The sequence below is a fragment of the Corynebacterium sp. HMSC056E09 genome (assembly GCF_001813425.1).
Classification (GTDB): Bacteria; Actinomycetota; Actinomycetes; order Mycobacteriales; family Mycobacteriaceae; genus Corynebacterium; species Corynebacterium hesseae.
Genome location: NZ_KV812492.1, coordinates 1 through 57,467, shown reverse-complemented (window position 1 = coordinate 57,467; position 57,467 = coordinate 1). Strand labels below are relative to the sequence as shown.

The 57,467-nt window shown below is 60.2% G+C and carries 53 protein-coding genes, 2 tRNA genes and 1 pseudogene (1 of these 56 running past the window's edge); 33 read left to right on the top strand and 23 right to left on the bottom strand.

Going from position 1 to position 57,467, the window contains the following annotated elements; genetic code table 11:
• The 4 genes in view from hpaD to HMPREF2912_RS05650 are tightly spaced (at most 47 nt apart) and all read right to left on the bottom strand, a layout consistent with a single transcriptional unit that may run on beyond the window.
• A protein-coding gene (hpaD, locus tag HMPREF2912_RS05665; protein ID WP_070563615.1) for a 3,4-dihydroxyphenylacetate 2,3-dioxygenase crosses the window boundary here: on the bottom strand, window positions 1–509 show its 5' portion. The gene continues 568 nt to the left of window position 1, outside the view; only the first 509 of its 1,077 coding nucleotides appear in the window; it begins with the start codon at window positions 507–509; its stop codon lies beyond the left edge, outside the window.
• Between the two features lie 47 nt (window positions 510–556).
• Window positions 557–2,071 (bottom strand): 5-carboxymethyl-2-hydroxymuconate semialdehyde dehydrogenase, encoded by a 1,515-nt coding sequence (gene hpaE, locus HMPREF2912_RS05660; protein ID WP_070683540.1) that lies wholly within the window; start codon window positions 2,069–2,071, stop codon window positions 557–559.
• Window positions 2,072–2,087: 16 nt separating this feature from the next.
• Window positions 2,088–2,750 carry a GntR family transcriptional regulator gene (locus HMPREF2912_RS05655; protein WP_070683538.1) on the bottom strand — a complete coding sequence of 221 codons (663 nt, stop codon included), beginning with the start codon at window positions 2,748–2,750 and terminating at the stop codon, window positions 2,088–2,090.
• The gene (locus tag HMPREF2912_RS05650; RefSeq protein ID WP_070683536.1) at window positions 2,747–4,222 is read right to left on the bottom strand and encodes a fumarylacetoacetate hydrolase family protein; all 1,476 of its coding nucleotides are present in this window, start codon (window positions 4,220–4,222) and stop codon (window positions 2,747–2,749) included. Before HMPREF2912_RS05650 ends, HMPREF2912_RS05655 begins: the two co-directional genes overlap by 4 nt.
• A gap of 124 nt (window positions 4,223–4,346) precedes the next feature.
• Between HMPREF2912_RS05650 and HMPREF2912_RS05645 the strand changes: the two genes are divergently transcribed.
• The 8 genes from HMPREF2912_RS05645 to trpA all read left to right on the top strand — a co-directional run bounded on the left by HMPREF2912_RS05645 (window position 4,347) and on the right by trpA (window position 14,795).
• The gene (locus HMPREF2912_RS05645) at window positions 4,347–5,711 is read left to right on the top strand and encodes an MFS transporter (RefSeq protein WP_070683534.1); all 1,365 of its coding nucleotides are present in this window, start codon (window positions 4,347–4,349) and stop codon (window positions 5,709–5,711) included.
• A gap of 222 nt (window positions 5,712–5,933) precedes the next feature.
• The gene (locus HMPREF2912_RS05640) at window positions 5,934–7,784 is read left to right on the top strand and encodes an FAD-binding monooxygenase (protein ID WP_070683532.1); all 1,851 of its coding nucleotides are present in this window, start codon (window positions 5,934–5,936) and stop codon (window positions 7,782–7,784) included.
• A gap of 396 nt (window positions 7,785–8,180) precedes the next feature.
• Window positions 8,181–9,680, top strand: a complete 1,500-nt coding sequence (locus tag HMPREF2912_RS05635; RefSeq protein ID WP_070683530.1) for an anthranilate synthase component 1 — start codon at window positions 8,181–8,183, stop codon at window positions 9,678–9,680.
• A complete protein-coding gene (locus HMPREF2912_RS05630; RefSeq protein ID WP_070683528.1) occupies window positions 9,677–10,321 on the top strand; it encodes an anthranilate synthase component II in 645 nt (214 codons plus the stop codon). The genes HMPREF2912_RS05635 and HMPREF2912_RS05630 overlap by 4 nt, the downstream gene beginning before the upstream one ends.
• Window positions 10,321–11,358, top strand: a complete 1,038-nt coding sequence (trpD, locus tag HMPREF2912_RS05625; protein ID WP_070683526.1) for an anthranilate phosphoribosyltransferase — start codon at window positions 10,321–10,323, stop codon at window positions 11,356–11,358. The genes HMPREF2912_RS05630 and trpD overlap by 1 nt, the downstream gene beginning before the upstream one ends.
• A complete protein-coding gene (gene trpCF / locus HMPREF2912_RS05620; protein WP_070683524.1) occupies window positions 11,336–12,718 on the top strand; it encodes a bifunctional indole-3-glycerol-phosphate synthase TrpC/phosphoribosylanthranilate isomerase TrpF in 1,383 nt (460 codons plus the stop codon). The genes trpD and trpCF overlap by 23 nt, the downstream gene beginning before the upstream one ends.
• Window positions 12,719–12,750: 32 nt before the next feature.
• Window positions 12,751–13,965 carry a tryptophan synthase subunit beta gene (gene trpB, locus HMPREF2912_RS05615; protein ID WP_070683522.1) on the top strand — a complete coding sequence of 405 codons (1,215 nt, stop codon included), beginning with the start codon at window positions 12,751–12,753 and terminating at the stop codon, window positions 13,963–13,965.
• On the top strand, window positions 13,965–14,795 hold the full coding sequence (gene trpA / locus HMPREF2912_RS05610; RefSeq protein ID WP_070563645.1) for a tryptophan synthase subunit alpha: 831 nt from the start codon (window positions 13,965–13,967) through the stop codon (window positions 14,793–14,795). The genes trpB and trpA overlap by 1 nt, the downstream gene beginning before the upstream one ends.
• A 225-nt stretch (window positions 14,796–15,020) precedes the next feature.
• Here trpA and HMPREF2912_RS05605 read toward each other — a convergent pair whose 3' ends face one another.
• Window positions 15,021–16,139 (bottom strand): HNH endonuclease signature motif containing protein, encoded by a 1,119-nt coding sequence (locus HMPREF2912_RS05605; protein WP_230307929.1) that lies wholly within the window; start codon window positions 16,137–16,139, stop codon window positions 15,021–15,023.
• Between the two features lie 450 nt (window positions 16,140–16,589).
• A complete protein-coding gene (locus HMPREF2912_RS05600; protein ID WP_070683520.1) occupies window positions 16,590–17,825 on the bottom strand; it encodes a dicarboxylate/amino acid:cation symporter in 1,236 nt (411 codons plus the stop codon).
• A gap of 157 nt (window positions 17,826–17,982) precedes the next feature.
• On the opposite strand from HMPREF2912_RS05600, the gene HMPREF2912_RS05595 reads away from it, so the two are divergent.
• From HMPREF2912_RS05595 to HMPREF2912_RS05575, 5 genes are all read left to right on the top strand, one after another.
• On the top strand, window positions 17,983–18,447 hold the full coding sequence (locus HMPREF2912_RS05595) for an SdpI family protein (RefSeq protein ID WP_070563651.1): 465 nt from the start codon (window positions 17,983–17,985) through the stop codon (window positions 18,445–18,447).
• Between the two features lie 223 nt (window positions 18,448–18,670).
• Window positions 18,671–18,895, top strand: coding sequence for a hypothetical protein (locus HMPREF2912_RS05590; RefSeq protein ID WP_070563654.1), 225 nt, complete (start codon window positions 18,671–18,673; stop codon window positions 18,893–18,895).
• A gap of 52 nt (window positions 18,896–18,947) precedes the next feature.
• The gene (locus HMPREF2912_RS05585; RefSeq protein ID WP_070521874.1) at window positions 18,948–19,319 is read left to right on the top strand and encodes a Rieske (2Fe-2S) protein; all 372 of its coding nucleotides are present in this window, start codon (window positions 18,948–18,950) and stop codon (window positions 19,317–19,319) included.
• 77 nt (window positions 19,320–19,396) lie between these two features.
• Window positions 19,397–20,356, top strand: a complete 960-nt coding sequence (locus HMPREF2912_RS05580; protein ID WP_070683516.1) for a bile acid:sodium symporter family protein — start codon at window positions 19,397–19,399, stop codon at window positions 20,354–20,356.
• Window positions 20,357–20,362: 6 nt separating this feature from the next.
• Window positions 20,363–20,671 carry a hypothetical protein gene (locus tag HMPREF2912_RS05575; RefSeq protein ID WP_070521880.1) on the top strand — a complete coding sequence of 103 codons (309 nt, stop codon included), beginning with the start codon at window positions 20,363–20,365 and terminating at the stop codon, window positions 20,669–20,671.
• On the opposite strand, the gene HMPREF2912_RS05570 is transcribed toward HMPREF2912_RS05575, so the two are convergent.
• Genes HMPREF2912_RS05570 through HMPREF2912_RS05555 form a run of 4 tightly spaced genes read right to left on the bottom strand, consistent with a single transcriptional unit; the run spans window position 20,668 to window position 23,772 of the window.
• A complete protein-coding gene (locus tag HMPREF2912_RS05570) occupies window positions 20,668–21,000 on the bottom strand; it encodes a branched-chain amino acid transporter permease (RefSeq protein WP_070683514.1) in 333 nt (110 codons plus the stop codon). The genes HMPREF2912_RS05575 and HMPREF2912_RS05570 overlap by 4 nt on opposite strands.
• A complete protein-coding gene (locus HMPREF2912_RS05565) occupies window positions 21,000–21,701 on the bottom strand; it encodes an AzlC family ABC transporter permease (protein WP_070683513.1) in 702 nt (233 codons plus the stop codon). The genes HMPREF2912_RS05570 and HMPREF2912_RS05565 overlap by 1 nt, the downstream gene beginning before the upstream one ends.
• Window positions 21,702–21,736: 35 nt before the next feature.
• Complete coding sequence (locus tag HMPREF2912_RS05560; protein WP_070521889.1) at window positions 21,737–22,336, bottom strand: YqgE/AlgH family protein; 600 nt, start codon at window positions 22,334–22,336, stop codon at window positions 21,737–21,739.
• A 2-nt stretch (window positions 22,337–22,338) separates the two neighbouring features.
• On the bottom strand, window positions 22,339–23,772 hold the full coding sequence (locus tag HMPREF2912_RS05555) for a CCA tRNA nucleotidyltransferase (protein WP_070565634.1): 1,434 nt from the start codon (window positions 23,770–23,772) through the stop codon (window positions 22,339–22,341).
• Between the two features lie 28 nt (window positions 23,773–23,800).
• Between HMPREF2912_RS05555 and HMPREF2912_RS05550 the strand changes: the two genes are divergently transcribed.
• From HMPREF2912_RS05550 to HMPREF2912_RS05510, 9 genes are all read left to right on the top strand, one after another.
• Window positions 23,801–24,403, top strand: coding sequence for an NUDIX hydrolase (locus tag HMPREF2912_RS05550; RefSeq protein ID WP_010188049.1), 603 nt, complete (start codon window positions 23,801–23,803; stop codon window positions 24,401–24,403).
• Window positions 24,400–26,553, top strand: a complete 2,154-nt coding sequence (locus HMPREF2912_RS05545) for a hypothetical protein (RefSeq protein ID WP_070683511.1) — start codon at window positions 24,400–24,402, stop codon at window positions 26,551–26,553. Before HMPREF2912_RS05550 ends, HMPREF2912_RS05545 begins: the two co-directional genes overlap by 4 nt.
• 8 nt (window positions 26,554–26,561) lie before the next feature.
• The gene (gene murJ / locus HMPREF2912_RS05540) at window positions 26,562–29,804 is read left to right on the top strand and encodes a murein biosynthesis integral membrane protein MurJ (protein ID WP_070533611.1); all 3,243 of its coding nucleotides are present in this window, start codon (window positions 26,562–26,564) and stop codon (window positions 29,802–29,804) included.
• 220 nt (window positions 29,805–30,024) lie between these two features.
• Window positions 30,025–30,558 carry a YceI family protein gene (locus HMPREF2912_RS05535; protein WP_070521904.1) on the top strand — a complete coding sequence of 178 codons (534 nt, stop codon included), beginning with the start codon at window positions 30,025–30,027 and terminating at the stop codon, window positions 30,556–30,558.
• Window positions 30,559–30,732: 174 nt separating this feature from the next.
• Window positions 30,733–33,243, top strand: coding sequence for an aminopeptidase N (pepN, locus tag HMPREF2912_RS05530; protein ID WP_070683509.1), 2,511 nt, complete (start codon window positions 30,733–30,735; stop codon window positions 33,241–33,243).
• A gap of 138 nt (window positions 33,244–33,381) precedes the next feature.
• Window positions 33,382–33,924 carry an RNA polymerase sigma factor gene (locus HMPREF2912_RS05525; protein WP_070521975.1) on the top strand — a complete coding sequence of 181 codons (543 nt, stop codon included), beginning with the start codon at window positions 33,382–33,384 and terminating at the stop codon, window positions 33,922–33,924.
• 53 nt (window positions 33,925–33,977) lie between these two features.
• Window positions 33,978–34,904 (top strand): thioredoxin-disulfide reductase, encoded by a 927-nt coding sequence (gene trxB / locus HMPREF2912_RS05520; protein ID WP_070683507.1) that lies wholly within the window; start codon window positions 33,978–33,980, stop codon window positions 34,902–34,904.
• Window positions 34,905–34,911: 7 nt separating this feature from the next.
• Complete coding sequence (gene trxA / locus HMPREF2912_RS05515; protein WP_070521914.1) at window positions 34,912–35,235, top strand: thioredoxin; 324 nt, start codon at window positions 34,912–34,914, stop codon at window positions 35,233–35,235.
• A 65-nt stretch (window positions 35,236–35,300) separates the two neighbouring features.
• On the top strand, window positions 35,301–36,485 hold the full coding sequence (locus HMPREF2912_RS05510) for an N-acetylmuramoyl-L-alanine amidase (RefSeq protein WP_070521917.1): 1,185 nt from the start codon (window positions 35,301–35,303) through the stop codon (window positions 36,483–36,485).
• 5 nt (window positions 36,486–36,490) lie between these two features.
• Here HMPREF2912_RS05510 and HMPREF2912_RS05505 read toward each other — a convergent pair whose 3' ends face one another.
• The 8 genes from HMPREF2912_RS05505 to rpmH are packed head-to-tail and all read right to left on the bottom strand — an operon-like array spanning window position 36,491 to window position 41,424.
• Entirely contained in the window at window positions 36,491–37,066 is a 576-nt protein-coding gene (locus HMPREF2912_RS05505; RefSeq protein ID WP_070521920.1) for a hypothetical protein, read from the bottom strand.
• Between the two features lie 6 nt (window positions 37,067–37,072).
• Complete coding sequence (locus HMPREF2912_RS05500) at window positions 37,073–38,128, bottom strand: ParB/RepB/Spo0J family partition protein (RefSeq protein WP_070521924.1); 1,056 nt, start codon at window positions 38,126–38,128, stop codon at window positions 37,073–37,075.
• Window positions 38,129–38,134: 6 nt separating this feature from the next.
• Window positions 38,135–38,983, bottom strand: a complete 849-nt coding sequence (locus HMPREF2912_RS05495; protein ID WP_070521927.1) for a ParA family protein — start codon at window positions 38,981–38,983, stop codon at window positions 38,135–38,137.
• Between the two features lie 10 nt (window positions 38,984–38,993).
• Window positions 38,994–39,623 (bottom strand): 16S rRNA (guanine(527)-N(7))-methyltransferase RsmG, encoded by a 630-nt coding sequence (gene rsmG / locus HMPREF2912_RS05490; RefSeq protein WP_070521930.1) that lies wholly within the window; start codon window positions 39,621–39,623, stop codon window positions 38,994–38,996.
• 23 nt (window positions 39,624–39,646) lie between these two features.
• Window positions 39,647–40,633, bottom strand: a complete 987-nt coding sequence (gene yidC / locus HMPREF2912_RS05485) for a membrane protein insertase YidC (RefSeq protein ID WP_070521933.1) — start codon at window positions 40,631–40,633, stop codon at window positions 39,647–39,649.
• A 9-nt stretch (window positions 40,634–40,642) separates the two neighbouring features.
• A complete protein-coding gene (yidD, locus tag HMPREF2912_RS05480) occupies window positions 40,643–40,921 on the bottom strand; it encodes a membrane protein insertion efficiency factor YidD (RefSeq protein WP_070444526.1) in 279 nt (92 codons plus the stop codon).
• Complete coding sequence (gene rnpA / locus HMPREF2912_RS05475; RefSeq protein ID WP_070521939.1) at window positions 40,909–41,277, bottom strand: ribonuclease P protein component; 369 nt, start codon at window positions 41,275–41,277, stop codon at window positions 40,909–40,911. Before rnpA ends, yidD begins: the two co-directional genes overlap by 13 nt.
• 3 nt (window positions 41,278–41,280) lie before the next feature.
• The gene (gene rpmH / locus HMPREF2912_RS05470; RefSeq protein ID WP_003847033.1) at window positions 41,281–41,424 is read right to left on the bottom strand and encodes a 50S ribosomal protein L34; all 144 of its coding nucleotides are present in this window, start codon (window positions 41,422–41,424) and stop codon (window positions 41,281–41,283) included.
• A 799-nt stretch (window positions 41,425–42,223) separates the two neighbouring features.
• Here rpmH and dnaA point away from each other — a divergent pair.
• The 5 genes from dnaA (at window position 42,224) to gyrB (ending at window position 49,514) form a co-directional block, all read left to right on the top strand.
• The gene (gene dnaA / locus HMPREF2912_RS05465; RefSeq protein ID WP_070521942.1) at window positions 42,224–43,855 is read left to right on the top strand and encodes a chromosomal replication initiator protein DnaA; all 1,632 of its coding nucleotides are present in this window, start codon (window positions 42,224–42,226) and stop codon (window positions 43,853–43,855) included.
• 576 nt (window positions 43,856–44,431) lie between these two features.
• On the top strand, window positions 44,432–45,613 hold the full coding sequence (gene dnaN / locus HMPREF2912_RS05460; RefSeq protein WP_070533586.1) for a DNA polymerase III subunit beta: 1,182 nt from the start codon (window positions 44,432–44,434) through the stop codon (window positions 45,611–45,613).
• Between the two features lie 5 nt (window positions 45,614–45,618).
• Window positions 45,619–46,797, top strand: coding sequence for a DNA replication/repair protein RecF (gene recF, locus HMPREF2912_RS05455; protein ID WP_070683505.1), 1,179 nt, complete (start codon window positions 45,619–45,621; stop codon window positions 46,795–46,797).
• Complete coding sequence (locus HMPREF2912_RS05450; protein ID WP_070563706.1) at window positions 46,790–47,332, top strand: DciA family protein; 543 nt, start codon at window positions 46,790–46,792, stop codon at window positions 47,330–47,332. Before recF ends, HMPREF2912_RS05450 begins: the two co-directional genes overlap by 8 nt.
• Before the next feature lie 130 nt (window positions 47,333–47,462).
• Complete coding sequence (gene gyrB / locus HMPREF2912_RS05445; protein ID WP_070521954.1) at window positions 47,463–49,514, top strand: DNA topoisomerase (ATP-hydrolyzing) subunit B; 2,052 nt, start codon at window positions 47,463–47,465, stop codon at window positions 49,512–49,514.
• A 73-nt stretch (window positions 49,515–49,587) separates the two neighbouring features.
• On the opposite strand, the gene HMPREF2912_RS05440 is transcribed toward gyrB, so the two are convergent.
• The 4 genes from HMPREF2912_RS05440 to HMPREF2912_RS05425 are packed head-to-tail and all read right to left on the bottom strand — an operon-like array spanning window position 49,588 to window position 51,020.
• Entirely contained in the window at window positions 49,588–50,034 is a 447-nt protein-coding gene (locus tag HMPREF2912_RS05440) for a DUF6918 family protein (protein ID WP_070533582.1), read from the bottom strand.
• 10 nt (window positions 50,035–50,044) lie between these two features.
• On the bottom strand, window positions 50,045–50,491 hold the full coding sequence (locus HMPREF2912_RS05435) for a hypothetical protein (RefSeq protein WP_070683504.1): 447 nt from the start codon (window positions 50,489–50,491) through the stop codon (window positions 50,045–50,047).
• Window positions 50,492–50,541: 50 nt separating this feature from the next.
• Complete coding sequence (locus HMPREF2912_RS05430) at window positions 50,542–50,802, bottom strand: cell filamentation protein Fic (protein WP_070521964.1); 261 nt, start codon at window positions 50,800–50,802, stop codon at window positions 50,542–50,544.
• Window positions 50,799–51,020 (bottom strand): CopG family transcriptional regulator, encoded by a 222-nt coding sequence (locus HMPREF2912_RS05425; protein ID WP_070533755.1) that lies wholly within the window; start codon window positions 51,018–51,020, stop codon window positions 50,799–50,801. Before HMPREF2912_RS05425 ends, HMPREF2912_RS05430 begins: the two co-directional genes overlap by 4 nt.
• 79 nt (window positions 51,021–51,099) lie before the next feature.
• Between HMPREF2912_RS05425 and gyrA the strand changes: the two genes are divergently transcribed.
• From gyrA to HMPREF2912_RS12610, 6 genes are all read left to right on the top strand, one after another.
• Window positions 51,100–53,688, top strand: a complete 2,589-nt coding sequence (gene gyrA, locus HMPREF2912_RS05420) for a DNA gyrase subunit A (protein ID WP_070683502.1) — start codon at window positions 51,100–51,102, stop codon at window positions 53,686–53,688.
• A gap of 3 nt (window positions 53,689–53,691) precedes the next feature.
• A complete protein-coding gene (locus HMPREF2912_RS05415; RefSeq protein WP_070521969.1) occupies window positions 53,692–54,039 on the top strand; it encodes a DUF3566 domain-containing protein in 348 nt (115 codons plus the stop codon).
• Between the two features lie 87 nt (window positions 54,040–54,126).
• Window positions 54,127–54,203, top strand: a tRNA-Ile gene (locus HMPREF2912_RS05410).
• A gap of 9 nt (window positions 54,204–54,212) precedes the next feature.
• Window positions 54,213–54,285 (top strand) — tRNA-Ala (locus tag HMPREF2912_RS05405).
• A gap of 505 nt (window positions 54,286–54,790) precedes the next feature.
• Complete coding sequence (locus tag HMPREF2912_RS05400) at window positions 54,791–55,804, top strand: DNA cytosine methyltransferase (RefSeq protein WP_118790703.1); 1,014 nt, start codon at window positions 54,791–54,793, stop codon at window positions 55,802–55,804.
• Window positions 55,805–55,806: 2 nt separating this feature from the next.
• On the top strand, window positions 55,807–56,691 hold the full coding sequence (locus HMPREF2912_RS12610; protein ID WP_083312483.1) for an NgoMIV family type II restriction endonuclease: 885 nt from the start codon (window positions 55,807–55,809) through the stop codon (window positions 56,689–56,691).
• A 108-nt stretch (window positions 56,692–56,799) separates the two neighbouring features.
• Here the strand turns inward: HMPREF2912_RS12610 and HMPREF2912_RS12605 are convergent.
• Window positions 56,800–57,467, bottom strand: a pseudogene (locus HMPREF2912_RS12605) (transposase); the annotation flags it as partial.

Genomic DNA, 57,467 nt, shown 5'->3' with positions numbered 1-57,467 from the left:
CGGAAGCCAAGCTCCTCCATGTACTTCACAGCGGAAGGAACGTCCGGGGTGATCTGGTTGAAGTGGTCGAGACGAACCAGCGCGCCAGGGATGTGGGCGTCGTATGCCCAGGCAAGACGCTCGACGTGCTCTACCTCGTAGAAGAACTCGTACGGGAAGCCCAGCGGATCCTGGACGCGGACGGAATCGCCGATGCCCTTGACAAAGCCATCCTTGTTGCGGCGCACCTCGCAACCGCGCGCCTTGTAGAACTCCTCCGCAAGGTCCAGGTCTTCCGGGGAACGGACGCGGAAGGAGAAGGCAGCGACGGCAGCGACGGGGCCCTGACGCAGCACGAGGTTGTGGTGGATGAACTCCTCGAAAGTGCGGAGGTAGATTTCGTTCTCGTTCTCCTCGGTGACGACAAGACCGAGGGTGTCAACGTAGAACTTTCGGGATGCAGCGAGATCGGTAACGATGATCTCCATGTAGGCACAACGCAGAATGTCGGGGGCCTGAATGTCAGCCATGATGGCTCCTTAGTTAGTTAGTGGTGGGGGAGTAGAGAGTGGAAGGCTTAGTCCTGCTTGCCAAAGACCGGGTTGTGTACCTTGTCCAGGTTGATGTGAACGGCCTGCTGGTCGGTGTAGAAGTCGATCGAGCGGTAGCCGCCCTCGTGGCCCAGGCCGGAGGCCTTGACGCCGCCGAACGGGGTGCGCAGGTCACGGACATTGTTGGAGTTGAGCCACACCATGCCGGCCTCAACGTTCTGAGCGAAGTTGTGGGCGCGCTTCAGATCCGAGGTCCACACATAGGCGGCAAGGCCGTACTTCGTGTTATTTGCCAGATCGAGTGCCTCTTCGTCGGTATCGAACGGGGTGATAGCAACGACGGGGCCGAAAATCTCTTCCTGGAAGATGCGTGCATCCGGCTTGACGTCAACGAAGACGGTCGGCTGAACAAAGTTGCCTTCCTCGAAGCCTTCTGGGCGCTCACCGCCGGCGGCCAGGGTGGCCTCCTGCTTGCCAATCTCGATGTAGGAGGTGACCTTCTCGTAGTGCTCCGGGTGCACCAGAGCACCAACCTCGGTGGTCGGATCGGAGGGCAGGCCCACCTTCACGCGCTTAGCCTGGGCGGCGTAGCGCTCCACGAACTCATCGTAGATATCGCGCTGAACCAGGATTCGGGAGCCGGCGGTGCAACGCTCGCCGTTGAGGGAGAAGACGCCGAAGATGCAGGCATCAATCGCGGTCTCCAGGTCGGCATCGCTGAAGACGATGGCGGGGGACTTGCCGCCCAGCTCCATCGACAGACCCTTGAGGTGCGGGGCCGCATTACCAAAGATGATCTGGCCAGTGCGGGACTCGCCGGTGAAGGAAATCAGCGGGACGTCCGGGTGCTTGACCAGCGGGTCACCGGCATAGCCTTCCTCACCGAAACCGTTGACCAGGTTGAAGACGCCCTTCGGCAGGCCAGCCTCCTCAAAGATTCCTGCCCACAGCTGTGCGGAAAGCGGAGTGAACTCGGCCGGCTTGAGGACGACGGAGTTGCCGGTAGCGATGGCCGGTGCGAGCTTCCAGGACTCCAGCATGAACGGGGTGTTCCACGGGGTGATCAGGCCCGCCACGCCAATCGGCTTGCGGTTGACGTAGTTGATCTGGCGGCCCGGGACCTTGTAGGCGTCGTCTGCCTGCGCCACGATCAGGTCAGCGAAGAAGCGGAAGTTTTCCGCTGCGCGCTTGGCCTGGCCGTTGGCCTGGGTGATGGGCAGGCCGGAGTCGAAGGACTCCCACGCGGCAAGCTTGTCTGCGCGGGTTTCGACGATGTCCGCAATCTTGTTCAAGACGCGGGCGCGCTCGCGCGGCAGGGCCTTGGACCACGGGCCGTTCTCGAAAGCATCCTTAGCGGCGGCCACCGCCTTCTCAATGTCTTCCGGCTTGCCGGAAGCTGCCTTGATGTAGGGCTTGTTCGTGACCGGATCCAGGACCTCGAATTCATCACCATCTACCGACGGGACAAACTCGCCGTTGATGTAGTGAAGAATCTTCTCGGGGAGATCGGTGGGCTTAGCTGCATCGTTGTTCGTAGCCATGGGTGGTTTACACTCCTTAATCGTTTTTCTTGCGATAGGTGCTGAGGGTGGTCAGTCTGTGTTGCCTGGCCACCTTTTCTATGTAGGTGGGTTCCGCGCCAGCCTCGATGAGGCTGAGCAATTGCTCGTGTTCTCGTGTGGACTCTTGGGCTCTCTCGGGCACGTACCGAAAGGTGGAGACCCGGTGGTATTCCAATTGCTTCCATTGGTCCACCACCAAGTTCTTCAGCCTCTCGTTCGGGCACTTGGAAAAGAGAACGCTATGAAATTCTTTGTTGAGCTGGGTAAATTCTTCTGGATCGTGGTGGATATCGAGCTCCCGCATGCGCTGGTTGATCTCCCGCGCTCGGGCAATATCCTCCGCATCGAGATACGGGGCGGATTGGGCCGTGGCATTTGCTTCTAGCGTGGCCACGATGTCCATGGATTCGTAATAGGCCTCGCGGTTGTAGGTAGTCACGCTGGCACCGACGTTGCGCTCGTAGGTGACCATTCCTTCCGCTTCGAGTTGCCGGATGGCTTCGCGGACGGGAACTACGCTGATTCCCAAGTCATCCGCGATTGCGGCCAACACGAGGCGGTATCCGGGTTCATACTCGCGAGTACGAATCTTTTCACTTATCCAGTTATAGGCCTGTTGGGACTTGCTTTCCCCAGCTGGTGTAGCGGGTTCTGTCATTGATCACCCGCCTTTCCATCACGGAACGCGATATAGGCTTCCTTATTCGCTCCGGTGGGCGGGAAGAGACCGTCCAAGCTGGCGCCCGTCTCTACCTGGGAAGCAACCCATTCGTCCTCGTGCTCCTTGGCCAGGGCGGCCTCGGCGACTTCGGCTGCGATGTCGCGGGGAATCACTACGACGCCGTCATCGTCGCCGACGATGATGTCCCCGGGAAGGACGGTAGCGTTACCGCAGGAGACGGCGATGTCGCTATCCCACGGAACGTGTTTGCGGCCGAGCACGCAGGGGTGCGCGCCCTGGGTGAAGACGGGAAGGCCAATCTCCTTGACGGCCTCGTAGTCACGCACGCCGCCATCGGTCACAACACCAGCAGCACCGCGCACCTTAGCGCGCAGCGCCAGAATGTCACCGAGCGTTCCGGAGCCGGATTCCTGACGGGCCTCAATGACGATGACCTCGCCCTCCCTGACCGTGTCGAAGACCTTCTTCTGCTCGTTGAGGCCACCGCCATGGGACTTGAACAGATCCTCACGGCCGGCCACGAAGCGCAAGGTGCGGGCGACGCCCACCATCTTGGTTCCCTTGGCTTGCGGGTACACGCCTTCAATCACGGATTGGTTGATTCCGCGCTTGCGCAGCTGAGCAGACAAGCCGGCGGTCGGGGCCTTCTCCAGAGCCGCCTTAAGCTCCGGGTCGAGGCCGCCCTCATCCTTGGGGGGAAGGCCAGCAGATTCGCGGTCACCGTAGGCATCCTCGCGCTGCTTATCGTCAACGTAGGGCAGATTGCCCAGCTGCGGATCGAAGGAGGCGGGGACTTCCTTCACGGTGGTCTTCAGCTTGCCGGAGCTTACGCCTCCTGGAACGTCGACCTCAACCTCCACGACGTCACCAGGCTCGATAACGGAAGATCCAGCAGGGGTGCCGGTGAGGATGATGTCACCGGTCTCCAGCGTCATGTGCTGGGAAAGGTCGGCAACAAACTGGGCGAGAGGGAAGATGAGGTCTTCATCGGACGAGGTTCCCTCCTGAACAACCTCACCATTGACCCACGTGCGCAGGCGAAGGCCCTTGGGGTCGATCCCCTGGGCGTCGATAAGCTCCGGCCCAATGGGGGTGTACCCATCGCGCGACTTGGAACGGGTATTGGAGCCCTTGTCCTGAACCTTGTAGTCATACAGGCCAATGTCGTTCGAGGCGGTCACGTAGGCAACGTGCTTCCACGCATCCTCGAGGGATACGTTGCGGGCCGGAGTGCCGATGATAAGTGCGATTTCGCCTTCGAAGGCCAACAGTTCGGTTCCTTCGGGGCGCTCGACTACCCCGTCCGACTCAGCCAGCGTGCTCGTCGCCTTGAGGAAGTAACTCGGGGTCTTGGGCCAGCGACCGCGCTGTGCCGCGCGGGACTCAAAGGCCACATGGACAGCGATCATTTTGCCCGGTTTAACCGGCAAGAACTCAGGTACAGCCATGAAGAATCCTTAATTGTGAACAAATCCTTGCCCAGATCGTATATTATCCCTAGCACCACCGCAAGTGGTTCAACTCACACGCTTTTCCGTATATGGCACACCCCATGCCGAAAGGAATCTCACTATGTCGCACGCAACTGTCACGCCGACAATTTCGACGGCCGAACGCCGCCGCGTCGTCGCCGCGACGACCATCGGTACCGCCATCGAGTGGTACGACTACTTCCTCTATGCAGCAGTGGCCGGACTCGTGTTCAACCACCTCATGTTCGGTCCGCTCGAAGGCGGCCTGGCCACCATCATCTCCTTCCTGACCGTTGGCTTGTCCTTCCTGTTCCGCCCGGTCGGCGCCTTCCTGGCCGGGCACTTTGCCGACCGCTTCGGACGCCGCGTGGTCCTCATGGTCACGCTCATCGCCATGGGCGGCGCAACCACCCTGATTGGTGTTCTGCCAACCTATGAAACCGCTGGAATCTGGGCGCCGATTCTCCTCATCACCCTGCGCATCATCCAGGGCATCTCTGCTGGTGGCGAATGGGGCTCCGCGGTGCTCATGGCGGTGGAACACGCCCCGACTGACAAGCGCGGCCTCTACGGCGCAGGCCCCCAGATCGGCGTACCCGCCGGCCTTTTGCTTTCCTCCGGCGTGCTGTCCATCATGAACACCATCGCGCCTGGCGACGCCTTCATGGACTGGGGCTGGCGCGTTCCCTTCCTGCTTTCCTTCGTCCTCGTCTTGGTGGGCTACCTCATCCGCATGGGCGTCGACGAATCCCCGGTGTTCGCGGAGATCGCGGAACGCGAAGAGGAAGAAGCCACTAACCCCATCGGCACGCTGTTTAAGAAATTCACCCCGCTCGTCCTGGTCGCCGCGCTCGTCTTCGCAGGCAACGGCACCGTCGGATACATGACTACGGGCGGCTACATCCAGCGCTACGCCACCGACCCCGAGGGCCCCGTCGCACTCGGCCGCGGTGATGTCCTCAACGCCGTGACCGTGTCTGCCTTCTCGTGGGCCTTGACCACCTTGTTCGCAGGCTTCATCTCGGACTACATCGGCCGCCGAAATACCTACCTCCTGGGATTCATCTTGCAGGGCATCGGCGCTGCCGCCCTCTTCCCGCTGGTCAATACCGGAAGCCTCGGGCTTCTCTACGGCGCACTCCTCTTCCTCACCGTGGGTCTGGGCCTGACCTACGGCGCGCAGTCCGCCATGTACGCCGAGCTTTTCCCCGCCTCGATTCGCGCCACGGGTGTGTCCATCACCTATGCCCTCGGCTCGGTCCTGGGCGGCGCCTTCGCCCCCATGATTGCCGCTTCGCTCGTCGAGGCAACTGGTACCACTTTTGCGGTGTCGGGCTACCTCGTATCTGCTTCGATCGTCGGCTTCATCTGCACCTTCATCCTGCGTGAGCGCAAGGGAATCGCGCTCGGCGCGGAACACGAGGCCGAGCAATCCCGAGGACACTTCATCTTCAGCCCGCGCTAGACGACGCCCCTCCACATGAGCCCTCACGATTTCACAAGGGCCATTGTGCGAGGCGGGCATATCATATATGATTCCCTTCTAAGACCCAGCTCACATCTCAGAGACGCCTTGAACTGAGTCACCACCCTCAAGAGCAAAGCTCACATGGCAGTAGGGGAGTGGCAGCTACCCCCACCACCCCTTCGTTCTCGTTCATTACAACCGCTGACTAAGGAGTCCACAGTGCAGTTCCACCACAATGGCTACGTTTCGGAAGACCCCCGCGTACACGAGCCCGCCGGGTACGGCGTCGATCGCGCTTCTGAACTTCCAGATGAAATGGACGTTCTCATTGTGGGCTCCGGGCCCGCAGGCATGATCGCCGCGGCACAGCTCGCGATGTTTCCCAACGTCAATACGCGCATCATTGAGCGTCGCCCGCATCGCCTCGAGCTCGGACAGGCCGACGGCATCCAGTCCCGTTCCGTAGAGACCTTCCAGGCCTTTGGCTTTGCTAAGGAAATCACGGAAGAGGCCTATGAAATCACGGAGATGGCCTTCTGGAACCCGGATCCGAATGATCGCTCCAAGATTGTCCGCGGTGCCTGCCCTGTTGATGACGAACAAGGAATCTCCGAATTCCCGCACCTCATTGTCAACCAGGCCCGTGTGTTGGATTACTTCGCCCGCTATGCACACCGCGCGCCCGGCCGCATCACCCCGGACTATGGCTGGAATCTCGTGTCCCTAGAGGTAGGGGAGGGCGAATACCCGGTGACGGTGCACCTCGAGGATGTCGACGGCAACCCGCGCGACGTTCGCGCTAAGTACGTCGTCGGTTGCGATGGCGCTAAGTCACGCGTCCGCAAGTCCATCGGTCGCTCGCTCAAGGGCGACCAGGCTAACCACGCGTGGGGTGTCATGGACGTTGTCGTTGACACCGATTTCCCGGACTGGCGCACCAAGTGCGCCATCCACTCCCAGGCCGGTTCTATCCTCCACATCCCGCGCGAGGGCGGCTACCTCTGCCGCGTGTACGTCGATCTCGGCGTGGTGCCAGAGGATGACAACCACAAGGTCCGCAACACGCCGATTGAGAAGATCATCGAGAAGGCGAACGAGATTTACGCCCCCTATTTCGTCGACGTCAAGATGGTGGCGTGGCATTCCGTCTACGAGGTGGGCCACCGCCTTGTCGACGCCTTCGACGATAACGACGACGACCCACGCGTCTTCCTCACCGGCGACGCCTGCCACACCCACTCGGCAAAGGCGGGACAGGGCATGAACGTCTCCATGCAGGATGGCTTCAACATTGGATGGAAGCTCGGCCACGTCCTCGACGGCCGCGCGCCGAAGGAGCTTCTCAGCACGTACCACGGAGAGCGCCAGCCGGCCGCCCAGAACCTCATCAACTTCGACCGCGAGTGGTCGACCCTCATGGCCACCCCAACGGAGGAGCTCGATGATCCGGAGGCAGTGGAGAAGTACTACGTTGCCGCGGAGGAGTTCGCCGCCGGCATGATGACGCAGTACGAGGAAAACCTGATCGTCGGCACTACCCAGCACCAAGATCTGGCTTCCGGCTTCCCGGTGGGCAAGCGCTTCAAGTCCTTTGAGGTCCTGCGCCGCTGCGACGCCTACCCTCAGCACCTGGGCCACCAGCACACCGCAGATGGCCGCTACCGCATCTACGCCTTCGCCGACGCCCCCAAGGCCGGCGAGGACTCCACGCTGAGCCAGTGGGCCGAGAAGGTCGGGCCCATCCTGGCCAAGTTCACCCCCGAAGGGGCTGAAGAGAATACCTACTTCGATGTGAAGGCCATCTACCAGCAGACGAACCACCACGACTACGAGATTCTCGACGCCCCTCTTCTCTTCCGCCCCCGCAACGGCAAGTTCAATGTTCCGAATTGGGAGAACGTCTTCAACGCACTCCCCGGGGACAAGGACATCTTTGAAGGCCGCGGCATTTCCCGTGACGGAGCCGTCGTCATCGTTCGCCCGGACCAGTACGTCGGTGCCGTCCTCCCACTCGATGATCCATCAGCGGTCGAGGACTACTTCTCCTCCGCGCTCATCAAGCTCAAGTAGTTCCGCTCTCAAGCTCACGTAGCTTCACACGTGTCAGGGCCCGGCATCGTGCCGGGCCCTTTTTGCCGCCTTGCCGAAACCGCCCTCATGGACACAGGGGGTTGGGACCGCCAAGTACAGCACCTAGGTTTCACGTGAAACACTCACGCATCGGTCCCTTCAGCTCGTCCATCCGCTCACCACGGGGGTACCCGCCGATCCATTATCTGTACGGCGGAAGGTATCGGTGTTAGAGTCAGTGATATGAAGAACACAGTTAACCTTTGGTGGTGGCGCGCGTAACCCGCGGGCCTCGTTGTTCTCCCATATTTAAGGCCCGCAGCTGCGGGCTTTTCGGCGTTTTGCTCTCTTAAAAAGCTCGCGGCAGCACACAAAACCGTTAAAGAAAGACAGAATATGCCGTACACAGCAACACGCGAGGTCAGGTACACATCCGACGCCAGCGCACTCTTTTATGCCCTCGCCACCCCACAGAACTCCCTGCTCTTAGAGTCCGCGGACATCGAGTCCAAGAAAAACCTCACGTGCATCGCCATCACAAAGGCCGCACTCAAGGTGGTGTGCCGGGGCCAAGAGGTCACCGCCACCGCGTTGACAACGTCGGGCGGCCTTCTTATCGACGAACTCCGCGCGGACTTCCAATCACGGATCATCCACAGCTCAGAAGGCAGCGTCACCTTCCGCTTCGAGCTTCCCACCGAGCACGATGAGCGCGCCCGCCTCCGCGCCACCTCCACCGCCGATATTCTGCGCACGCTGCAGTTTAGCCAGCTCTACTCCGGCGAGTCCCTCCCATTCCTTGGAGGCGGATTCGCCTTCGACTACGTCGCGACGTTCGAGGAACTGCCACCGGTGCCGGACGGCCCAAACGCGTATCCGGATTATGAGTTTCTCGTCGCCGAGCATGTCCTCACGGTGGACCACCTCACCAAGAGAGCAAAGATTGAGGGGTGGGGCGTCGACAAGCGCGCGCTCGAAGGGGAGCTCGACCGTGCCGCCGCCACCGAGCCTGTCGCCCCAGAAGCTCCCGCACCGCACGAGACCATCAGCGCACGCGCCAGCATCGATGACGCTGATTTCCGCCGCCACGTCGAGCGCCTCCAAGGCAACGTCCATGCCGGCGATATCTATCAGGTCGTTCCTTCCCGCGCCTTCAGCCTCGACTGCCCCGATGCCTTCGCCGCCTACCGCACGCTGCGGGAGACTAACCCCTCGCCGTACATGTTCTACCTGCGCGGGGAGGAACACGAGCTCTTTGGTGCATCCCCGGAGTCCAACCTGAAGTACACGGCCTCTGACCGAAAGGTTCAGCTCTACCCGGTCGCCGGCACTCGGCCGCGCGGTGCCACTCACGAGCTGGATATCCGCAATGAACTGGAGATGCGCACCGACTCCAAAGAAGTCTCGGAGCACATCATGCTCGTGGACTTAGCCCGCAACGACCTCGCCCGCGTCGCCGTTCCCGGCACCCGAAAGGTCGCCGACCTGCTCCAGGTGGACCGCTACTCGCGCGTCATGCACCTGGTTTCCCGGGTCATCGCCACGCTGCACGAGGATTTCGACGCCCTCGACGCCTACCGCGCCTGCATGAATATGGGCACGCTCACCGGCGCTCCGAAGCTGCGCGCCATGGAGCTCATCCGCGAAACCGAAGGTACTCGCCGCGGCTCCTTCGGCGGCGCAATCGGCTACCTGCGCGGCGATGGCTCGATGGATAACTGCATCGTCATCCGTTCCGCCTACGTCAAGGATGGCACGGCCGTCGTCCAAGCCGGCGCGGGAGTCGTGCGCGATTCCGTCCCACAATCCGAGGCCGATGAAACGGTACATAAAGCCTACGCGGTGCTCAGCGCCATCGCCCAGGCACACAACGCATCTCTGGAGGTCATCCGATGAATCCACACGTCGTCCTCATCGATAACCACGATTCCTTCGTCTACAACCTCGTCGACGCCCTCGCCGGCTATAACACCACCGTCTTTCGCAACACCGTGCCCGTGGAGGAAGTCCTCGCCGCCGAGCCCGATATCATCATCCTCTCGCCCGGCCCAGGTCATCCCCGCGACGCCGGATCGATGATGCAGCTTATCGACGCCTCCCTCGGCCGCATCCCCATCCTCGGTATCTGCTTGGGCTTCCAGGCGCTCCTTGATCACTTCGGCGGCACCGTCGAGCCCTGCGGCCCAGTCCACGGCTCCTCCGTTCCCATGACGCTGACCGACGCCGGTGCCAGCCACCCTCTCTTTCAGGGTCTCACCACCGACTCCGAGCCCGATAACCCGAACTATGTTTGCCGCCTCATCCCCGTTGCGCGTTACCACTCCTTAGGCTGCGCGAACGTTCCCGCCCAGATGCGCAGCCTCGCCGAGACCGAGACCGCCATTGGCCCCGTCACCATGGCGGCGGAAACACTCGACGGCATGGCTCTCGGCCTCCAGTTCCATCCAGAATCACTTCTCACGCCGACGGGACCGATCATGATCGAGCGGTGTATTCATCAACTTTCTGTTCACCCCACCATTGAAGGAGCCAAGTAATGACTGATAATAAGGCATTGACAACATTGCAAACCTTCCTCGACATCCAGGAGCCGACCCTGGAGCAAGCCATCGAGGTCTTCACCCCACTGACGGTAGGGGAGTATGACGATATCCATATCGCCGCCCTCCTAACCCACATCCGCACCCGCGGAGAGACCTTCGCTGATGTCGCCGGCGCGGCACGCGCTTTCATCAAGGCCGGCCGGCCATTCCCTGTCACCGGCAAGGGGCTCATGGACACCGCGGGAACCGGTGGTGATGGCGCCAACACCATCAACGTCACCACCGGTGCATCGCTGGTCGCCTCCGCCGGTGGGGTCAAGATGGTCAAGCACGGCAACCGCTCTGTCTCCTCCAAGTCTGGCTCAGCCGACGTCCTGGAGGCCCTCGGCATCCCGCTTGATCTCGACCCAGACCGCGCAGTCCGCCAACTCGAGGCATCCAATTTCACCTTCCTCTTTGCGCCGGCCTACAACCCGGCCGTCGCCCACGTGCAACCGGTGCGCAAGGGCCTCGGCGTCTCCACTCTCTTCAACACCATGGGCCCGCTCCTGAGCCCCGGCCGCCCGGAGTTCCAAATCATGGGCATAGCCAACCCCGAGCAAGGCCAGCTCATCGCTGAGGTCTTCAAGGACCTCGGCCGCACCCGCGCGCTCGTGGTCCACGGTGCTGGCACCGATGAGATTGCCGTTCACGGCACCACCCAGGTCTGGGAGCTTCGCGACGGCACCATTAGCCACTACGAGCTCACGCCCGAAGATCTCGGCATTTCCCGCCATGAGTTGTCCGACCTTGCCGGCGGCGATGGCGCACAGAATGCCGAAGCCCTGCGCGCGGTCTTCGCCGGTACGGGCAAGCCGGCCCATCACGACGCGATCATCGCCACCGCCGGCGCCATGTTCTATCTCAACGGCACAACCGACACCATCCGAGACGGCGTCGCGCACGCCGCGAAGCTCATCCAGGACGGCACCGTGGCCGCATGGCTGAAGAAGCACGAGGAGGCGAACTATGGCTCTGCCGACCGTGCTTGAGGGGATCGTCGCCAAGCGCCGCACGCACCTACCAGCTATCCGTGAGCGCCTCGCCCACGTGGACCTCACGACTCTCCCGCGTTCTGAGCGTTCCTTCTACGACGCGCTCAACGGGACCAACCGTTTCATCTTGGAATGCAAGTCCGCGTCCCCGTCGCTCGGCCTCATCCGTGAGCATTATGAACCGGGAGCCATCGCCCGCGTGTATTCGCGCTATGCCTCAGCCATCTCTGTTCTCTGCGAACCGGACCGTTTCGGTGGTGACTATGACCATTTGCAGACCGTGGCGCTGTCTACGCACCTGCCGGTCTTGTGCAAAGACTTCATTATCGATCCGATCCAGGTGTATGCCGCGCGTTACTTTGGCGCCGACGCCATCCTGCTCATGATGTCCATCGTCGACGATGAAACCTATGCAGAGCTCAAACATTTGGCAGATTCCCTTGGGCTCGACGTTCTCACTGAGGCGATCACTGAGGACGAGGTCGAGCGCGCCACTGCCTTTGGCGTGGACGTCATTGGCATTAACAACCGCAACCTTCACGACCTCAGCATCGATCTCACCCGCTCCGAGCGTCTCTCGCACTCTGTGCCGTCCGGCAAAGTTGTGGTTTCGGAATCCGGCATCCGCAACAACCAGACTGTGCGCCGCCTTGGGTCTCATGCCAACGCATTTCTTGTCGGCTCCCAGCTCACCGGTACGCCTGATATCGATCGTGCTGCACGCGAGCTTGTCTATGGTCACAATAAAGTCTGCGGACTCACGGCGTGGTCTGCAGCTCAGGCCGCCCGCGCCGCCGGTGCAGTCTACGGCGGGCTCATCTTCGAAGAGGCATCGCCGCGCAGTGTTTCACGTGAGACCGCGCTCGACATCATCGCCCACGGACCCGATCTCAGCTACGTCGCGGTCTCTCGCCGCACCACTGGCTGGGAAGAGCTCGCTTTCGACGGCATTGCCGCCCTCCAGATCCATGCCCCTTACCAGGGGAGCACGGAGGCCGAGCTCCAACTCATTGAGTCCGTACGCGCAATAGCGGGGGAGCGTCAGGTGTGGCGCGCCATCGACATGACGGCACACCACGGCCCGGCGCTCGCCTCTGCGCTTGCCGACGCCTCCGACATGCTCATCCTCGATTCTGGCGCCGGCGGTACGGGTAACTCCTTCGATTGGTCAACAATTCCCGACAACGTCAAAGATAAGGCACTTCTCGCGGGTGGCCTTAAACCCGACAACCTTCGCGATGCGCTTCGCGTCGGCACAGCCGGACTGGACATCAACTCCGGCGTCGAAATTAACGGCAGGAAGGACACCGCGCTCATCGCTACGGCCTTCAACACCATTCGTCACTTTACGTATTAACCCTTAACCCAAACCTACTCAAAAGGAACACCATGACTAACCCACAGGACGCTAGGGAAACCCTCCTTCCCGCGTATTTCGGCGAGTTCGGCGGACAGTTTGTCCCCGAGTCTCTCATTCCCGCACTCGACCAACTCGAGAAGGCCTTCGTCGAAGCGCAAAACGATCCCGCCTTCCGCAAAGAACTGTCAGGCTATCTTCGTGACTATCTTGGCCGTCCCACCCCTCTCACCGAGGCAACCAAGCTCGGTGGAAAGGCACGTATTTTCCTCAAGAGGGAGGACCTCGTCCACGGCGGCGCCCACAAGACCAACCAGGTGATTGGCCAAGCGCTCTTGGCCAAGCGCATGGGAAAGACCCGCATTATCGCTGAGACCGGTGCGGGCCAGCACGGGACCGCGACTTCGCTTGCCTGCGCGCTGCTCGATCTTGAATGCGTCATCTACATGGGCGCTAAAGACGTCGAGAGGCAACAGCCCAATGTCTACCGCATGGAGCTCATGGGCGCGAAGGTCATTCCGGTGGACTCCGGATCTGGCACCCTCAAAGATGCCGTTAATGAGGCGCTGCGCGATTGGACCGCAACGTTCCACGAATCCCACTACCTTCTCGGCACCGCTGCCGGCCCCCATCCTTTCCCCACGATTGTCCGCGAGTTCCACAGGGTGATTTCCGAAGAAGCCAAGGCCCAAATGCTTGAGCGCACGGGCGGGCTTCCCGACGTGGTCGTCGCCTGCGTCGGCGGCGGCTCCAATGCCATCGGCATGTTCGCGGATTTCATCGACGAGGAGTCGGTCGAGCTCGTCGGCGCCGAGCCTGGGGGAGAGGGCCTCGATTCCGGACACCACGGTGCCACGATCAACAATGGCACCATCGGAATTCTCCACGGCGCCCGCTCCTACCTCATGCGCAATGCCGACGGTCAAGTTGAGGAGTCCTATTCCATCTCCGCTGGCCTCGATTACCCCGGCGTCGGTCCACAGCATGCTCACCTGGCGCAGACGGGCCGCGCCACCTATGTCGGCATCACCGACGCGGAGGCACTTGAAGCGTTCCAAATCCTTAGCCGCCGCGAGGGCATCATTCCCGCCCTTGAATCCTCACACGCCCTGGCCTATGCGCTTAAGCGCAAAGATGAGGACATCACCATTATCGTTTCCCTTTCCGGGCGCGGCGACAAAGACATCGACCACGTCCGCCGCACCCTCGACGCGCACCCCGAATTCAAGATCACGGAGGACAAGTAATGAGCCGATACGAGAAACTCTTCTCCAACCTTGCCGCCCGCAATGAAGGGGCCTTCGTTCCCTTCATCATGTTGAGCGACCCCGACCCGGACACTGCCCTCGACATCGTTCGCGCGGCCGTCGCCGGCGGGGCCGACGCACTCGAGCTCGGCGTCCCCTTTTCGGACCCTGTTGCCGATGGTCCCACCATTCAGGCCTCACACATCCGCGCGCTTGAAGGAGGGGCAACGGTTGATTCCGCCATCGCCCAAATCCGCCAGATTCGAGCCGAATTCCCAGACCTTCCGATTGGCATGCTCATCTATGGCAATGTTCCCTTCACTCGTGGGTTGGAGACCTTCTACTCCGAGTTTCAAGAAGCGGGTGCTGATAGCATCTTGCTTCCCGATGTCCCCGTCCGCGAAGGCGCACCTTTCGTCGCCGCCGCCGACAAGGCCGGCATTGACCCGATCTTCATCGCCCCGGCACAAGCCTCGGAGCAGACCCTCCAGGGCGTGGCTCAATACTCGAGGGGCTACATTTACGCAATCTCGCGCGATGGCGTCACCGGCACCGAGAAGGAATCGGAAACCCGCGGGCTCGTTGATGTAGTGAACAACGTGAAACGCTTCGGCGGGGCACCGATTCTCCTTGGCTTCGGAATCTCAACCCCTCAGCATGTCGCCGATGCCATCTCCGCTGGCGCAGCTGGGGCCATCACCGGATCTGCTTTAACGAAGATTGTCGACGCTCACCTCGACGAGAACAACAAGCCCACCGACGGACTCGCCTCTGCAGTCACCGACTTCGTATCCAAGATGAAGGCTGCTACCAAGCGTGCCGTTGGCTAAGCGCTTTCCCGAACAATCCTGACCCACCTCAGCCTCTTCCATCACGTCGTGCGCCACCACGCATCACGATGGAAGGGGTCGTTTCACGTGAAACAGCGCGTGTTCCATATGCACAAGCCCATCGGCTACCGTCGTTGTAGCCAGCAATCACTAATAATGCCGCCTTCTGTGCCTTCCAAAGCCTCCTTAATTCCCTAATCCCCAACAGCGATAGTCTCTTGGCCCTCAGAAGGGGACATCATCGGATGCGTTCGAGTAGCGATCCGCCGGGTCCGTCCTGTCGAAGACTTCGACCAACTCTCCGCCATCAAGCTCAACCTTCAAGGCTTTGGCCTCTTCGTGCATCTTCCGCCGGTGAGCAATGACATCTTCCGCGACGGTTCGTGCCCACACCTTAGACGCCGGGGCCAGAGGACCGGTTGCTTCAGTCACCGCCCAGGTGCCGTCCTCAAACAACCAGACAACATCACCAGTAACTGGGTCCAGGATATAGAAAGCCCGTCCGTCAGTTTTCATGTTGTGGTGGTGCTGGCAAAGGGCAACCAAATTAGACGGGTGCGTAGGGCCACCATCGGCATAGTTAATCCTGTGGTCCAATTGGCATGTCCACGCCGGTCGATTACAGCCAGGCGCCCGACAGGTCCCGTCGCGCCCCTCGACATACTTTCGCGTGACATCTGAGGGCTGGTAGCCTTCGCACGGTTCTGGTGCTTCACTAAAGTCTCTCGTCACAGTCCTCGACGCTGGGACTCCTTCACCGGTCCAGCCGTGTCCCTGAACAAAGACCGGCGCTCCCTCCACGTCAGTGGCTTTGAATTCATGCACAACGACTTTTCCAGCCTCCGGCTGAATCTTGCCCGTAATGAGGAGAACTAAGGCATCCGCCATTGAGACGTCATGCTCCTTTGCGGCCAGCTTGATTGTCTCGTGGATTACGACGCCGACGTTACTATCGACCTCTAACTCGATCGAGGCACGTTCTCCCCGGGTGAGGAGTGAATACCGATTCTTCTTCCGCTTATCCCGAAACGCGATTGAATCATCCAAGACCTTAGCAATGTCGCGTACCTTGCGCCGAATCTTTTCTGCGCTGGGAAAGACCTGGTTGGGTTTAGTCGGTGTTAGCCACGCCGCCAATTGACTATCGATCTCTGAGATAACTGAAGCAATAGGGTTGCCCAGCTTTGCCAGTACTTGATCAATAGCAACCAAGGCTTGCATATCGAGTACGTATTCAGAGTCTTGCATCGCCTTCACCTTCGGCAATTCACTGAGACGAATAAGCCCCATGACATTCCGCGCCACATGTGCCGGAGACTTTCCCGTCTTTTGACCAAGGGTCATAAATGCAGTGTCTGAATCTGCGTCGAGCGGTGGCTGGACACGTGACCAAAACTCATACTCTATTCTTCGCATGAGTTGACCCGCCATACATTCTGGATCATGCGGGTTTGAGTGAGAAAAATACGCAGTAGGTACCGAGGTTGAAGAATTTGTTGTGATTCCCATGGGGAGCTGCATCCCTAAATTAGCCGGATAACTGCTTCCCCCACTCCCACCTTTAGAATACATGTTCTAAGCTCGTCCCACAAGAGTCATCTCGGTTTTCGTCGGAGCTTTTGGGAGCTCCTTGCACGACCGAGCGGCCCGCGACGTCGGCAACCAGGCATACAAAAATCCCCCTCCCGCGGCCAACTTTCCAGTTGATTGGTCTAGACGTATAGACCAGAAATGGAACGCAAGCTAGGGGAGGGGGAAGCTTTCAGGGTTTCACGTGAAACCTAAGCTTGAAACCTAAGCTCTGCTGAGCTCCTCGTCGGCAGCAGAGGCGTCGGCCTCGGCCTCCAACCCATCAATTTTATTGCGAGCGAAACGGTCAACAATCATGGCGATAGCGCCGTCGCCAGTAACGTTCGCGGCCGTACCCACGGAATCGATAGCGATGTAAGCGGCAATCATCAGTGCCACCATCGAATCATCAAAGCCCATATTGGATTGCAACAGACCAACGGCAACCATCACGGCACCGCCCGGAACACCGGGGGCCGCGATCATCATGATTCCAAGAAGCAGGATGAAGCCCAAGGCCTTACCCAAATCTGCTTCCATACCATCAGCCATGTACACAATCGCGAAGGCGTACAACGTCAGCTTGATCATCGAACCAGAAAGGTGGATGGTCGCACAGAGGGGGATAACGAAGCCAGCAACGGGCTTGGAAATGCCGTTCTTCAACGCGGCGTCCAACGTCACCGGAATCGTCGCCGCCGAAGAGGAAGTACCCAACGCGGTGAAGTAGGCCGGTGCCATGTTCTTCAATGCGCGGAATGGATTCTTACCCGCAATTGCGCCGGCGATGATGTATTGAAGCACGAGGTAAACCAGCGTCATAAGGACCGCAAGCAAAAGAACCTTGGCGAAGGCAACCAGCACCGTCCCGATGTTGCCATTCATGCCCAAGGAGAGGAACATGCCAAAGATATAGAACGGCAGGAGGGGAATCACAAAGCCCCAGATCACCTTGATGACGACGTTCTCAAATTCTTTAGTAATCGCGTAAAGATTGTCGGATTTCACAGTGGTCATCGCCACGCCAACGCAGAAGGACAACAGCAGCGCCGTCATAACTTCGAATGGAGCCGGCATCTCAACGGTGAAGTAGGGCTCGAGCGCTCCGGCATCGATGTCAGCAACATCAGTGTTGAGCGTCTGCCCACCAAGCAACGTGGGGTACAGGACCTGGGTCAAACCGTAGGCAACGAGGCCTGCCACGATAGTGGAACCATATGCAATCCCGGCAGTAATACCCAGCCACTTGCCGGCGCCGCGCCCGAGGCCCGCGATTGCCGGTGCCACGAGAGCAAGAATGAGAATGGGGATGAAGAAGCCAAGGAAGTTCGAGAACAGTCCGTTGTATGTTGCGAAGGCCCTGCCGAACCATTCCGGCGCAAATTGGCTAACTATGATGCCCAAGACTATCGCTACGAGGATCTTGAACAGCAGAGAGTTGAGAACACTCTTGAATGTCATGATTGAGTCTTTTCTATGGTTGATACCACTACGAGTTTCTCGCCCGGCGATAAACGCTTATTTATCTACCAAGCGACACGAAATGTATATTACAGCACGAAACGAATAAATTGAACCAGCTTTCTCGCTAGCTAGGAGGCGGGATAGACTTAGACGCATGCTCGTAGTCGGAATCATCTTCCTCGTCCTTGCCGCGGTCCTCATCATCGTCGGCGGCCTTGCCACACTCCGTAAACTCCCCGGCAACAGTGTTGTTGGATTGCGCCTCGCAGAGATCCGCAAAACCCGGGAGGCATGGGACAACGCCCACGCTCTTGCGGGCCCGTTCTGGTTCCTGGGAGGGATCGCTCTCGTTTTCGGTGGCGTTATCGCGCTTCGCGCTGAAGGTTGGATGTGGCTAATCCCCGCACTCACAGCCGTCGTAGCTGTCCTCGCGCTCTCCATCGGCTCCAACATGGGTGCCCGCGCGGCCTACCTGTGGGACCAAGCCCATAAAGACGACGATGGTTGCGGCGATTCCTGCAACTGTGGCGACGGCGGCTGCGGGGGAGAGGCGCCGGCTGTCGACGTCTCCGCGATCCGTGCCGCAGCACAACACGCCGATAAAACGGGCCGAGACTAGAGCGGCTTTTTCAGCACAGTGACGCATTCTGGGCAAACAGAAGTCCCCATATGATTTCATCACAAACTATATTTTAGGTGGCCAGCTCAACACCGGGTAGACCCGATGATTGGTGTGGCCACCTTTCTTTGTCCTGTGCGAGCACTGAGAGCTAAACATCAATTGCGTGGGAACACGGCAGTGTGACGTGACAACAGGAGTCGGGCGGCGCACGATCGTGTTCATGACCAAGAGCACCAAAACTAAAGCGCTACGGCTCGTCGCTGCAACAGCGCTCAGCCTCAGCATCCTCGGCGCGGGGGCCACGTATGCACTCGCCGGAGAACGTCGCGGAGCACACAACGAAGCTGGGACGATCTATAGCGATGTCGGCACATCATACGGTGCCTACGATTTCAGCGGCAGCAGGGAAGAGGAGCTTCCCGTGTGGGACGGCAAACTTAGCTAACAGCACATTGTCCTCTCCCTACACAGCCAACGAATCAGATAGAGTAATCCACATGACTACGTGTTCACGCCGCCTTTTCCTGCTCGGTACTGCGACCACCTTTGCTGGGGCCTACCTCGCCGCCTGCGGTAAGGAACCTTCCGCGGAAGTCGCAGCGACGGAAATCCCCGTTGGCTCCGCCATCATTGTAGACAAGGTGATCTTCGCTCAACCCACCGAGGGAGAGTTCAAAGCATATTCGCAGACCTGCCCGCACCAGGGTTCCCTCATCACGAAGATTGAAGGCTTGACCGCCACGTGCACGAGCCACTACTCAAGCTTTGACCTCAGCAGCGGCGAAGTCACCGGCGGCCCCAGCCCTAAACCGCTCACTGAGTACGGAGTGGAAAATAACGGGGGAACAGTCAAAAACGTCTCCGCCTAATGGATATCCCCGGAGACTCAGGGGGGTTTGAAAAGATGTTTCACGTGAAACCGTGAGGGGCGTCTAGACTCTCTTCTATGATTGAGCGCCTAAAAAGACTCGACCCCCTCATCGTCCTCATCCTGTGCGCCGTCGCAATTGCTATTGCTTTTCCCGCGCGGGGAAGCTTTGCAGACAGCTTCGATGTCCTCACGAATATAGCGATCGCCCTTCTCTTCTTCCTCTACGGCGCCCGACTCTCAACGCGCGAAGCCATCAACGGGATCAAACACTGGAAGCTCCACCTCACTATTCTGGCGTTTACCTTTGTGGTCTACCCAATCATCGGCCTCGCACTGCGCCCGCTCACCGCGTTCATCCCAAACGATCTTTACTTGGGAATTCTCTACCTCACGCTTGTACCGTCCACAGTGCAATCGTCGGTAGCCTTTACTTCAATCGCCCGCGGAAACGTCCCAGGAGCAATCGTCTCCGCGTCTGCGTCAAACCTCGCTGGAGTTTTGCTTACACCATTGCTAGTCATGGCGCTGATGGGCGCAGGAAACGGAATCCATATCGATAGCTCTGTTTTCTTTGAGATTTCTGTTCTTCTGCTCCTACCTTTCGTGCTCGGCCAGCTCACCAGAAAATGGGTGGGCAAACTCGCAGCAAGCAAAGCCACGAAAGTGGTGGACCGAGGCTCCATCGCGATGGTCGTCTATGCGGCCTTTTCTAAGGGAATGGTGGACGGGATTTGGGCGTCGATTAGCGTATGGCAAATCCTATTCCAGATTGCCTTTTCCGCCGCGCTTGTCTTCTTCATGCTCTGGCTCACCAAGGTGGTCAGCCAGAAGCTGGGGTTCGACAGGGAAGACACCATTGCTATTCAGTTCTGCGGGTCAAAGAAATCCCTAGCCACCGGATTGCCCATGGCCTCGGTGATCTTTGCCTCCGGCGGCACCTCATTGGGGCTGCTCATCCTTCCCCTCATGATTTACCATCAGGTCCAATTGATGATCTGCGCGTCTATGGCGGCACGCTACGCCCGGGTAGAGTGAGAGCACATGAAAAAGCTTTATGTTCGCACCACCATGACCATCCCGGAGGTCGGCACCGCCACACACATCGCGGAGCTTGAGGAAATCAACGCTGAGGCCTGCTCCATGCTGCGCATGATCGCCCTCGCTCCGAATGACTCCATCGTCGGCGCTGCAACACCGGAGACCTCAGTGGGCAATGCCGAGGTCCCACAGCGCGTGGTTCCACACCCCGACACCTACGACGCATTCCCCGACATCAACGCCGAGCTTATCGACGCCTTCCAGTTCCACTCCTTGTGGACAGAGGCCATCGCCCTCTACGGGGACTTTTAAAGCACCACGTTCACCGACAGCATGTACACGGCGGTGCCTCCGAAGATGGACAAGCCGGAGTTGCGGCGCCACAGATGCAGCAGGGCAGTAGCCGCGGCGCCTACAAGGGGAGCCACAAAGCTTCCCGTGTCTTGGGTCTGACTAAACAAGGTGTAAACCACCAGGACCGTCATCACGCCCACGGGCATAGTGAAGCCCAGCATGCTAATGAATTGGCTATCCTTTAGGGCCTTCACAAAGGCGAAGGGAAGCCAGCGCAAAACAACCGTCACCACCCCGACGGGGATAAGCACGGCGAGGATGCTGAGCAGGGTTACTCCAGCTGGCATTAGGATTCCCTGCGTCGAATCATCGCGCTGTCGACACGCGGGGAGAGGTAGCGCACCACCAGGAGCAGGAAGTAGGCGCTCAGCGCCACCATGAGTAGCTGCCCTGGAAACAGACAGCCCGCGAGGACACCCAGGACCGCCGCGGACAGGGGAAGCGAGTAATCCTTGTTGTTCTGGAAGGAATCAATCGCTAGGACAATGAACAAGGCGACGAGGGCGAAATCCAGCCCCTTCACCGAGGGCGGAATAGCCTGGCCTGCCAGCGCACCAATGATGCCCGAGACAACCCACAGCACCTGGCAGAAAAGCTGCACGGTGAAGACAAATGCACCACTCGGGCGCGAGCCGCGGGGAAAGGCGGAGAGGACGGCATAGGATTCGTCGGTCAGCGCGTACGTGGAATAGGCGCGGCCGAAACGATTCCGAATCTCATCGCGCGGAAAGGTTAACCCGTAGAAGATGTGGCGGAAGTTCACCATGAAACCCGTCACCGCGGCAACGGCGGGCGTCACGCCGCCGGTCACCATGGAAATGGCGAGGAACTCCATCGAACCAGCGTAAATAACGATAGAAAAGATGGGGGTCCACCACCAGTCGAAACCGGTCTGGACCATGAGCACGCCGAAGGCGAGGCCAAGCGGCACCACCCCCACGGCGATGGGCATGCAGGTCCGTATTGCCTTGATGATCTCCGCACGCATGGCAGAGATGTTAGCGCAGAGGGTGGAGAGGAACTCTAATTATCTTCATCGATATAGCGCGGGAAGGTGGCAAACAACGGCAGGGGCATGGCTTGGCGGCGCATGACATCTGACCACGTATCTGTCGATCCGGAGGAGACCACGTCCTGGGGCAGCGCAGGGGCCACGTACCACTCACCGCGATCGATTTCCTCATCGAGTTCGCCCGGTCCCCACTCGAAATGACCGGCGAAAAAGCGCATACCTTCCACCAGTTCGGTGACGGCATCGGGACCCACGCGCAGATCGACGAGTGCCACCCGTGGGGCGAGGCGGCTCAACGAAGGCTGTTTCTCGATGTCGACGCCCTGTTTGGTCAGCGCCACGCCGATGGCCGCCTGCTGGTCGTGCGGGCCGCCGATGTAAAGGGCCTGCGGCTTAGCCACCACGGGCAGCCACTCCGGCATGACGTTGAAGACCGCGACCTCGGAGCGCTTAGTCAGATCCACGCCATACGTACGCCCGGCATGTTGCTCGGTGATGAGGATGACGGAGCGATTGTACTGGGGCGCGAGGACGTCGGGAGCCGCCACGAGGAGCTGGCCAGGGGCGGGATCATTGCGCTCGAGGGCGTTGAAAAGTCTGTCTGCGTACATCCCTATCTAGAATTCCACCACTCGCGCAGCTTCGCAATAGCAACTTCGCGCTCCAAGGGGCCTTCTTCGAGGCGCAGCTCCTTGAGGTAAGACCAGGCCTTGCCTACCTCCGGGCCGGGTTCAAGGCCGAGGATCTCCATGATCTCGTTGCCGTCGAGATCAGGGCGTACGCGAGCGAGGTCTTCCTTGGCCGCGATATCCGCGATGCGTTCCTCCAGCTGATCGTAGGTGCGCTGGAGGCGGCGGGCCTTGCGCTCATTGCGGGTGGTGCAATCGGCGCGCACAAGTTTGTGCAGGCGCGGGAGAAGATCGCCGGCATCGGTGACATAGCGGCGCACGGCGGAATCGGTCCACTGGCCATCGCCGAAACCGTGGAAACGCATGTGCAGGTAGACCAGCTGGCCGATGTCTTCGGTCGTGGCCTTGGGGAATTTCAGCTTGCGCAGGCGCTTGCGGGTGAGCTTCGCACCAACAACCTCGTGGTGGTGGAAGCTGACCTTGCCGTCGGTGGTGTCGCGGGTATCCGGCTTGCCAATGTCATGGAGCAGGGCAGCCCACCGAAGAATGAGATCGGGACCGTCTTCCTCCTGCTCCATGGCCTGCCGAAGTACAGTCAGCGAGTGCGCGTACACGTCCTTGTGCTGCGCGTGCTCGTCGGGAGCCATGCGCAAAGCCGGGATCTCCGGAAAAACATAATCAGCAATCCCGGAATCAACAAGCAGGTCAATACCCTTCCACGGCGCGACACCGCAGATGAGCTTGTTGAGCTCCACCTGCACGCGCTCCACGGTGATGCGCTGGATTTCAGCGGCCATGTCCTTCATGGCATCGCGCACGCGCTGGGCGACGTCAAACTCCAACTGCGCCGCGAATCGCGCAGCGCGGAGCATGCGAAGAGGATCATCGTGGAAGGAAATCTCCGGCGCATCCGGGGTATCGAGGATGCGATTCGCCAGGTCATCGAGTCCGCCCATCGGATCGTGGAATTCGCGGGTACCGTCCGGGCGCAGCTCGATGGCCATGGCGTTGACCTTGAAATCGCGGCGCACGAGATCGCCCTCGAGCGTGTCGCCGTAGACCACCTCGGGGTTGCGGGAATCGCCGTCGTAGCTATCAGAGCGGAAGGTGGTGATCTCAATCTGCTGGCCCTTATAAGCCGCCGAGACAGTACCGAAGTCGATGCCGGTATCCCACACGGTTTCCGCCCACTCCTCCAGAATCGAATACACCACGTCGGGCCGGGCCGGGGTGGTGAAGTCGAGATCATTGCCCAGGCGGCCGAGCAGGGCATCGCGGACGGAGCCGCCGACGAGGTAGAGGGGGGCGTCGTGAAGCGCGAAGCGTTCCACCAGGCCACTGAGGAGGCCACTGAGCTGGGCGACGGTGGCGTCCGCGCGAGCAAGAACGCCGATTAGCTGAGTGTCCTGAAAGTTCACGGATCGAAGTCTACTACGATTAGCAGGGATGACTAAGAACACGCCAGGGTCCAAGCGCCGCCGCCGGCGGGGCGCGGGCCACCGGAACCACCGCACGGGACGCCCCCAGCGCACGTCCACCAACCGCATGACCACGCGGGATGAGACGTCCGCAGGCGGACTCGTCGTGTCCGGATTGGCGGAGGCCGTCGACGAAGACGGCAACGTCGACCTGTCCCAAATCTATGTGGCACTCATCGGCAGGTTGGACCGCCGCGGGCGCCTGCTGTGGTCCATGCCGAAGGGCCATGTGGAAAACGGCGAGGCCAAGGAACTCACCGCCGAGCGCGAAGTATGGGAGGAAACCGGAATCCACGGCAAGGTCTTCGCGGACCTGGGCATGATTGATTATTGGTTCGTCTCCGATGGCGTGCGCATTCACAAGACCGTGCACCACCACCTGCTGCGTTTCGTGGACGGCATCATGAATGACGAGGACCCGGAGGTCACCGAGGTGTCCTGGATCCCGGTCTCCGAGCTCATCGAGCACCTTGCCTATGCGGACGAGCGCAAGCTGGCCCGCATCGCCCACGACCTCCTCCCTGATCTCGCGCGAAAGGAAGCTGCCGCAGGAAAGGCGACTCCGCGGTGAGTTGGCGCGCAGCGGTTGCCATCACGGCGCTGGCGGTGGGCTGCGCCGTCCCCGTGGCCCAGGCACAAACTCCCGACGCCGAGAGCAACGACTCCCACTATTGGCTCGGCTCCCGCGGCCCCGATGAGCTCGAACTCAGCTTGCTCAGCGCGACGGAGGCGCGAGTAGGTGAGACGCTTAAAGTCCAGCTGCGCATCCACAACCCAACCGAGAGCGCCGTTGATGACTTGCAAATAACCTCCCGACGCAGCAATGCTGTGAACTCCACGACGGAGGCCCGCCAAGAGCTCGCTGCGGGATCCTTTCCTTATTATGGGGCTTCGCTCGGCGCAGGAGCACTGGAGCCGGGGGAGAGCCGCGACGTAACCGTGGAGGTCCCCACCGCGTTGGGAGATGACTCCACGCTGGCCATCACCGATCCCGGCGCCTACCCACTGCTGTTTACGCTCACCGGCACCCGCGACGGCCAGGCCGCGAGCTTTGCGGAAGAGCGGACCATCCTGGATTTCAGAGGCGAAAATCAGGATCCGACGCCCAACGCAGAAGACGACAGCAAACACGAGTTCTCACTGATCTATCCCGTGACCGCCCAGGTCGACGTCGTGCCGGGAGATACCGGCGGCGAGGAGCTCATCTTAGAAAGCGAGCAGCTCGCTGAACAGCTCTCACCGGGCGGGCGCCTCGATCAGCTGCTCGACGCCTACCTGCAGCATGATCTGCACGGTTCAGGCTGCGTGGCCCTGGACCCCGCGCTTGTCGACGCCGCCGACCGCATGTCCGCCGGCTACACCGTCAACGAGACCCGCCCCTCTACTGCCAAACACCCCACGCGCCTGCGCGATTCCTGGTTTAGCAGCGCCGATTCCGATCGCGGCAAGCCGGGAGCGGGTGCCCAAGACGCCGCCGCATGGCTGGAGAAACTGAAGAAGGTGGACTGCCGCATGCTCATGCCGTGGGCTAACGCAGACACCGATGCCGTGTCCCAGGTAGGAAACGAGTGGCTCACCCACGAGGCCGTCGAACAGGGCGCAGACACCATCGAGCGCGTCCTCGGCGCCCCGCTCAGCACGCCACTGACCGCACCGGCCTCAGGGACAAGCGAGCACGCGATGCCCGTCCCGCTGCTGGTGGCGGATAATTCCGAGTGGGCCGGCAAGGCCGCCACCTTTGATGCCTCCCTCGGAGCCCTCTTGGCCCAGACCGGTTCCAAGCCGCAGACCACTGGGTACTCCAACCCGGAGCTGCGCTACGACTTTTCGATGGATTCAGAGCAGGCGAGGGCGCTGACGGCGGGGGCGTCGATAAGCGTGGCGTCCGCGCAAGAGGAGACCGTGGCCAAGCTGCCGAACTTCCAGGACCCTGCCGCCGCGCGCGCGGTGATGGAAGCAGCGCAGCGCCTGCTCAATTCCGGGCGCCTCGAGCCCCGTCCCGTTGCCGCGCTGCCCATCGAGCCCGGCAGCGGCAACCCCGGAAGTCCCTACCCAGATCCCGCAGCCTTCCACGACGCCGAGATCACACAGGTAACACAGCAGGCCCGCTATACCGATGAGCTGATGTCCATCATGGTCAACGATCCCGGTATCGCCATGACGCGCTATAACTTCACGGCACCCCTGCGCCGCGATCTCCTCACGGCGCTCAGCGCTACCGACCGCTCCAGCCTCCACGGTTTTCCATCCTCGGTGGAGCAGAGCCGCTCTCGGCTGGAGAAAAACGCGGATATGCTCCGCGAGCTTCGCGCTTCCGTGGCGCTCATCCCACCGGGCAACGTCTTTACCCGCGTTTCAGAGTCATCACCGCTGCTCATCGTGGCGGAGAACGGCCTGCCGCTGCCTGTCGACGCCCACCTAGCCTACGACGCCCCCGACGGCGCCACGTTGAACACGCAGGACTTGATTCACATCCCAGCCAAGGGATCTATTACCGTGTCCATGACCGCTGACCTGCCCAGCAACGTTGACCAGATGTCGCTGCGCCTATGGCTTGCAACACCATCTGAGCACCTCATTTCGGATCCAATCGATATCACGGTGCAGACGCGTGCCGGTATCGTTAGCGTCTATGGAGTCGGCGCAATCGCCGCGCTCGCCCTCATCCTAGCTGCCCTGTTCCGTCTGGGTAAGCGGAAGAAAAAGAAGTCTCACGGATAGTTTTCTCAATGACACATGAACCTAAGTCTGGTGCCCGCCGACGCATTGTCACGCCTTCGCCGCCGGCGCCGGTACCGGAAAAGCGCGCGCCGAGTGGCGTCGTTGCTGTCGACGACGAACTCGAGGACCGCTCGGGACTGAAGGGCAAGGCAGCCGCTGCCTCGAGTGAGCCCTCCGGCGAAAAGAACTCCGACGGCGCCGTCGTTCGCGCAACCGGCTCCATGGCCATTGCGACGATGATTTCCCGCATCACGGGATTCATCCGCAACGTGCTCATCGGCTCGTCGCTCGGCCCGGCTATTTCCTCCGCCTTCACCACGGCGAACCAGCTGCCCAACCTCATCACGGAGATCGTGCTGGGCGCGGTGCTGACTTCGCTCGTCGTGCCCGTGTTGGTGCGCGCGGAAAAGGAAGACGCTGACCGTGGCGAGGACTTTGTCCGGCGCCTCTTCACGCTGGCCTTCTCCCTGCTGGCCACGATCACGGTGCTTTCCTGCATCTTTGCCCCGCAGTTAACGCGCATGATGTTGCCGGAGGACGGCGAGGTCAATGCCGTGCAGGCCACCTCCTTTGCCTACTTGCTGCTGCCGCAGATCTTCTTCTACGGGCTTTTCGCGCTCTTCCAAGCGGTGCTCAACACCAAGAGCATCTTTGGGCCAGGCGCGTGGGCACCGGTGGTCAATAACATCATCTCGATTACGGTGCTCGTGGCCTACCAGCTGCTGCCGGGCAGCTTGCATCCCGATGCGCCTTCGCCGATCACGGACCGGCACGTGCTGCTCCTAGCCCTAGGCACCACGGCCGGTGTGGTGGTGCAATGCCTCATCCTTTTCCCTTATCTCAAGAAGGCGGGCATTAACCTCAAGCCGCTGTGGGGCCTAGATGACCGCCTCAAGCAGTTCGGCGGCATGGCCATGGCCATCGTGGCCTACGTGGCGGTTTCCCAGCTGGGTTACGTCATCACTTCCCGCGTGGCGGCCCATGCTGACAAAGAAGCGCCGTTTATCTACCAGCAGGCATGGCTTCTCCTGCAGGTGCCCTATGGCGTCATTGGCGTCACGCTGCTCACCGCAATTATGCCGCGCCTGTCCCGCAACGCCGCGGACGGTGACGTCAAGGCCGTGGTTCGGGATCTCACGCTGGGCACGAAGCTGACGTTTATCGCCCTGATTCCCATCGTCATCTTCATGACGGGATTCGGCATCCCGATCGCCCGCGGCCTTTTCCAATACGGCGCCTTCAACGCCAAGGCGGCCGAGGTACTCGGCCTCACGCTAAGCTTCTCTGCCTTTACCCTCATCCCATACGCCCTCGTGCTGCTGCACCTGCGCGTCTTCTACGCCCGCGAAGAAGCGTGGACGCCGACGTTTATCATCGCCGGCATCACGCTGACCAAGTCGGTGCTCTCCCTGCTTGCCCCACACGTGGCGGATTCCCCCGACCGCGTGGTCGTCCTTCTGGGCACTGCCAACGGCTTCGGCTTCGTGGCCGGCGCGGTGATCGGCGGCTTCCTGCTCAAGCGAAAGCTGGGCAGCCTGGGTGGCCGCGCGGTTATCGCGACGACTATCTGGTCAGTACTGGCCTCCCTCGTGGGCCTCGTGGTGGCCTTCGTCATCAATTACGTCATCAACCTCGTGCTCCCGGAGCAGGTGCCGCCGTTCGTGTACCTGCTGAAGCTTGCCGTGGCGGGCCTCATCTTCGTGGCTGTTACCGGCATCGTGCTTTCGCGCTCGGGTTTGCCGGAAGTCATCAACCTTGGCCGCCAGCTGCAGCGCATCCCCGGCATGTCCCGCATCATCAAGATCGAGCATGCCGAGGCCATCGAGGTCGAGGCCCCAGAGCAGCTGGAGATCCAGCCGATCTTCAGCGTGGATGCCTTCAACTCCTCGCCGGTACCGCCGCCGATGTCCGCCGGTATTGTCCGCGGGCCACGCTTGGTGCCGGGCGCACCGGTATCCGATGGCCGCTTCCGCCTCCTCAAGGACTACGGCTCTGCCGCGGGTACCCGCTTCTGGAAGGCCCGCGAGCAGGCCACCGGCCGCCTGGTATCGCTGACATTCGTGGACACCACGGGCGAGGCTCCGATGGCACCGGCCACCCCGGCGGTAGCCGCCCGCCGCTCCGCCGAAGTCTCCCGCGCCACGCGCCGCCTGGCTGAGATGGAACTGGATGCCATGGCGGAGAACATCGACATCCTGTCCTACCGCCAGGGCTGCCTCGTCGTGGCGGACTGGGTGGAGGGCACCTCCCTGAAGACGGTCTCGGAGGATGAGGACCTCGATCCGCGCGCCGTCGCCCACGCCTTAGTCCCGCTGGTGCGCACCACGGCTGCTGCCCACGCGGCGGGCCTCGTGCTGGGAATTGAGAACCGCAACCGCATCCGCATTTCCACTGAGGGCATTGCCACCCTGGCCTTCCCCGCGGTGCTGCACAGCAACGATGAGGAGACTGACCGCTCGGCGCTGGCCTCCGCCATCTCGCTCCTCGTGGAGTCCACCAGTCCGACACCGGAGGTGCTACAGGAGATTGCTGCCGACGCCGAGGAGGGCCAGGACTCCGATCTCGAGGACATCGCCAACCGCTTGGCGGCCTTCGCCGGCGATGGCGACGAGGGCGAGGAGACCCTCCAGATTCCAGTCGAGGAGACCCCGCGCAAGGAGGACCCGAGCCCCGCACCGGGCTTCGGCGGCCGCGGTTACTCTGGCTCCGGCATCATCGTCCTAGGCGCGCTGGCCACCCTCTTCGTCGTGGCAATGGCCGCGCTCAGCGTGTGGATCCTGTCTCATGTGGGAAATGAAAAGACTTCCCCAGTGGTGACGAAGAGCGAATCGACGACTGAAACCTCATTCCCCAACGTGCCGCCGGTGCTCCTGAAGGACGTCAAGACCACCTCCGTTCCGGAGGGCAAGGAAGTATCTGGTTCATGGTCCACGAAGAAGGCAGACACTGGACTCCTGCTCAGCATTGACAAGCCCACGCAACTCCGCGCGCTACCGCTTCAGCAGAGCAAGTCCACCGGCGCCAAGTACGAAGTCTATGGCGTTAATACCAAAGATTTTGACCCCACGGATCCTGACTCCGGCAAGCTCACCGAGCTCGCACACGGCACGCTAACCAACGCGCGCCAAGACATCGAGCTCAAGGAGAAGCCCGTGGCCTTCGACGGCGCCCTCATCGTCTTCACCGACATGCCCAAGTCCGGCTCCGTCACACTGAAGGAGGCCACCCTGGTGGGCATCCCAACCAACTAACCCACCACCTCACGCATTTCCCCAGACCTCGATCCCGAAACTCCCTGCTCGCTGACTCAGACGCGCCACGCGCTTGACGACGCCCACCTGCAGGTTTCGGGTAGCAGGTCTGGGGCTTCAGTGTTCTTGCAATTTCTTCCCTTGACAGATAAGTGAAGGAGCGTATAATTCTTGTTGTCACGTCAACAATCTAGAGAAACCTAGAAGAAACGAGGAACCCATGACTATCACCGCAGGAACGTACGCACTGGACCCGGCACACACCACTATCGGCTTTGTTGCCCGCCACGCCATGATCACCAAGGTGCGCGGCAACTTCAACGAGTTCGAAGGCACCCTGACCGTAGGGGAGAACATTACTGACTCCGCCGCCACCGCCACGGTGAAGACGGCGTCCATCGATACCAAGAACGCTGATCGCGATGCACACGTAAAGAATGAGGACTTCTTCGACGTAGAGAAGTTCCCGGAGATGACCTTCACCGCGACCAAGTTCGACGTTAACGACGAGGGTGAGGGCACCGTCACCGGTGACCTCACCATCAAGGGCACCACCAAGTCCGTTGATTTCAAGGTAGAAGAGACCGGCGTGGCCGAGGATCCCTTCGGCAACACCCGCCTTGGCTTCGAGGCTAAGACCTCCATTAACCGCACCGACTTCGGCATCGACTTCAACGCTCCGCTGAAGACCGGCGGCGTGCTCGTCTCCGAGGAGATCAAGATCGAGCTCGAGGTTTCTGCCATCAAGCAGTAGGCCGTCAGGCGTGATACCTCGCCTTGAGAAGTAGTTTTTAGTTGTTGCCCGTAGTGCCCATTTCGGCACTACGGGCAACAACTTTTTGACGACTAAGGCGCCACAACCGAGTAATAAACAACTCCGGGCAGCTTACCTGTGATACGCACCGCAGCGACGTTTAAGATGTAGCGCATGACTACCGCAAACCTCACCCATGCAGAAGCCACCGCCCGCAGCACCGCGCTGCGTTTGAGCACCTACGATCTGCACCTCGACGTCACGAGCGCGCCAACCGACGCCGACTCCTACGAGGTCACCTCACGTATTACGTTCACCACCACTAAGCCCGAGACCTTCGTGGATTACTTGGGCAAGGCCGTGCACGCAGTGCGCGTCAACGACAAGGAGGTGGAGAACACCTTCGACGGTGGACGGGTCTACCTGAGCAACCTTCCAGTGGGGGAGGAACTCACCGTGGAGATCACCGGCTCCTCCTATTACTCCCGCACCGGCCAGGGCCTGCACCGCATGCACGACCAGGCCGATGACACCACCTACCTCTACTCGCACCTCGAGCCATCCGATGCCCGCCGCATCTTCCCCTGCTTTGACCAGCCGGATCTCAAGGCCAGCTACGAGGTGCACCTCACCGGCCCGGAAGGCTGGCAGCTGCTCAGCAATCAACCGGAGATCAGCCGCGAGAAGACGGATAGCGGGGAAGTGGCACACTTCGCGCCGACCCCTCTGCTGTCGACGTATTTGACGGCGTTTGCGGCGGGGCCGTACGTCGAGAAGCACAGCACCTGGACCGCCCCCGATGGCTCCTTGGAAGTGGAGCTGCGCGCCTTTGCCCGCGCCTCCATGGCCGAATACCTGGATGATGAAATCCTGCAGGTCACAGCACAAGGCATGGACTTCTTCCACAGCAGTTTTGGCTACCCGTACCCGTGGGGCAAGTATGATTCCATCTTCGTTCCGGAATACAACCTGGGCGCCATGGAGAACCCCGGCCTCGTGACCTTTACGGAGCACTACCTCTTCCGTTCCGCCGCCACCCGCGCGCAGCATGCCGGGCGCACGAATACCATCCTGCACGAGATGTCTCACATGTGGTTCGGTGACCTGGTCACCCCGCAGTGGTGGGATGACCTGTGGCTCAAGGAGTCCTTCGCGGAGTTCATGGGCGCGGATTCCTCGGTGCACGCCACCGAATACACCGAGGCGTGGGTCAACTTCGCCGGCCAGCGCAAGAACTGGGCCTACCTGCAGGATCAGCTGCCCACCACGCACCCGATCAAGGCCGAGATCCCGGACGTGGATGCCGCGCGCCAGAACTTCGACGGCATTACGTATGCCAAGGGTGCGGCGGTGCTCAAGCAGCTGGTGCACTACGTGGGCCGGGAGAACTTCTACGCCGGCGCGCGCGACTACTTCCAGAAGCACGCCTTTGCTGCCGCCACCTTCGACGACCTCCTCAAGGCCCTGAAGAAGCACACCGACCGCGACCTGGACGCCTGGTCCACAGCCTGGCTTCGCACGTGGGGCCCGGATACGCTCACCCCGGAGCTGCACACGGACGGCGATAAGATCCACGAGCTCGCCATCGCTGTCGAGGCCGAGGACACCACGCGCCCGCACCGCCTCAACGTGGCACTCTTCGATGACTCCCTGAACAAATACGCCACCCTCGACGTCGATCTGGAGGCCGAGCGCACCATCCTTGACGAGGTATCCGGCCTCCAGGCCCCTGCATTGCTGCTGCTTAACGACGCCGACCACACCTACGCCAAGGTCCGCTTCGACGAGACCTCCCTGGACACCATCCGCACGCGCCTGTCTGAAGTTCCGGATGAGCTTTCCCGCGCGGTCATCTGGACTTCCCTGTGGAATCTCACCCGCGATGGCGAGTGGCCGGTACGCTCTTACCTGGACACGGTGCTCAACCACGCCCCGGCGGAGTCCAACCCCACGCTTCTGACCACAGCCTTTGCCAATGCCCGCTATGCCATCGACCACTTCGTGAGCGAGGATGACCGCGAAGAGATTCGCGCCGATTATGCCGAGCGCCTCTGGGAGGTTCTGCAGCAGGCGCCGGCAGGCTCCGATGCGCAGCTCACCGTCGCCCGCGCCGCCATCCAGGCCTTCGCGGCCAACCCAGCAGAATCCGGCACGCCACGTCTGCGCGCGCTTTACGACGGCTCCCTCGACGGCCTCGCCCTCGACCCGGACATCCGCTGGGCCATCCTCCGCGCCTTGGCCGCCCGCGATGCCGTGAACTCCGATGAGCTGGAGGCGGAGAAGGAGCGCGATAACACGCTCACCGGTGCCGCCGCCTACCTGGGCGCCTCCCACGCTTTCCCATCTGCCGAGCTCAAGCGCGAAGTCTTCGATCTCGTACGCACGCCGGGTAAGTACTCCAACGCGGAGGTGGATTCCCTGCTCGCGGCGTTTAACGCCCCGTGCTCGGCCCACCTCACCGAGGCCTTTGCCCAGGAGTATTTCGACTCTCTGGCGAAGCTCTGGGAGGAGCACCCCATCGAGATTGCTAACCGCCTCGTGCGCGGGCTTTACCCGGATCTCGCGATGGCCGACGCCGCCACCAGCGAGTTCCTGAGCAGCGAACGCCCTCGGGCGCTGCGCCGCGTGCTGCTGGAATGCCAGGATGCGCTGCGTCGCGCGCAACGCGTGCGTGCGGCGCAGTAGACGCGGCGCGTAGCGGACTGCAGAATCTTCCCGTAAACTCACAAGCACATTAACGGGGGACAATCACACACCATCGGCTTCGGCCAAGGGACTGTGTTGACCCATGTGTCATTGCTCAAGTTTCCGGGGGGATTCTTCTTGTCAGCTCAGCCGACCGATCGTGAACTCGTCGACGCCTTCATTGGCGGAGATACTAAGGCCTTTTCGGCAATCGTCGAGAAGCACCGTGCGCGCCTGACGGCCATGGCGCGGCGCTATACGCGCAACGATGATGATGCGCAGGACATCGTGCAGGAGGCACTGCTCAAGGCCAGCTGCAACATGGCCTCCTACCGGCACGATGCCACGCTGAGCACATGGCTGCACAGGCTGGTGATGAACTCCGGCTATGACTTCCTCAACCATCGCTCCAACCGGGAGAACGCCTCCCTGGATGCAGAGATCATTGAGGATGACCGCAACTACGCACTCGCGCACAATCCCAGTGAGAACTTGGCGGAACGCATCACGGTGGCCCAAGCGATGGAGACGTTGCGCCAGGACCAGCGAGAAGCGCTGTACCTGACCGACGTAGCAGGCTATCCCATCGATGCGGTGGCCAAAGTGCAGGGCGTTGCGCCAGGCACGGTGAAATCGCGGCGAGCCCGGGCTCGGCAAGTGCTGCGTGCGGCGATAGACTGAGGCCGAGTAGAATCTGATTCTTGATCGGAATTGTCGTCTCAAGGGAGTTTTTTGTGACCATCCACGATGTCGCCATCGTCGGCTCCGGCCCCGCCGGCTACACCGCAGCACTCTACGCAGCACGTGCCGAGCTCAATCCCATCGTCTTCGAGGGCTTTGAATACGGCGGCGAACTCATGAACACCACCGAGGTGGAGAACTACCCGGGCTTCCAGAAGGGCATCATGGGCCCGGAGCTCATGGAAGAAATGCGCGCCCAGGCCATCCGCTTCGGTGCGGACCTGCGCATGGAGGTTGTCGATTCTGTCGAACTCGAGGGCGAGGTAAAGAAGCTGCACGTCGGTGACGAGGTCTTCGAGGCCCGCACCATCATCCTCGCCACCGGTGCAGCGCCGCGCTACCTGGGCATTCCGGGTGAATCCGAGCTCGCTGGACGCGGCGTGTCCGCCTGCGCCACCTGCGATGGCTTCTTCTTCAAGGGCCACAACATTGCCGTCGTCGGCGGCGGCGATTCCGCCATGGAGGAGGCCACCTTCCTCACCAAGTTCGCCGAAACCGTAACGATCATCCACCGCTCCGAGAACTTCCGTGCCTCCAAGATCATGCTAGAGCGCGCCAAGGAGAACCCACAGATCAAGTGGCTGACCAATACCACCGTTGAGCGCGTCCTGGATAAGGACGGCAAGGTTGGCGGCCTGGAGGTCAAGAACGCCCTAACCGGCGAAACCAGCGAACTCGATGTCACCGCCATGTTTGTGGCGATTGGCCATGACCCGCGCTCCGGCTTCCTCGAGGGCCAGGTGGCCACCAATGAGGCTGGCTACGTTGTCGTGGAGCAGCCTTCGACTAAGACCTCGCTGCCCGGTGTCTTCGCCTGCGGCGACTTGGTGGATGACCACTACCAGCAGGCCATCACCGCGGCTGGCTCCGGCTGCCGCGCGGCCATTGATGCGGAACATTTCCTCGCCGATAACCGTTAATAGTCACATGAGCAACATTAAGAACGTCACTACTGATTCCTTCCGCGCGGACGTCGTGGAGGCAGGCAAGCCCGTCGTCGTGGACTTCTGGGCTGAATGGTGTGGGCCGTGCAAGAAGTTGTCCCCGATTCTCGAAGAGGTCGCCGAAGAACTCGATGATGACGTCTCCGTGGTCAAGGTCAACGTGGACGAGGAGCGCACCCTGGGTGCCATGTTCCAGATCATGTCCATCCCATCCGTGCTGATTTTCAAGAACGGCGAGAAGGTCGATGAGTTCGTCGGCCTGCGTTCCAAGGCCGACATCGTGGCGCAGATAAAGAAACAGCTCTAACTGGTATTCTTTAACTCGTTGATGGCGCACTGCGGTGCGCCTCCTTGATCACGAAAGGGGTAGGTGTGAATCGCGTTTTACGTGTAGGTGACCAGAGCGTTCGGGTCGCCGAAGCACGCGCAACCCTTGCCCGCCTCGGCCTGATGACTGACTACCAGGGGACTTTGTCCGACTGGAAGAAGCAAAAGTACTCCGAAGCCGATAAGCACTTTGATAACAATTTGGCCGAGGTCCTCAAGGCCTTCCAGCAATCCCGCGGCATCGTGCCTAGCGGCGATATTGATGACCTCACTCTGCGCGAGCTGCGCCAGGCTTCCTACACGCTGGGCGCCCGCGTTCTGGCCTATGAACCGGGCAACGTGCAGGTGGGCGATGACGTAGCACAGCTCCAAGAACAACTGCAGGAGCTTGGCTTCTACCAAGAACGCATCGATGGCCATTTCGGTGCCCGCACCTACGCGGCGCTGGCGGAATACCAACTCAACTCTGGCCTGCGCAGTGACGGGATCTGTGGCCCCGCCACCATTAACGCCCTCAACCTGCTGGGTCGGCGTATCACTGGCGGCTCGGCGCACAATATCCAGGAACGCGAACGCGTGCGCAATGCCGGGCCAAAGCTGGCCGGCAAGCGCGTTGTGATCGACCCCAGCCTGGGTGGCCTCAACAAGGGCCGCACGGTCAGGGGACGCTTCGGCAACATCACGGAAGAGGAGATCCTCTGGGACTTGGCCGAGCGTGTTGCCGGGCGCATGATCGCCGCCGGCATGGAGACCATCATCTCCCGCCCGCGCAACGATGACCCATCGATCCGTGACCGCGCAGACATGGCCAATGCATTCGACGCCAACCTGGTTATTTCACTGGCCTGCGATGAATACCCCACGGAGAAGGCCAACGGCGTAGCCACCTTCTACTTTGGGTCGGAATCCGGCAACTCTTCCCTCATCGGTGAGACGCTCTCCGGCTTCATCCAGCGTGAGATCGTTGCCCGTACCGAGCTGGGTAACTGCCGCAACCACGGCCGCACGTGGGCGTTGTTGCGCCTGACGCAGATGCCGGTGGTGCAGGTCGTGCTGGGTTACCTGACCAGCCCCAAGGACGTGGCTATCCTTACCAACCCGGACCGCCGCGATGACATCGCCGAGGCCATCGTCGTCTCCGTCAAGCGCCTCTACCTCTTGGACGAGGATACCGCCGTGACCGGCACCTACCGCTTCGACGAGCTGCTGCGCGCCGAGCGCTCTTCCTAAAGGGCTTAGGCCAAAGCGCGGGCGAGGAGGTCCTCCACCGCGGCTGCGGTCAGCAGGTCGAAAGCCGGTGGAAGCTCGAGGCGCAGGCGCGGGGTAATAGGGTGATCGCGCACCACCATGAAACCGGCGGACTCCAGCGTCTCCACAGGTAATAGGCCTATGCGAGCGGGTTTCTCGCGGAGGAGCTCTTCGGCCTGGCGGGCATCACGAAAGCCAAAGGCCTCAACGGCGCTAGCCTCGCGTGAGGTGAGGTGCATGATGGTGGCGTCGAGAAGCACTGCTTCCAAGCCCTTCGCCGCGCGGTGCGGCTTTACAAATAGCGAAGTCACCAGGACCGCATCCTCCGAGACGGGGGAAGTGGGCAGCTTGGCCACACCGGGGGCAAGCTCAGGCGGACAGAAGAGGAGCGTGGCCTCATCGCCCACGGTAAAACCGCACTCGCCGCAGCGCAGCAGGGTGGCGCTGATCCATGCCTCCTTTTCAAATGCAGGGTCAGCGACCGTGGTTTTCAGCTCCCAAAAAATAGATCGGGCCGCCAAGGGGTTGATAGCAACACCTTCCTTGACGGCCTGAACGAGCATGGCGAGCTAGCTGCCTTCTTTGCCCTCAATGAGCGCTAGGATGCGCTCGAAATCCTCCTGGTCACCGAATTCGACGACCATCTTGCCCTTGCGCTTGCCCATGGTGACGGTGACCTTGGTGTCGAAGCGATCAGCCAAGCGCTCGGCGGAGTCCGTAAAGAACTGCGGCTGCGGGGCAGCGGGCTTCTTGGTTGGCTCGGCTGGCTTGCCATCGCGCTTGTACAGGGTGACGGCTTCCTCGGTGGCTCGCACAGAAAGGCCCTCGGCCACGACGCGATTGGCAATGAGCTCCATGGCCTCTGCATCCGGCAAACCCAGCAACGCGCGGGCGTGACCGCCCGATAACGTACCCGCGGCAACGCGCTTCTGCACGTCCACCGGCAGCTTGAGCAGGCGGATCATGTTGGTCACCTGCGGGCGCGAGCGACCAATGCGGTCAGCCAACTCATTTTGGGTAACCCCAAATTCTTCAAGAAGCTGCTGATAGGCGTGTGCTTCTTCCAACGGGTTGAGCTGCACGCGGTGGATATTCTCCAGCAGAGCGTCCCGCAGGAGGTCATCATCCTTGGTATCGCGGACGATAGCCGGGATGGTGGCCAGGCCCGCCTTGGAAGAGGCGCGCCAGCGGCGCTCACCCATGATGAGCTCGAAGCCGCCCTCCTCGGAAGGCCGGACCACGACCGGCTGCAACAGACCGAATTCCTTGATGGAGTGGACCAGCTCGGCCAGGTCATCCTCGTCGAAGACAGTACGCGGCTGCTTCGGGTTGGGCATGATGTCACCGACGGAAATCTCGCGGTAAGTCGCACCAATCACCGAAGGCTTGGCCTGACGCTTCTTCGAACCCGAGGATTGCTGGATAGTGGGCGCACCCTGCACCCTTTTCGTGCCGGCATCCTTAGGAGCGCCGGTGGACGCACCGAGAATGATATCTGCGGCGGAATCTCCCAAGCGTGGCTTGCGGGAGGGCGCACCCGGGCCGGACGGGATGAGCGCGGCCAAGCCCTTGCCCAAACCGCCCTGGCGCTGCTCCGGCTTGTGGTCTGCCTTCTTATCTGCCACGGTGTCCTATCCTTCCAATTCCGCGAAAATCTCTGGGCTCACGCCAATGGCACCCGTGGTGGGGTGCGGCGTGTAGTCCCCGCGCTTATCCAACTCGCGTGCGGCGGCGGCGTAGGCGCGGGCGCCTGTCGACGACGGGTCATAAGCGATAACCGTCTTACCATAACCCGGCGCCTCCGAAACGCGAACGGAGCGCGGGATGACGTTGCCTAAGACGACGGCGCCGAACTGCTCGCGCACTTCATTGGCCACCTGCTCTGCCAGCTTGGTGCGGGCGTCGAACATGGTGAGCAGCACGCCGGAGATGTGCAGATCCTCGTTGAGGTGCTCACGGATCATGGAGATATTTCCCAGCAGCTGGCCCACGCCCTCCAGGGCGTAGTACTCACACTGGATGGGAATAATGACCTCTTCTGCGCACGTCATCGCATTGATGGTGAGCAAGCCTAGAGATGGTGGGCAGTCAATAAAAACGTACTCAAAGCCATGCTCTTCGAGGAAGCCGTTGTGCAGGGCGTCATACAGGCGAAACTCGCGGCGAACCAGGGAGACCATTTCAATCTCCGCGCCGGCGAGGTCGATGGTGGCGGGGATGCAGTAGAGGTTTTCATCGTCGGGGGAGTGCTGCATCGCATCCTCCGCGCTGCAGTCACCCAACAAAACCTCATAGCTGGATTTGGTGCCGGAGGTGTGCTCCGCGCCCACCGCGGTGGAGGCATTGCCCTGCGGGTCCAAGTCGATCACCAGGACCTTCTTGCCGGCCTCAGCGAGCGCGGCGGCAAGGTTGACGGCGGAGGTGGTTTTACCCACGCCACCCTTCTGGTTCGCGATGGTGATAAGACGAGGATGAGTCATGCCGTCTACTTTAGTTCACGCGCGGGACACGGATAATGGTGGTGCCGTGGATGGTCATGACCTCGGCTTTTCCGCCACCGGCGCGCTTGATGTCGGCTGCGTCGCGCTCCAGCTCCTCGTGCACCGAGGAACCCTTGAGAGCGATCATCTCTCCGCCCTTGCGAACCAGCGGCAGGGACCACTTGGCCAGCTTGCCCAACGGGGCCACCGCGCGGGAGGTCACGATGTCGGCACCCTTAACGGCCTTCTTCACCGGGCCTTCCTCGGCGCGGCCGCGGATGACGGTGACGTTATCGAGGCCCAGCAGGTCGACGACCTCGTTGAGGTAAGTGGAGCGCTTCAGCAGCGGCTCGATGAGGGTGATTGTCAGGTCAGGGCGCGCGATGGCGAGCGGGATGCCGGGCAAGCCGGCGCCACTGCCGACGTCGATAAGCGTGGCGCCCTGCGGCATTACCTCCGCGACCACGGCGCAGTTAATGAGGTGGCGCTCCCACAGGCGCGGGACCTCGCGGGGACCTATAAAACCACGGGTGGACCCGTCCGTAGCCAGCGAATCGTGGTATTTCTGCGCGAGCGGCAGACGCGATCCGAAGACGTCAGACGGGTCCAGTGGCACAGTGTCGGACACAGATTCAGTCACTGTGAAAACTCCTGGGTTACGTTCTAGTTGTTCTTGCGGCGCTGTTTCTTAGAGCGGTGATCCTTCTTGCGTGCGCCCGGCTTCGGGGCAGAAGTGCGCTTGAGCTCAGCCTTGGCAGCTGCCTCTTCTTCTTCCTCGCGGTCCATCTTGGCGTAGACGATGCGAGTTTGGAAGAAGGTCCACACGGTGTTGGCCAGCATGTAGAAGAGCAAGCCGATGGGCCAGATGAAGCCGGAGAACACCAGCATTGCCGGCATAAACCACAGCATCATCTTGTTCATCATGGCCATCTGCTGCTGCATCATCTCCGCGTTCTGACCCTGCGGGGTAGCGGTCTTGCCGGCCGCGCGGCGCGCCTCCTGACGGTTCAGCGTCATGCGGGCGTTGAAGTGGGTCAGCGTCGCAATGATGGCGATGAGCGGCACGATGATGAAGGCCGCCTGTGCGGTGGTGGTTTCCTTAACAATCTCCAGACCGGAGTTGAGGCTCAGGTTGGCCACGAGCGGGACACCGAAGATCTTGGCGTCTACGAACTGCTTCACCAGCTCAGGTTCGAAGATGTAGTTCGCAATGGAGGCGTTCATCTCCTCCGACATTGCTTCACCCGCCGGGTGGCCCACGCCACCGGCGACGGCAACGGTGCGGTCGAAGGAACGCAGCACGTGGAACAGACCAATGAACATGGGGATCTGCGCGAACATCGGCAGACAGCCCGCCACCGGACGAACGCCGGCTTCCTTGTAGATGCGCTGCATCTCTTGGGCAGCCTTGGTCTGGTCATTGGCGTACTTGGTGCGCAGTTCCTGAATTTGCGGCTGGATCTCCTGCATCTTGCGTGAAGAGCGCAGCTGCGTGATGGTCGGCTTGACCATGATGGCCTTGAGCGTCCATGTCAGAAGAACGATGGCGATGATCCAGGTTCCGCCCCATGCGGAATCAAGGACGAAGCTCAAGAGCCAATGCCAGAACCACAGGACGGCTGAAATTGGCCAATAAATGAAATTAAGCACGAGAGTTGTTTACCTCAGTTGTTGTTTGGTCGGTACCGGATCAAACCCGCCCGGGTGCCAGGGACCGCACTTGCATAACCTGGCGAGGGCCATGCCCGTCCCCTTGAAGGCTCCATGGATGGAGATGGCTTCGAGAGCATAGGCACTGCACGTCGGTTCAAAACGACAGGTGGAGACCATCTTAAGGCCTGACAAGTGCTTTTGGTAGAAGCGCACCCCGTGAACTAGGACTCTCCCGAACCCGCGGGCTTCAGGAATCTCCTCTCCTTGAGAGTTCAGATATCCCATGTGCTTAGTGCTTTGCGGATATCACGCTCAAGGCGCTCACTGGTGGCACTACCGCTAGCGGGCAAGGCGCGGATAACAATGTCAACATTGGCGGGCAATACTGTCCCGTTGACGCCATCGCGCATGAGGGACATGCACACATGACGAAGCCGCCGGGAGGTGCGGTGGCGAACCACGGCATTCCCGACGGCCTTCGACACGATGAGGCCGAACCGCGGCCCAGTGGCCGCGATGTCGTCTTCACCGTCGTTAAAGCGCAAATGCACGACGACAGTGCGCGTGCCCGCCCGGCGCCCGCCCTTGATGGTCCTCCGAAATTGCCTCGGGGACGTGAGCTTGTGCTGGGCTGGAAGCATGAATTAAGCGGTGAGCTTAGCGCGACCCTTCTTGCGACGAGCGGCGACGATGGCGCGGCCGGCGCGGGTGCTCATGCGGGTACGGAAGCCGTGCTTACGAGCGCGACGACGGTTGTTCGGCTGGAAGGTACGCTTACCCTTTGCCACGATTAACTCCTTGAAGTTGTTGGTGGATGGCACAGCCACACGCCGGTGAGGGCGGTGGGCATAAACATCCACTGATGAATGGTGTACGTGGGGATGTGGCTTCGCACGTGAAGCGCCGTGAGGCGTGGCGAGGCATTCCCACATGCAACATGTGCACCATGCACTGTTGCGATAGACCATCACAGGTTACGTGACAGATAGTGCGCGAAACAAATCGACACACTGGGTGTCCCCGAAATTACAAAGATGTTTTTATCCGCAGCTAGAACGCCACTTTTTGCCCACATGCTGCGCGACAAGTGCCCCCTCTCGCCGTTCTTGCGCCGCGCTTGGCGCCACCGTGCCGAGCGCGCATAAAAGTGCGTTAGACAGCGCCCCCATAACGCGGTACAACTGAGGAATCGAATTCCACAGTCACCCACAGGGTGTGGATAACTCTCAATGAAGACTTGAGACTTTTGCTGTTTATGCAGGTTAACTGCATTGAGGAGCCGATGTACAGTTATCCACAGCTATGAGATAGGCTGTGGATAAACCACCTATCCACACTTGTGGATAACTTTGTGGATTCCGAGGTTACACACCAAAACATCGTGTGGAATCTTCGGTGGAAATTACAACTTCATGTGATTTCTCATCCTGTATCTCTCCTCATCCATCCGTCCATCCCCGATCCCCAACCCACAGTCACGCAGTAAATACTCAGCTCCCAAAGCCTCTTCTTCAGGGAACCGAGTAGGTGTGGCCGGCCCCGGCCGATGACACCGCGTGAACTGTGACTACACAGAAGGTAGGCGTTTTGTCTGATCCGCAAGCAGCCCTCCGGGCCAGCTGGAAAGCTGTGGTCAGTGATTTACTGGCTCAGTCCGAACAACCAAGTTCGGACGTACCCAATTTCTCCCATAGCCAGCGCCTCAATCTTCAACTTGTAGAACCCATCATGATCGGTGATGGCTACGCGCTGATCGCCGCCCCGCACGAGAACGCCAAGAATGTCATCGAGGCCGAGCTGGGGGAGTACATCACCCGCACCTTGTCGCAGCATATGGGGCGCCCTTGTTCTTTGGCCGTGACCATTGCGGCGCCGCCGCAGCCGGCTCACGAAGAAGCGCCAGAAGCGCCCGCACCCCAGCGCCCCATCCAAACCGAGGCGCCCGAGCACGGCATGGGGCACCAGGCACAGGGTTTCCAGCAGCCCATGCCGCCCACTCCATCTGCCCAGCCAGAGACGCCAAGCCACCATCAACCGCGCTCCTGGGACACCGCGCATTCTCCGGCTAGCTTGGATGAGTTGGCACAGCACTACAGCGATCAGCAGAGCGGCGTTCCGAACGGCTACCCCGAGGCAACCGGGCCGCGCATCCCGCGCGAGGAACCGGCGCACAACCCGAACCGCGAAAAGTCCCTCAACCCGAAGCACACTTTTGAAAACTTCGTCATCGGGTCCTCCAACCGTTTTGCCAACGGCGCCGCCGTGGCCGTGGCCGAAAACCCCGCCCGCGCCTATAACCCTCTCTTCATTTGGGGCGGCTCCGGCTTGGGCAAAACCCACCTGCTGCACGCGGCCGGTAATTACGCCCAGGTCCTGCATCCGGGCCTGCGCGTGAAGTACGTCTCCTCGGAGGAATTTACCAACGACTACATCAATTCCCTGCGTGATGACCGCCAGGAATCCTTCAAGCGCCGCTACCGCAACCTGGACATCCTCATGGTCGATGACATCCAGTTTCTAGAGGGCAAGGAGTCCACGCAGGAGGAGTTCTTCCACACCTTCAATGCGCTGCACCAGGCCAATAAACAGATCATTTTGTCCTCCGATCGCCCTCCGAAACAGCTGACCACGCTGGAGGATCGCCTGCGCACACGCTTCGAGGGAGGACTGATTACGGATATTCAGCCGCCAGACCTGGAAACGCGCATCGCCATCCTCATGAAGAAGGCCTCCGCGGACGGCACCGACGTCGATCGCTCGGTCCTCGAGCTCATCGCCTCTCGCTTCGAATCCTCGATCCGCGAGCTGGAGGGCGCGCTCATCCGTGTTTCTGCGTATTCTTCCCTGGTCAATGAACCGATCAGTTTGGAGATGGCGGAGATTGCCCTGCATGATCTAGCCCCGGACTCTGCGGATCGCCAGATCACCGCGGCGGCCATCATCGAGGTCACAGCGGATTACTTCGACATCGACGTGGATACCCTGCGCGGTTCTGGTAAGAAGCGCGCCGTCGCCCACGCCCGCCAGCTGGCCATGTATCTGTGCCGCGAGCTCACAGAGCTTTCCCTGCCGAAGATTGGTGATCAATTCGGCGGCAAGGACCACACCACCGTCATCTATGCGGACCGCAAGATCCGTAAGGAGATGACTGAGAACCGCAACACGTACGACGAGATCCAGGCCCTAACCCAACGCGTGAAGAACCACAACCAGCGCTAGCACCACGCAGCGCTTGGCGACGCCCCTGCCCACCTCCCGCAATTTCCTCCCCGCGGGCGTGGGTAGGGGCGTCTTTGCGATCCACCCAAAAGTTATCCACACCGTTATTCACAGCTGTGTAATTTCATTGTTGTAATTTGTAGATCCTTATCACGTTTTCTTCTTCCACAGCAGATCAGAAGGGTCATCGCCCTTGTGATTAACTCTGTGATCAGCGCAGACAGATCTGGGGATGAATTGTGGATAACTTTGACCCCGACCCAGTTACTCACATTTCTTGTCATTTGATCACAGTGATCCCACACCCTGACTCACAGATCGTTTCACCGTGAAGAGCTTGGCTTTTAGCGGGTTGTCCACAGATCCCACAGCGCTTATTACTACTTCTATTTTGTTTTCTCCCTAACCAAGAAGAAAAAGGATGTGTGTGATTCGTCGGCGCCCTGCACGGTCGCGCGCTTGAATCGCAAAGCACGGAAGGTGAATGACAAAATCCTGTGCTTCGGCACCGATCCTGTAAGTTGGAGTGAGCTTGCAAGAATCTTCCATCCGCAACTAGAGGAGCGTCTCACCATCATGGAGCAGTCCGTGTCATTTCGCGTTGCCAAAGATGATCTCGCTAACGCCGTAGCGTGGGTCGCGCGCAGCCTTCCTTCGAAGGTCACCCAACCAGTACTGCGCGCCATGCTGATCACCGCGGATGACAATGGTTTGGAATTCACCGGCTTCGACTACGAGGTTTCCACCCGCGTGCGCATCGCCGGCATGGTGGATGAGCCGGGACGCATCGCAGTGGCCGGTAAGTTGCTCTCTGACATCGTTGCTTCCTTGCCCAACAAGGAAATCGAGATGACGCAGGAGGATAACAAGGTTCTGTTGACCTGTGGTTCTTCGCGCTTCGAGCTGCCGCTCATCCCGCTGGATGATTACCCCCAACTCCCTGTCCTGCCGGAGGTCACCGGCACCATTAACCCGCAGCTCTTCGTCGAAGCCATCAGCCAGGTCGTTGCCGCGGCCGGCAAGGATGACACGCTGCCGATGCTCACCGGCGTGCACATTGACATCAATGGTTCTCACGTGGAAATGACGGCAACGGACCGCTTCCGCCTGGCCATGCGCACCTTCGAGTGGGAGCCGGTATCTCCTGACGTCCAGGCCAAGCTCCTCGTCCCGGCCAAGACGTTGCAGGAGACCGGCCGTTCCTTGGACACGCACCTCAACATCCCGGTTGAAATCGCCGTGGGCACTGGTGAGAACATCGCTGCGGAAGGCCTGTTCGGCCTGCATGCGGATAACCGCGAGACCACCACCCGCATGCTGGACGCGGATTTCCCCAACGTTGCACCCTTGCTGCCCAAGACCCACAGCGCTATGGCCAGCATTGAGGTTGCTCCGCTCCAGGAAGCCATTCGCCGCGTCTCGTTGTTGACGGATCGCAATGCGCAGATCCGCATGGAATTCCGCGAGGGCGAGGTGACCTTGGCAGCAGGCGCCGATTCTGGCCGCGCCAGCGAATCTCTGCCCTGTGCTTTCAATGGCCGTGAGGACTTCGTCATCGCCTTCAACCCGTCCTACCTCAAGGATGGATTGGCCGTGGTCCACACGGACCGCGTGGTCTTTGGCTTTACCGAGCCTTCGCGGCCTGCGATCATGATTCCGGAGCCGGAGGAGCTACCAGCGGCCAATGAGGACGGCTCGTTCCCGACTCCAGAAACTCATTTCACCTACCTGCTGATGCCAGTGCGCTTGCCAGGCTAGGCCATATGTATATTCGCGATCTCGATGTCAGGGACTTCCGCTCCTGGCCCGAGCTCACCCTCAACCTCAAGCCGGGGATCACCCTGTTTGTCGGCCGCAACGGTTTCGGCAAGACCAATATCGTCGAGGCCATCGGGTATACCGCGCATCTTTCTTCGCACCGTGTGGCCCACGATGCCCCCCTCGTGCGCCACGGCGCGCACAATGCCCGCATCTCCGCCACCGCGGTGAACCAGGGCAGAGAGCTCACCGCGCACTTGCTCATCAAACCCCACGCGGCCAACCAGGCGCAGATCAACCGCACGCGCCTGAAGTCCCCGCGCGAGTTACTTGGCGTGGTGAAAACCGTGTTGTTTTCCCCGGAGGATTTGTCCCTCGTGCGCGGCGAACCTGCAGCACGCCGCCAGTATTTGGATGACATTATTGCCTCGCGCATGCCACGCCTGGCGGGAGTGAAAGCTGATTATGACAAGGTCCTGAAGCAGCGCAATGCGTTGTTGAAGTCGGCGTCGCCAAGCTTGCGCCGGGGTTACAGCGACAGTGACGGTGCCTCGGCGCTGGCCACTCTCGACGTGTGGGATACGCAGCTGTCTTCCCTCGGCGCGCAGGTGATTCAGGCACGCCTGGCGCTTGTCGACGAACTCCGCGAGCACATTCCCGCCGCTTATGCCGGGCTCGCCCCGGAGTCGCGACCGGCCGCCATTGACTACAAGTCCACCGTGGACATCTCAGACCGCGAGGTTATCGAGGCCATGATGCTCACCGAGCTTGCCACGAAGCGTCAACGAGAGATCGAACGCGGCATCTCGCTCGTTGGCCCGCATCGCGACGATCTGGTGCTCAACCTTGGCACGAGCCCCGCCAAGGGCTTTGCCAGCCACGGCGAGACCTGGTCCTATGCCATCTCCTTGCGGCTGGCGGAGTTCAACCTGCTGCGCCAAGACGGCACTGATCCGATTCTCATCCTTGATGATGTCTTCGCCGAGCTCGATGCGAAAAGGCGCGAAAAGCTCGTTCACCTCACCGCGGGTGCGGAGCAGGTGCTCATTACTGCGGCGGTGGATGAGGATTTGCCCGGAAACTTGCAGCCCATTGAACGCTTTACGGTCACAGTGCGAGATACCGAAGAGGGCCGAATCTCCGAGATCGCTCCGTATACGGCGGGCGGTGACGAGGATGACTGAGCAGGACTTCGATCCGGTCAAGGCGCTCTTCGAGCGCACGCGAAGTAATTCCAAGAACCCGCCGAAGCTCAACAAGCCGGCTCCCAAGATGAACCTGACGCCGACTCCTTCGGAGCAACAGCCAACGCCGTATCGGCGTGGCCGGCCGAGCGGACCCGATGGCCGCCGCCGGCGCCGCAGCCTCGAGATCCCTAGCCTCGGCGCACAGATTCAACGAGAGATTGGCAAACGCGGCTGGGAACACGAATTGGCTCATGGTTGGGTCATGGGCAATTGGGAAAACCTTGTCGGCGAGCGCATCGCCGCGCATACGCAGCCGCTCACCATCAAGGACCAGGTTGTCTACGTGGCGTGTGATTCCTCCAGCTGGGCCACCGAGCTGCGTTACTTGCAGCGCCCCATTTTGCAGAAGATTGCTGATCGCCTCGGCCCGGACGTGGTGGTTAAGCTGCACATTCAGGGCCCCAAGCAGCACCGCAACTATGAGGGCCGCCAATGGGTCAAGCCGCAAGGTTCGCAAGATACGTATGGCTGATTTTGGGTGACCGCGAAATTCACGCAAATTTGGGGCTCTCACGGGCGTGCAGTGCCCTTGCGTGGGGGGACACAGTGTAGAATGGCTAGAGTCTTAGATTTAGCTCTAGCCAAAAGGAGAACACGAATCCGTGGCTGAACAACACGCATATGATGCGGGGTCAATCACAATTCTGGAGGGCCTCGAAGCCGTCCGTAAGCGCCCCGGCATGTACATCGGTTCTACCGGTGCCCGTGGCCTGCACCACCTGATCTGGGAGATCGTTGACAACTCCGTCGATGAGGCGATGGCGGGCTTTGCCGACAAGGTCATCGTCACCCTCCGCGAAGACGGCGGCATCGAAGTTATCGATAACGGCCGTGGTATCCCGGTGGAGATGCACGCCTCTGGCGTTCCCACCGTCCAGGTGGTCATGACCCAGCTGCATGCCGGCGGTAAGTTCGACTCCGAATCCTATGCCGTTTCCGGCGGCCTCCACGGCGTGGGTATCTCTGTGGTCAACGCTTTGTCCACTCGCGTCGAGGCAGACATCAAGCGCGACGGCAAGCACTGGTACCAGAACTTCAACAACGCCATCCCGGATGAACTCGTGGAAGGCGATAATGCTCGCGGTACTGGTACCACCATCCGTTTCTGGCCGGATCCGGAGATCTTTGAGACCGTCGAGTTTAATTACGACACGATCGCTCGCCGCCTGCAGGAGATGGCCTTCCTGAACAAGGGCCTGACCATCGTGCTGCGCGATGAGCGCGCCATCTCTAAGGAACAGGCCGAACTGGAGGAGATCGCCGAGGCTGGCGATGCCCCAGTGAGCCTGAGCAGCTTGGATGAGAAGGGGGAGTCCACTGAGGCTGCCGACGGTGACGAAGACCAGGCCTCCAAGAAAAAGAAGAAGGAAGTCACCTACCACTACCCAAACGGTCTGCAGGACTATGTTGAGCACCTCAACAAGAACAAGACCGCCATCCACCCCACCATCGTTGCCTTCGACGTTAAGGGTGAGGACCATGAGGTGGAAATCGCGCTGCAGTGGAACCAGGGCTACAAGCAGTCCGTCCACACCTTCGCCAACACCATTAACACTCACGAAGGCGGCACGCACGAGGAAGGCTTCCGCGCGGCGCTGACCTCTCTGATGAACCGCTATGCCAAGGAGCACAAGCTCCTCAAGGAAAAGGATGGCAACCTTTCCGGCGAAGATTGCCGCGAAGGCCTTGCTGCCGTCATTTCCGTCAAGGTTGGTGATCCGCAGTTCGAAGGCCAGACCAAGACGAAGCTGGGTAACTCGGAGATTCGAGGATTTGTCCAGCGCTCCGTTAACGAGCACCTCAACGATTGGTTCGATGCCAACCCGGCTGAGGCCAAGGTCATCATCAACAAGGCCGTGTCCTCTGCGCACGCCCGCGTGGCGGCACGAAAGGCGCGCGAATTGGTACGCCGCAAGTCCGCCGGTGACCTCGGTGGCCTTCCGGGTAAGTTGGCGGATTGCCGTTCCAAGGACTCGAAGCTTTCTGAGCTCTACATCGTGGAGGGTGACTCCGCAGGTGGTTCCGCCAAGGGCGGCCGCGATTCCATGTTCCAGGCCATCCTGCCGCTGCGCGGCAAGATCCTCAACGTGGAAAAGGCCCGCATGGACAAGGTGCTCAAGAACGCTGAGGTTCAGGCCATCATCACGGCCCTGGGCACCGGCATCCACGAAGAATTCGACATTTCCAAGCTGCGCTATGACAAGATCGTGCTCATGGCCGATGCTGACGTGGACGGCCAACACATCGCTACGCTGCTGCTGACCCTGCTCTTCCGTTTCATGCCGCAGCTGGTTGAGGATGGCCACGTCTTCCTGGCTAACCCGCCGCTGTACAAGCTGAAGTGGGGCAAGGGCCAGCCGGGCTACGCCTTCTCCGACGCCGAGCGTGACAAGCTGCTTGCTGAGGGCCTGGAGCAGGGACGCAAGATCAACAAGGATGACGGCATCCAGCGCTACAAGGGTCTGGGTGAGATGAACGCCTCCGAGTTGTGGGAGACCACCCTGGATCCGACCACCCGCGTGCTTCGCCGTGTGGATTTGGAGGACGCCCAGCGCGCCGACGAGCTCTTCTCCATCCTCATGGGTGATGACGTGTCTGCTCGCCGCTCCTTCATTACCCGCCGCGCGAAGGACGTACGCTTCCTCGACGTCTAAACGCTAGGTCAAAACCCGCAAAGACCAGCACCTCATATGAGGTGCTGGTCTTATTTCGTCGTTAAGCAGGCGCTTAAACAGTAGTCATATGGCGCTGCAGAACGCTGCCGATGGTCGCGACGTTGGGCTCCAGAATCGAGGAGGCCTTGCCACGCAGGGACTTGTAGGTGCGGGCGATGCCAGGCGCGTTCACATTCTCCGCGGCCTTGTCCGCGGTTGCCATGATGGCGGCGGTAATCTCAGCGCTGCGCCCTTCCAGGTAGGTGCCGAAGTCGGACTGCTCAGAGCCTTCGAATTCCTTCCAGTAGGAATCCAGGCTATTGAGCAACTCCGGAAGCATGTGGTTGATTCCCTTGGACAAGACCTTAGAATCTGCCTTCTTGGCAGCGCCTAAAGCGCCTTTGAAGGCCATTCCGGAAATGCCGGAGAGCGAAGAGACGGTGTCATCGGCGGCCGTGGCCAAGTCCGCCACTACGGCGTTGCGGGTAGGGGATTGGAGAAGCTGGGTGAGGTTTGTCATACAGGCGAGCTTACTGTGCCGGTGCGGTGGATCCCGCCTTGAGCGCGGCGAGCTGGTCAGCAATCTCCGGGAAGCCATTGGTGCGGGCCAGGCGCTCGAGGTCGAAGTCGAGGCCACCTTCGTAGAGGCGGCTGTTCTCAGAAGAACCGGAGGAGCCGGCCATCCCGATCTGGGCGGCAAACTCGTCTACCTGGGCGCGCAGTGCCGGGACGTTATCCACTACTAGCTTGAGCAGTGCCGCTGCGGCGGCGATGCTACCGCCGATGATGAGCGTCATGTCGATCGGGGTGGAGCCGGTGAGGGAGGAGCCGGCTTCGCCCTGCTCGAAGTCGGGGTTGAGGTTGTTCTGCCAGTCATTGTCGGCGGTCTTAGCGCTCGCAGCCGGCGTTGCGGCGGTGGCGAGGGTGGTAGCCACGACACCGGCGGCGAGGAACTTCTTCGAAGACTTCGAGGGCATAGGGGGATTCCTTCCTACAAGGGAATAGAGACTTCTATATCATGTTTAACTTACATAACTTCTGCAACAGAAAGATAGACCTCGGCGCAAAATCGCGCGAATTCTTCATTCTTTCCGCTGAGCGCGGGGACAGAACGCAAGACTGTCTCCAGTGATTCCGCCGCCGCATCGCGGTTGCCATGAACGGCAATTCCCTCAATGGTGGCCGTGCTCGCGGCGGCCGCGGCGGCTAGTGCGGCGAAATTACTAATCCGTACCCGATGGGCCCGGCAAAACTCACGGGCGACGAGGAGCAGTTGTTCCACGTTCACTGGCGTGCGCCTCGGGCCTGGCGGATCTCCGCTTCTAATTCTGAACGCCCAGGCAGCAGCCGGCGCGCGGTATCCTGTACGGCGGCATCGGTGAGGGTTCGCGCGGCCGCCGCAACAACGGCGCGGACCACCGCCTCGTGCTTGGAGGTTCCTTGCGCGGAAGCCAACAAGGTCAGCGCATGGTCTTGGTCCGGGGTCAGGCGCAGCGTCATAGCCATAGAGGACATGGTATCACCGTGATACTACAGCTGTGCCACAAACGGCCTTAGACGGCCCTAGAAGGTAGGATAGGGCGTTATGAGCGACAATAACGGTGATCTTTTCGATCGCATCCAACCAATTGACATCAATGAGGAGATGGAGTCGAGCTACATCGACTACGCCATGTCCGTCATCGTCGGCCGCGCCCTGCCAGAGGTGCGCGACGGCCTCAAGCCGGTTCACCGCCGCATCCTCTACGCCATGTATGACTCCGGCTACCGGCCGGACCGTGGCTACGTAAAGTCCGCCCGCCCGGTCTCGGACACGATGGGCCAGTTCCACCCGCACGGTGACGTCGCTATCTACGACACCCTCGTGCGCTTGGCCCAGCCGTGGAACATGCGCTATCCGCTGGTCGACGGCCAAGGTAACTTCGGCTCCCGTGGTAATGACGGCCCGGCAGCTATGCGTTATACGGAGTGCCGCATGACGCCGTTGGCCATGGAGATGGTCCGCGACATCCGCGAAAACACCGTCGACTTCGCCCCGAACTACGACGGTAAGACGCAGGAACCGACCATCCTGCCCTCCCGCGTTCCGAACCTGCTGATGAACGGCTCCGGCGGTATCGCCGTCGGTATGGCCACCAACATTCCGCCGCACAACCTCAACGAGCTGGCGGATGCCATCTACTGGCTGCTGGATAACCCGAATGCTTCCGAGGAAGAAGCCTTGGCTGCTTGTATGGAACGCGTTAAGGGCCCAGATTTCCCCACCGCGGGTCTTATTGTGGGTGACCAGGGCATCAAGGATGCCTACACCACCGGCCGCGGCTCCATCCGTATGCGCGGCGTGACCTCCATTGAGGAGGTGGGCAACCGCCAGACCATCGTTATCACTGAGCTGCCCTACCAGGTCAACCCGGACAACATGATCTCCAATATCGCGGAGTCTGTGGTCAACGGCAAGATCGCCGGCATTGCCAAGATTGAGGATGAGTCCTCCGACCGTGTGGGCATGCGCATCGTTGTCACCCTCAAGCGTGACGCTGTAGCCCGCGTTGTCCTTAATAACCTGTACAAGCATTCCCAGCTGCAGACCTCTTTCGGCGCCAACATGCTTTCCATCGTGGATGGCGTGCCGCGCACCCTGCGCCTAGACCAAATGCTGAGCTACTACGTGGCTCACCAGATCGAGGTCATCGTCCGCCGGACCCAGTTCCGCCTCGATGAGGCCGAGAAGCGCGCCCATATCCTGCGCGGTCTGGTCAAGGCGCTCGACATGCTCGATGAGGTCATCGCGCTCATCCGCCGTTCCCCGACGGTGGAGGAGGCACGCGAGGGCCTGATGCAGCTTCTCGGCGTCGACGAGATCCAGGCCGATGCCATCCTGGCTATGCGTCTGCGTCGCCTGGCTGCCCTGGAGCGCCAGAAGATCATCGATGAGTTGGCCGAGATCGAGGAGATCATCGAGGACCTGAAAGACATCCTGGCTCGCGATGAGCGCCAACGAAAGATCGTCCACGATGAACTTGAGGAAATCGTCGAAAAGTACGGCGATGAGCGTCGCACCCAGATTGTCGCTGCCTCCGGAGACGTTTCCGATGAGGACCTCATCGCCCGCGAAAACGTCGTTGTCACCATCACCGCTACCGGCTACGCCAAGCGCACCAAGGTGGATGCCTACAAGGCGCAGAAGCGCGGCGGCAAGGGCGTGCGCGGCGCGGAGCTCAAACAAGACGATATTGTGAAGAACTTCTTCGTTTGCTCCACGCACGACTGGATCCTGTTCTTCACCAACTTCGGCCGTGTCTATCGCCTCAAAGCCTACGAGCTGCCGGAGGCCGGCCGCACCGCCCGCGGCCAGCACGTGGCCAACCTGCTGGAGTTCCAGCCGGAAGAAAAGATTGCCCAGGTCATTCAGATTCAGTCCTACGAGGACGCTCCATACCTGGTCCTTGCTACCCAGCAGGGCCGCGTGAAGAAGTCCCGCCTGACCGATTACGAGTCCGCACGTTCCGCCGGGCTTATCGCCATCAACCTCAACGAGGGCGATGCGCTCATCGGTGCACAGCTCGTCAACGAGGGCGATGACATCCTGCTCACCTCTGAGCAGGGGCAGGCCATCCGCTTCACTGCGGACGATGACCAGCTGCGCCCGATGGGCCGCGCTACCGCCGGTGTAAAGGGCATGCGCTTCCGCGGTGATGACCAGCTGCTGTCCATGTCCGTGGTCAATGACGGACAGTTCCTCCTGGTGGCTACCTCTGGTGGTTACGGCAAGCGCACCGCCATTGAGGAGTACACACCGCAGGGCCGCGGTGGCCTCGGCGTGATGACCTTCAAGTACACGCCGAAGCGTGGCAAGCTCATTGCAGCAATCTCTGTGGACGAAGACGACGAGATCTTCGCTATCACCTCCGCCGGTGGTGTTGTGCGCACCGAGGTCAACCAGATTCGCCCGAGCTCCCGTGCCACCATGGGCGTGCGCTTGGTCAACCTGGCTGACGATGTCGAGCTGCTGGCCATCGACCGCAACGTGGAGGACGACGGCGAGGAGAATGCCCAGGCAGTGGCCAAGGGTGAGAAGTCCGTGGAGGACGTCAAGCCTGAGCACCTCAAGCTTGGGGAAGACTCCAAGCAGGACGAAGCTGAAAGCAAGGATGCCGATAAGGACGAGGAGTAACCCATGATTGGACGAGAGCTTCACCTAGCCCGGATTTCGCCCATGTCGGCGTTCCGCGTTGGCTTGGCCATGTCCCTCGTCGGCCTCGTCGCCTGGATCATCGCCGTGTGCCTGTTGTATCTCGGCCTTGACCAGGCGGGCATCTGGGATTCCTTCAATAGCCTCGTCGGCGGTGTTGGCGGCGGCTTTGAGGTCTCCTTCGGGTTGGTCGTCTCCGCGGCCGCACTGTTTGGTGCCATCATCGCTGTGCTGATGACCATCCTGGCGCCGCTTCTGGCGGTGATCTACAACGCCATCGTGGACGTCTTCGGTGGATTCAAGATTCGCCTCCAAGACGAACCGCATAACTAGCGAATATCACCGAGAAAAACTACATATGACCAGGCGATTTGTAATAGATCGCCGGTCCTATGTAGAGTAACTACTCGTTCCGGTCAAGGGCCTATAGCTCAGTCGGTTAGAGCGCATCGCTGATAACGATGAGGTCGCTGGTTCGATTCCAGCTAGGCCCACCACGGAACAATGGGGCATTAGCTCAATTGGTAGAGCATCTGCTTTGCAAGCAGAAGGTCAGGAGTTCGATTCTCCTATGCTCCACAGCATAAGTGGAAGGCGCTCGGCGGAAACGCTGGGCGCCTTTTGCGTTGGCTCCTTGACCCGCTTTAGGGGGCTTAAGGGACATTTCGTGTGGATTTGCGGCGTGTCGCACTAAGGGACTTTTCGTGTGGATTTAGGAGCGTCCGAGCCACCCTTTTCTTAGGCCTAACCCCCTAAAGCGTTTAGGCCACGTTTTGTCGTTTAGGCCCCTAAAGGGCTTAAGAGACATTTCGTGTGGCTCGATGGGCTCCGGGATAAGCAGGCTTCGCCACCATATGCCGGAGACTCTCTTGAGCAGCCGGCTGGGTGAGCAAGGGGAAGAAAAGAACCCTAGAGCCGTTTATATGAATCGAGGGCTGCTGACCTTTGCTTCGCGAGTTTGGCATGAGCAGTGAGCTACCAATTGCTCCAGCACCCATCTTAATTAAAACATGCATTCGACCTCCTTGCCTTATTCGCGTCATTGCTCTCTTGAACGTCCGGTGGGCTATGTACAATCAGCGGCGTGCATAACTCGTTAACTTCTGTTGAAATCTGCGCTGGCGCCGGCGGTCAAGCTTTGGGTCTCGAAAACGCTGGTTTTGAGCATTTGGTTGCAGTAGAGATTGACGAGTTTGCCGTTCAAACCCTTCGCGTTAACCGACCGCATTGGAATGTTGTTGAAGCAGATGTCCTCGAATTCGATCCTGAGCCTTATGTAGGAGCGGATCTCTTTGCTGGTGGTGTCCCATGCCCGCCCTTCTCTATCGCAGGACAGCAACTTGGTGAAGACGATGAACGTGACCTCTTTCCCCGCGCTTTGGAAATGATCAAGCAGATAGATCCACGCGCTGTAATGCTGGAAAACGTTAAGGGCCTAGGGCAAAAGCGGTTTGAAGAATATCGTGCTCGCATCATCACTCGTCTGGAGCAAATGGGGTACAGCGTCTTTTGGAAGCTGCTTCAAGCTGCTGACTATGGAGTTCCCCAGCTTCGGCCGCGGTTTATTCTGGTCGCAGTCAAAGAAGAATACGCTCCCTACTTCTTCTGGCCGCCAGCGAACTGGCAATGGAAGACCGTGGGCGAAGCTTTAGAAATACTTATGGGACAAAATGGTTGGACAGGTGCCGCAGAGTGGGCTAAAAAGGCGAACAAGGTAGCGCCAACTCTGGTTGGAGGGTCCAAGAAGCACGGCGGCCCCGATGTTGGACCCACAAGAGCCAAAGCTGCTTGGAAAGAACTCGGAGTAAAAGGAACTTCAATTGCCGAGACTGCTCCTGAAGAAGATTTCCCAACTAACCTCGACAAGGACTTACCACGTCTCACTGTTCAGATGGGCGGCGTGATTCAGGGATTCCCTCAAAACTGGATTTGGCAGGGGAAGAAGACCGCGCAATGGCGGCAGGTCGGTAATGCTTTCCCACCCCCTGTGGCTGAGGCCGTCGGCTCGCGGATCGCTGCGGCATTAAATAAAGAACCACTACCTGATGGTGTTTACGCTGCTGAACCAACTCGCGTACCAGATTCACTAAGGTTCTAACTATGACTCAACCAGCCTTAATTACAGCTGCACGTAAACAGTTTCACCAGCAATTAATTGATTCGGGCGTGTTGGCTCTCACTGAAACGCCAAGTGGAGAAAGTATCGCTTCCAATGCTGATAGAGGTCAGCGCGCCAGTAAAGTACTTTCGGCACACATTGCGCGTCAGCTCAATGTTCCTTTAGTTCAAGGTAAGGGCGCCGGACAATCGACGGGGGCAAATTTTGAAAAAGCTGTGCAAAGGTTCCTAGCAGCGACATTTCCTTATATGCAAACAGTTCGTCCCGGGGATTGGATGGTTCAAAATTTAGGTAACTCTAGACGTCAAGACCATCTTGCCCGTTATGAGCCGTATCGTCACTTGGCTGAACTTGCCGAAGCCGTAAAGCAGCATCCGGAACTTGGCGCTGCGCTCGGAAATAGCTACGTCATATCTCCTGATGTTGTAGTTATCCGCAGTGCAGCCTCCGATAATGTTATTAACTCAGACTTGCCGATTGTTGATAAAGAACAAGCACTGCTGTCCCCTTTCCGTGCTTCCAACGGTGAAACACCCGGATTCATACATGCCGTGGTCTCTTGCAAGTTCACTATGCGCTCAGACCGCTCCCAAAACACCCGCTCTGAAGCTTTAAACCTCATACGCAATCGCAAAGGCCGAGCACCCCACATTGTTGCTGTGACTGCTGAACCAACAATGAGCCGTATTGCGTCCTTGGCGCTCGGCACAGGTGATGTAGACATGGTCTACCACGTAATGCTGCCTGAACTTCAACAAGCAGTCTCAGAGGCAGGTTCAGACGATGCTAAGGAACTCATGCGCACCTTGTTAGAAGGTAATCGACTGAGAGACATCGCGGATCTACCTTTAGACTTAGCTGTTTAAAGCTACCAAGTCTTACCTAGCAGTGTTATGTCCATAGGGTTTTTGGACATGGAGTCCGGTGTCTTTTTGGACACGGAATCCATGGAGGTCTTGGACACTTCTAGCGGTTTATGGTTGTTGCCTGCGTTTGGGCCGGGGTTTGGATAGTTTCGGGTTCATCCGTGGTGGTTGGCGGTGTTTCATTCCTTCAACGAGGTTGATGTTGATCTGGCCACCTGGTGGCCTGTGGCTCAACGTGATCGGCAGTGGCACGCTGAAGAGGAATTCACCGTCATGGGCCGTGTAGAACTCCGCAACGTTATCGGCTGTGACTGTGGAGTAGAGTCTGCGGTTTTTAAACCTCAGACCAATGTAGAGACCGAAGCCGCACACGCGTACAACGCCATCTTTGCTTACGCAGAGTTGGTCTGGGATGCCCCAATGGTTTGTTGATTGTGTCGTCAGCGCCGTTAGTGTTGGGGTATCGGTGGGAGGTATGCCTTGCAAAGCTGCCATGTCATCGGTGTTGGCCTCGTGTGAAGTTGCCGCTTCCGCGGGGCCGTTGAGCTTTTCGGATACTGCTTGTGGGTTGTGTGCTTGGTTATAGGCGACTATGCGGGCCCAGACCTGCTCGGGATCGAGTGGATGCTGAGGTGATGGTGCTTTGGGGAAGGTATCGAAAGCTTGGCGTGGGGTGATGTGCATTTTGCCGATAAGCAGTGATTGGTGCCGTCGTCGTTCGTTGTAGACCTGGCGGTATTCAGGGACCTGACCCCCGTTAGGTAGACACCTGATAT

Excerpts from the sequence above, each read along its gene's own strand:
- hpaE (WP_070683540.1), bottom strand. The coding sequence starts at position 2,071 with ATGGCTACGAACAACGATGCAGCTAAGCCCACCGATCTCCCCGAGAAG.
- HMPREF2912_RS05655 (WP_070683538.1), bottom strand. The coding sequence starts at position 2,750 with ATGACAGAACCCGCTACACCAGCTGGGGAAAGCAAGTCCCAACAGGCC.
- HMPREF2912_RS05650 (WP_070683536.1), bottom strand. The coding sequence starts at position 4,222 with ATGGCTGTACCTGAGTTCTTGCCGGTTAAACCGGGCAAAATGATCGCT.
- HMPREF2912_RS05645 (WP_070683534.1), top strand. The coding sequence starts at position 4,347 with ATGTCGCACGCAACTGTCACGCCGACAATTTCGACGGCCGAACGCCGC.
- HMPREF2912_RS05635 (WP_070683530.1), top strand. The coding sequence starts at position 8,181 with ATGCCGTACACAGCAACACGCGAGGTCAGGTACACATCCGACGCCAGC.
- HMPREF2912_RS05630 (WP_070683528.1), top strand. The coding sequence starts at position 9,677 with ATGAATCCACACGTCGTCCTCATCGATAACCACGATTCCTTCGTCTAC.
- trpD (WP_070683526.1), top strand. The coding sequence starts at position 10,321 with ATGACTGATAATAAGGCATTGACAACATTGCAAACCTTCCTCGACATC.
- trpCF (WP_070683524.1), top strand. The coding sequence starts at position 11,336 with ATGGCTCTGCCGACCGTGCTTGAGGGGATCGTCGCCAAGCGCCGCACG.
- trpB (WP_070683522.1), top strand. The coding sequence starts at position 12,751 with ATGACTAACCCACAGGACGCTAGGGAAACCCTCCTTCCCGCGTATTTC.
- trpA (WP_070563645.1), top strand. The coding sequence starts at position 13,965 with ATGAGCCGATACGAGAAACTCTTCTCCAACCTTGCCGCCCGCAATGAA.
- HMPREF2912_RS05605 (WP_230307929.1), bottom strand. The coding sequence starts at position 16,139 with ATGACCCTTGGTCAAAAGACGGGAAAGTCTCCGGCACATGTGGCGCGG.
- HMPREF2912_RS05600 (WP_070683520.1), bottom strand. The coding sequence starts at position 17,825 with ATGACATTCAAGAGTGTTCTCAACTCTCTGCTGTTCAAGATCCTCGTA.
- HMPREF2912_RS05595 (WP_070563651.1), top strand. The coding sequence starts at position 17,983 with ATGCTCGTAGTCGGAATCATCTTCCTCGTCCTTGCCGCGGTCCTCATC.
- HMPREF2912_RS05590 (WP_070563654.1), top strand. The coding sequence starts at position 18,671 with ATGACCAAGAGCACCAAAACTAAAGCGCTACGGCTCGTCGCTGCAACA.
- HMPREF2912_RS05585 (WP_070521874.1), top strand. The coding sequence starts at position 18,948 with ATGACTACGTGTTCACGCCGCCTTTTCCTGCTCGGTACTGCGACCACC.
- HMPREF2912_RS05580 (WP_070683516.1), top strand. The coding sequence starts at position 19,397 with ATGATTGAGCGCCTAAAAAGACTCGACCCCCTCATCGTCCTCATCCTG.
- HMPREF2912_RS05575 (WP_070521880.1), top strand. The coding sequence starts at position 20,363 with ATGAAAAAGCTTTATGTTCGCACCACCATGACCATCCCGGAGGTCGGC.
- HMPREF2912_RS05570 (WP_070683514.1), bottom strand. The coding sequence starts at position 21,000 with ATGCCAGCTGGAGTAACCCTGCTCAGCATCCTCGCCGTGCTTATCCCC.
- HMPREF2912_RS05565 (WP_070683513.1), bottom strand. The coding sequence starts at position 21,701 with ATGCGTGCGGAGATCATCAAGGCAATACGGACCTGCATGCCCATCGCC.
- HMPREF2912_RS05560 (WP_070521889.1), bottom strand. The coding sequence starts at position 22,336 with ATGTACGCAGACAGACTTTTCAACGCCCTCGAGCGCAATGATCCCGCC.
- HMPREF2912_RS05550 (WP_010188049.1), top strand. The coding sequence starts at position 23,801 with ATGACTAAGAACACGCCAGGGTCCAAGCGCCGCCGCCGGCGGGGCGCG.
- murJ (WP_070533611.1), top strand. The coding sequence starts at position 26,562 with ATGACACATGAACCTAAGTCTGGTGCCCGCCGACGCATTGTCACGCCT.
- HMPREF2912_RS05535 (WP_070521904.1), top strand. The coding sequence starts at position 30,025 with ATGACTATCACCGCAGGAACGTACGCACTGGACCCGGCACACACCACT.
- pepN (WP_070683509.1), top strand. The coding sequence starts at position 30,733 with ATGACTACCGCAAACCTCACCCATGCAGAAGCCACCGCCCGCAGCACC.
- trxA (WP_070521914.1), top strand. The coding sequence starts at position 34,912 with ATGAGCAACATTAAGAACGTCACTACTGATTCCTTCCGCGCGGACGTC.
- HMPREF2912_RS05505 (WP_070521920.1), bottom strand. The coding sequence starts at position 37,066 with ATGCTCGTTCAGGCCGTCAAGGAAGGTGTTGCTATCAACCCCTTGGCG.
- HMPREF2912_RS05495 (WP_070521927.1), bottom strand. The coding sequence starts at position 38,983 with ATGACTCATCCTCGTCTTATCACCATCGCGAACCAGAAGGGTGGCGTG.
- yidD (WP_070444526.1), bottom strand. The coding sequence starts at position 40,921 with ATGGGATATCTGAACTCTCAAGGAGAGGAGATTCCTGAAGCCCGCGGG.
- rnpA (WP_070521939.1), bottom strand. The coding sequence starts at position 41,277 with ATGCTTCCAGCCCAGCACAAGCTCACGTCCCCGAGGCAATTTCGGAGG.
- dnaN (WP_070533586.1), top strand. The coding sequence starts at position 44,432 with ATGGAGCAGTCCGTGTCATTTCGCGTTGCCAAAGATGATCTCGCTAAC.
- recF (WP_070683505.1), top strand. The coding sequence starts at position 45,619 with ATGTATATTCGCGATCTCGATGTCAGGGACTTCCGCTCCTGGCCCGAG.
- HMPREF2912_RS05450 (WP_070563706.1), top strand. The coding sequence starts at position 46,790 with ATGACTGAGCAGGACTTCGATCCGGTCAAGGCGCTCTTCGAGCGCACG.
- HMPREF2912_RS05440 (WP_070533582.1), bottom strand. The coding sequence starts at position 50,034 with ATGACAAACCTCACCCAGCTTCTCCAATCCCCTACCCGCAACGCCGTA.
- HMPREF2912_RS05435 (WP_070683504.1), bottom strand. The coding sequence starts at position 50,491 with ATGCCCTCGAAGTCTTCGAAGAAGTTCCTCGCCGCCGGTGTCGTGGCT.
- HMPREF2912_RS05425 (WP_070533755.1), bottom strand. The coding sequence starts at position 51,020 with ATGGCTATGACGCTGCGCCTGACCCCGGACCAAGACCATGCGCTGACC.
- gyrA (WP_070683502.1), top strand. The coding sequence starts at position 51,100 with ATGAGCGACAATAACGGTGATCTTTTCGATCGCATCCAACCAATTGAC.
- HMPREF2912_RS05415 (WP_070521969.1), top strand. The coding sequence starts at position 53,692 with ATGATTGGACGAGAGCTTCACCTAGCCCGGATTTCGCCCATGTCGGCG.
- HMPREF2912_RS12610 (WP_083312483.1), top strand. The coding sequence starts at position 55,807 with ATGACTCAACCAGCCTTAATTACAGCTGCACGTAAACAGTTTCACCAG.